Below are 56,710 nucleotides of genomic sequence, written 5' to 3'. Positions count from 1 at the left end.
CAATGTTTGGGGAAGGGGGGGGGGGGGGGGGCGGGGGGGGCGCCGCGGGCCCCCCCCCCCCCGGGGGGGGGGCCCCCCCCCCCCCCCGCCCCCCCCCCCCCCCCCCCCCCCCCCCCCCCCTTCCGCGGGCACCTTCACCCCGGTAAGGCCCCCTCACCCGGCGCTGCGCGCCGACCTCTCCCCCGAAGGGAGAGGTGAGAAAGGCCTCCGCCCCTGTCTTAGATCTGATCCAACCCGTACAACAAATCCGCGATCAAATCATCGCTGGCTTCCAGCCCGACCGAGAGCCGCAGCAGGCCGGGGGTGACGCCGGTTTCCAAGCGGACTTCTTCGGTGAGGCGCTGGTGCGTGGTGGTGCGCGGGTGGGTGATGATCGACTTGGCGTCGCCCAAATTGTTGGAAATCAGGATCACGGCCAACGAGTCCGAGAGCTTGAATGCCGCCTCTTGCCCGCCCTTGACGTCGATGGCGAGCAGCGTCGAGCCGGCCTTCATCTGCCGCTTGGCCAAGTCGTATTGCGGGTGCGACTTGTGGTGGGGGTAGATAACGCGGTTGACCTTGGGGTGATTGCCCAGAACCTCGGCGATTTTCGCGGCGCTTTCGGTCATCTGGCGGACGCGCAGAGGCAGGGTTTCGAGGCCTTTGAGCAGCACCCACGCGTTGAAGGCGCTCAGCGTGGCGCCGGTCTGGCGGAGCAGCGTGTGGACGTCGCCGGTGATCAGTTCCTTGCTGCCGAGCACGACGCCGCCGAGCACCCTGCCCTGCCCGTCGATATGCTTGGTGGCCGAATAGGTGACGAGATCGGCGCCCAATTGCAGGGGCTTCTGGTAGAGGGGCGTGGCGAAGACGTTGTCGACGATCAGCTTGGCGCCATGGGCGTGGGCGATATCGGCAACGGCGGCGATGTCGACCAGCTCGAGCGTCGGATTGGTCGGCGTTTCGATGAACACGACCTTGGTATTGGGCTGCATGGCGCGGGCGAAGTTTTCGGGATCGCGGCCATCGACCAGCGTCGAGCTGACGCCCCAACGCGGCATGAAATCTTCGACCACGAAGCGGCAACCACCGAACAGCGCTTGGGCCGCAACGATGTGATCGCCGGCCTTGACCTGGCTCATCACCGCATTGGTGACCGCCGCCATGCCGCTGGCAAAACCGCGCGCGGCCTCGGCGCCTTCGAGCAGCGCCATGCGTTCCTGGAAAATATCGACGGTCGGATTGGCGAAGCGCGAGTAATTGTGCGCGCCGGGAATTTCGTTGTTGAACAGGCGTTCGGCGTGGTTCGAGCTAGGGTAGCTGTAACCTGAGGTGAGGAACAGCGCCTCGGAGGTTTCGTTGAACGCAGTGCGCTTGTCGCCGCCATGCACGAGCAGGGTTTCGGGCGCGCGCTTGCTTGGGTCGTTGAGGGGATTGTCGGCCTTGGACATGGAATGCCTTCAAACAAAAAAACCGGCGCACAAACATGCGGCCGGTTAGAACGGTCTCTTAGCAATTTATTTAAAGTGGCTGCAACCAGACCGGCCAAATCACCACTGATCGGGATGTAATTCCATTTGCCGCTTGGCGTCAATTGCGCGGATTGCTAGGGAAAGCCATCGGCATGCGGGACAGATCGCTATGAGCACGCAACAGGCTTGGCCGCAGGGCATTTTTCCGGCGCGGCTGATCGAGCAATTGCACCGGCAGGGTGCCATCGCCACGGCGCGTGAGTTCGATGTGGACCAGGTGCAACCGGCGAGTCTGGATCTGCGGCTGGGGGATACGGCGTTTCGGGTGCGCTCCAGCTTTTTGCCGGGGCCGAGCCATTCGGTGGCCGGGCGGATCGATGCGCTGAAGCTGCATGAAATCGACCTCAAGGGCGGCGCCGTATTGGAGCGCGGCTGTGTGTATCTGGTGCCGCTGCAGGAAAGCCTGGCGCTGCCGGATGCGGTGAGCGCTTCGGCCAACCCCAAGAGTTCGACGGGGCGGCTGGATGTGTTCACTCGGGTTATCGGTGATCGGGCGCGCGGGTTCGACCAGATGCCGGCCGGCTATCATGGGCCGCTGTATCTCGAAGTCAGCCCGCGCACGTTTCCGATATTGGTGCGGACGGGCTCGCGGCTGAGCCAGATGCGGTTCCGTTCGGGCGATACCAAGCTGAGCGTGGCGGAGCATCAGGCGCTGCACCGGCAGCAGACGCTGGTGTTCGGCGATCACCGGCCGGTGGACGACGGGGTGGCGCTATCGATCGACCTCAAGGGCGCCGAGCGCAATGGGCTGATCGGGTTTCGGTCCAAGCGGCATTCGTCGGTGGTGGATGTCGACAAGAAGGCAGCGCTGGATGTGCTGGATTTTTGGGAGCCGCTGACCAATCGCGGCAGCGACGAGCTGATCCTCGACCCGGATGAATTTTATATTCTGGTCAGCGACGAGGCGGTGCATGTGCCGCCCACGCATGCGGCCGAAATGGTGCCGTTCGATCCGTTGGTGGGCGAGTTCCGGGTGCACTATGCCGGGTTTTTCGACCCCGGGTTTGGGCATTCGCCGGCCGGTGGCACGGGGAGCCGCGCGGTGCTGGAAGTGCGCAGCCGCGAAGTGCCGTTTTTGCTGGGACATGGGCAGACCATCGGGCGGCTGATTTACGAGAAGCTGGCCGAGCCCCCGGATCGGCTTTATGGCTCGGCGCTGGGCTCGAACTATCAGGCCCAGACGCTGAAGCTATCCAAGCATTTCAAGCCGTATTTGCCGTAGAGCCACGAGCCTGGAAGGCTCTGTGAAGCCAATAAATCCACCACGTCATTCCCGCGCAGGCGGGAACCTATTCTTGTTGCCGGCGGCAGGATCGCCGAATGGGTTCCCGCGTACGCGGGAATGACGCCGGGGCATTAGACGGCAGGCGCCCCTGCCCGATCACCGCGCCGTCCAGCCGCCATCGATCAGCATGGTCTGGCCGGTGATCAGCGACGCCGCCGGCGATGCCAGGAACACCACGGCGCCGGCGACTTCGTGCGGCTCGCCGATGCGATGGAGGGCGGCGATGCGGTCTTCGACATCGGCCTTGAAAACCGGGTCGGACAGCGCGGGAGCGGTGCCGGGGGTGGCGATGAAGGTGGGGGCGACGGCGTTGACGGTGATGCCGTATTGGCCCCATTCGACCGCCATGCACTTGGTCATGTGGGAGACGGCGGCCTTGGCGAGGCAATAGATCGCCTCGCCGGGCAGGGCCACGAAGGCGGCTTGCGAACTCATATTGATGATGCGCCCGCTGCCCCTGGCGATCATGTGCTTGCCGGCATGTTGGGCGATGAAGAACGACGATTTGAGATTGATGCCGATGGTGTCGTCGAAGGTGACTTCGGTGAAGTCCTCGACCGGGCCCTGGCTGCCACCGCCGCCGACATTGTTGACCAGGATATCGATGCGGCCGAGTTTGGCGATGGCCTCGTCCATGGCGGCGCGCGATTGATCCAAATTGGCCGCGTCCATCTGCAGCTTCAGCACGCGGCGGCCAAGGCCAGCGATTTCATCGGCCAGCCCGCCATCGGCCGCGATATCGCGCAGGCCAAGGGCCAGGTCGGCGCCGGCATTGGCCAAGGCCAGCGCGATCGCCCGTCCCAGCCCGCGACCGGCGCCGGTTACCAGGGCGACTTGTCCGCTCAAATCAAAACTCGGTTGCTGCATGGCAATTCATCCCTTCGCTCGACGGGGATTATGGCGCACAGCAGGCCCGCATTGCCAGCGGGATGCGGCGTTATTGCACGCGCTGCTGCACCTGCCCGTTCTGGTCGCGCAGCGTGTTGGGGCCGTTGAACTGGGCCTGGGTGATGGAGCAGTAGTTGGTCACCTGGGTATCGGAAAAGATCGAGAAGGTGACGAGCACGCCGTTCTGCATCTGCGAGGCCCAGAAGCCGTGTCCGGGATAATCGGAACACATCTGGCCATTGGCGCAGACGCGAGTCTGGGTGGTGAACAGGCCGCTGGGCTCAAACGTGGTATAGCGCTGGGCGACCTGGCCGGGACTGAACTGGTTGGGGACTTCGGTGTACCAGACGCCGGTCAATTGCCCCATGGCCTGTGGATCGGCGCCGGCCTGGAACTGCTGCCAGCCCTGGCTCAGGTTCTGGTCGACATTGCCGTTCTGGTCGCGGCAGACGTCGTTCTGCGCCAGAGCCGGCATGGCGATGGATGCGGCAATGGCCGCGACGATAAAAACCCTGCGGTTCATGATCGGTGCTCCCTCCGGACCGCCCCCGGTCCTGCTGTCTGGAGCGAATGGTTCCGCAAAGTTTACTCCCCGTCATCCCCCCACAATGGGGTATGGAGCAATTCAGACCGGCGAGGGCGAGCGCGGGACGAGGGCCCAGGGCCGACCAGCTCGCAGGGCCGATATCCGATCGGACAGCGCCGGATCGCGCTTATCAAGCGCGTTGATCGTGCAAGCCATCGCGTCGCGCTTGACGCCCTGCCCCATTTGACGCATCAAGAGGCGATTGCGGGTGTAGCTCAATGGCAGAGCAGAAGCTTCCCAAGCTTACGACGAGGGTTCGATTCCCTTCACCCGCTCCATTTCCCATTTCCAGATTAGCTATGTAGCTGAAAAGGCTGCCGTTTTTTCAATGCGCGCCAGTGCCGCGACTGAACTCGGCTAACCCTACGCTACAGAGTGTGCATCAAAGTACGCTAGCTGGGTCTAGCGAACGCCGGTTCATTGGGCATGCGCTTGGAACGCGTGACTTGGCAGTCGCGCGGCGAGTTCGAGATCGTCTGGCCGATACCGATGATGATCTTGGGCTTCGGCTAGCCCGCCGCACCTAGAACTCATTCCAATCCTGGGCTATCGCCGCATTGCCTTGGGTCAGATATGCGCGCGCCGGCCGTGATTTCGACGGCGCTACCACGACGGGTGCCGTGTGGGACCCAAGCGAGCGCGGGACATCCCCGGTCGTGAACACGTCAATGATATTGTCGAGCTCGTTGGCCTGCGCCTCGGTCTGTTCTATCGCCGCATTGGTCTCCTCCACCAGCGCCGCATTGTGCTGGGTCATTTCATCCATCTGCTGCATCGCGACATTGACCTCACGGATGGCCGAAGCCTGCTCGTGGCTCTCCTGTGAGATCGACTCCAGCGCCGCGGTGTTTTCGCGGATGTCGTCGAGCATGCCGTGCAGCTTGCTGGCGGCATCCGAGACCAGACGCGAACCGCCCTTGACCTCGTTGGCCGACTGCTCGATCAAAATCTTGACGTCCGCCGATGCAGACGCCGCCGATTGCGCAAGCCGCCGTACTTCCACCGCAACCACGGCAAACCCCTTGCCCGCGTCCCCTGCCCGAGCGGCTTCCACCGAGGCGTTCAGCGCCAGCAGGTTGGTCTGGAAGGCGATATCGTCGATCAGCCCGATGATGTTGGAAATCTTGCTGGACGAGGCCGTGATGCGATCCATGGCTTCGGTCGCCTGGCCCATCACCGCGCCGCTGTCTTCGGCCGTCCGCGATACCGACTTGGCTTGGACGCTGGCGGCCTGCGCCTTTGTGGCGCTGGCCAGCACCGTCGAGGCGAGCTGCTCCATGGCCGCCGACGTCTCCTCGATGGCAGCCGCTTGCCTCGTGGTGCGCTCGCTGAGGTCATTGGCCCCAGCCAAAATTTCACCCGTCGCGGTCTTGAGCGTTCCAGACGTGCCCTTGAGCCTGCCAATGATATCGGTCAGCGTATCGGCCACACCGTTGGCGTCGGTCTTCAGCTTGGCGAAAGCGCCGGCATAGTCGCCAGTCATGCGTCGCGTCAGGTCAGTATTGGCCAATGCCGTCAGCACCTGCCCAACATCGGCGATGCCGCGATCGACGGTAGTCACCAGATTGTTGACGCTGCCGGCGAGCCCATTGAGTTCTGGATCGGGGAATTCGGTATCAACCCGCTTGCTGAAATCGCCCGCGATAGCGGCATCCACCACTTGTCCAAAGGCACGTTGCAGTTCAGCCATCATGCGCTGACGTTCCGCCTGATCGGCGATGACGCGGGTCGCTTCCGCTTCGGTCATCTGGCTGATCTTGAGGCCATTCTCGCGGAAGACTTCCACGGCCCGCGCCATGTCGCCGATCTCGTCCCTGCGGTTTTGCCCCTTCAGCTCGATATCGAAGTCATTTTGGGCCAGCGCCGCCATGTTGGCATTGAGCCCGGCGATCGGCCGACTGATGCTGCGCGCGATCAGCACACCGATGAGCAGCAGCAACAGCGTCACCCCCAGCGCGATGGCGCCGCTCGTCAGGGCTGCGCTCATGAAGATGGCATCGACCTGGGTTAGCAGCACGCCCGAGGCAATATTCCAGCCCCAGGGACGAAACACTTCGGAATAGCTGACCTTGTCGAATTCGCCGCCCTTGGGATCCTTGAACAGATAGGTTTCATAGGCCGAGCCGTTGGCCACCGCATTGGTGATCATCTCTTTCATGTAGAGCTTGCCGCGGCCGTCCGCTTCGATCGAGCGGTCATTGCCTTCCTTCTCGGGCTTGGTGGGATGCATCAGCATCACCATGTCGACGGTGTCGATGAAGACATACTCCTTGCCCTGGTAACGGAACCCGCGCAGCGACGCCAAGGCCAGTTTCTTGGCCTCGTCTTCAGTGAACTCGCCAGCTTGCGCGCGATCGTAATAGTTCTGCGCAATGCTGACGGCCCCCTGCACCACGCTCTGCAACTCGGTGCGTTTGAAATCATCAAGATTGGAGCGCAACGTATAAAGCTGGAATGCCAGCACCCCGGCAAAGCCGACCGCGAAAACGGCGATGAGGCTGTAAAGGCGACGGGCGATGCTACCGGTGAGGAGGGCTGACACTGTTGGTCTTTCTGGTTGGAGAATGACCGTTCACAGCGAAGGATAGGCCTGGGATTCTGAGTACGGCCCCGGCACTTAAGGTTCGGTAAACTACGTTGCCGCGCTGGTCTCTGGGCACGAAAATGTAGTCGAGGTCTCGTCGCAGCGCCCTCCCCGCATGCGAGCCATATCCGCTTGCGACCGGCACCGGTCGTGTTCTCGTTCACCATCAATGACGACCCCGTCGCCATCCAGCGCCGCACGCAGGGATTCAGCGCAAGCGAAGGCCTTCAAGCAAGGTGCGGAAGCTGGCCACTGCCGTAATGGAGGTTTCCTCGGGATTGTCGGAGCTGGCAATCCACGTGGCTGCGTGGCTGCTGGCGCCGTTGATCAGGCGCGCCGCGCCCTCCGTGTCGACGTCTACCAGCACCCCATCGGCCTTGAGTTCGTCCAGGCTTTCTTTCAGGGCCATGACGCAACCATTGGTGTTCGGCCATTGCGAAATGTCCCCCAGAACCGCCGGGGCATCGTGGAACATGATCCGCTGGATCTCAGGCTCGAGCGCCATCTGGATATAGCCGATCCACTCATCGACAACGCCTTGCCAGCGCGTGGGCGCGCGTCCCGAAATCTCCTTCAGGCGCGCCGTCATCTCGGCATCGATTTCCTCGATCACCGCGCGCAGCAGGCCCTGCTTGTCACCAAAGTGATGGTAGAGGGCGCCACGGGTCAGTCCCACCTCCGCGGTGAACTCGTCCATGTTCGAATCGGCGTAGCCGACGGTGCCGAAGGTGTGACGGGCCGCGGCGATCAGCTTGGCGCGGGTCTCCGCGATCATCTCCTGGCGCGTCTTTCGCATCATGTACTCCACGCTAACATACGCTTCGTATCCATATTGACATACGAAGCGTATGTGATTATCTCGCTCGCATACGTTGAGTATATGCGTGACATGCGCTGATGTTCAAGGAGCTTCCAAATGTCAAATCCCTATGCGGAAATATTCAGGGCGTCGGGCGCCAAGGGTTTTTCGGCGGCCGCATTCATCGCACGACTGCCCGTCGCGATGGCGCCAATCGGTATTATCACCATGCTGTCTCAGACTTACGGCGAGTACTGGCTGGCTGGTGCCGTTTCGGCGACGTTCGCGTTAGCAAACGCGTTTGTTTCGCCGCAATTGTCCCGCCTGGTCGACCGCTTCGGGCAGACTGCGGTCGTCGCGCCAGCGGCACTCGTGTCGGTCGCCGCCTTTCTGGTGCTGATTGCGGCGGTAAACCAGAGTTGGCCGGTCTGGACACTATTCGTGTCCGCACTGGTCGCCGCGACGATGCCCAGCATATCGGCGATGGTTCGCGCCCGTTGGAGCGAAATGTTCCGCGATCGGCCGGAGATCAACACCGCCTTCGCTTTTGAGTCGAGTGCCGACGAGCTGATCTACATCGCGGGCGCCTCACTCTCGGTCGCCCTTTCCGTGTCGCTCTTCCCGGAGGCCGGCATGCTCGCCGCCGTCGCATTCCTTGCCGTTGGCACGGCGGCGTTTCTGCTGCAGCGGTCGAGCGAACCAAAGGTGCGGGCGCTTGACCATAATGCCCCGCGGGGCTCGGCTATCTGGCTGCGGCCGGTTCAGATCATCACGCTGGCACTGGTCTTCGTGGGGGCGATATTCGCCACGGCCGAAGTGACGTCGGTCGCCATCACGAAGGAACTCGGCCAGCCGGGTGCGGCCAGTCTTGTCATCGGCGTTTACGCGGTCGGATCGTTTGTGCTCGGCCTCGTCCTCGGCGCGATCAATCCAAAAATGCCTCTCCGGCGCCAGATGCTGATCGCTGTCAGCGTTCTCGCCCTGACTGCCCTGCCGTTGTTGATTGCCGATAGCTCCGTCACGCTTCTTGCGGTAGCCGTCTTCTTTAGCGGTGTCGCCATCTCGCCGACCTTCATCACGGCCTTCGGCCTGATCGAGCGGCGGGTTCCGGAATCCATGCTGACCGAAGGCGTTACCTGGGTCATGACCGGCATCGGTATCGGCATGGCGATAGGCTCACTCGTGTCGGGCTGGGTCGTCGACAACTACGGCGCACAGAACGGCTTCTGGGTCTCTGTCGCGGCGGGTGCGGCAACTGTCCTGACTGTGGCGCTCGGGCAGAGTAGCCTCTGCGAAAAGCAGACTGAGGCCGTCGCGGACAAACAACCTCAACCGGCCGAGTAATGGGATCTGCAAACGCGGTCATTCGATTTCAAAGCGACGCCGCGAGACGCTCGCGGACGGCCGCCTCGGCAGAAGGGGCGGCTTGATTGGGGGGCAATGATCGAAGGATTCTGGCCCGGCGAACTCGCCGGGCCAGAATCGCGTGAGTGGCTCTTGCGCGTGCGGTGGAGGCGCTAGCGCAGGTCGAACCGGTCGGCGTTCATCACCTTGACCCAGGCCGCGACGAAGTCCTTGGTGAACTTGGCCGATGCGTCCGACTGACCGTAGATTTCGGCCAAGGCGCGCAGTTGCGAGTGCGAGCCGAAGATCAGGTCGACACGGGTGCCGGTCCAGCGCAGCTCGCCGCTCTTGCGGTCGCGCCCCTCATAGACTCCTTGCTCGCCGGCCTTGGGCGACCACACCGTGGCCATGTCCAGCAGGTTGCGGAAGAAGTCGTTGGTCAGGGTTTCCGGCCGCGTGGTGAAGACGCCATGCTCGGAGACGCCTGCCTTGAGGACGCGGAGGCCACCCACCAGCACGGTCATTTCCGGCCCCGTCAGGCGCAGCAGTTGGGCTTTGTCGACGAGGGACTCCTCGGGCTCCATGAAGGCACGCGGGGTATAGTGGTTGCGGAAGCCATCGGCGCGCGGCTCGAGCGCGGCGAAGGAAACGATGTCGGTCTGGTCCTGCGAGGCATCCATGCGGCCTGGCGTGAACGGCACGACGAGATCCTGCCCGGCGGCCTTGGCGGCCTGTTCGATGCCCACGCCACCGGCGAGGACGATCAGGTCGGCGAGCGACACGGTCTTGCCGAACGCGGCCTTGATGGCTTCGAGCTTGGCCAGCACCTTGGCGAGTTGCGCGGGCTGGTTGACGGCCCAATCCTTTTGCGGGGCAAGGCGGATGCGGGCGCCATTGGCGCCACCGCGCTTGTCCGAGCCGCGATATGTGGCGGCAGAGGCCCAGGCGGTGGACACGAGTTCGGACACCGTCAGGCCCGACGCGGCGATCTGGCCCTTGAGCGCCGCGATATCGGCATCATTGACCAGTTCGTGATCGACGGCCGGGATCACGTCCTGCCAGATCAGGTCTTCGCTGGGCACTTCGGCGCCCAGATAGCGCACCTTGGGGCCCATATCGCGGTGGGTCAGCTTGAACCAGGCGCGGGCGAAGGCATCGGCAAACTGGTCGGGATTTTCGAGGAAGCGGCGCGAGATCGGGCCGTAGGCCGGATCGAACCGCAGCGCCAAGTCGGAAGTGAGCATGGTGGGGCGATGCTTTTTGCCGGGCACGAAGGCGTCGGGGATGACCGCATCGTCGGTTTTGGCCACCCATTGCTTGGCGCCGTTCGGGCTGGCCGAAAGCTCCCACTCGTAGTTGAACAGGTTCTCGAAAAAGAAGTTGCTCCACTGGACCGGCGTCTGCGTCCAGGTCACTTCGAGGCCCGAGGTGATGGCGTCGGGACCGATACCGGTGCCGTGCTTGCTTTTCCAGCCCAGGCCCTGGTCTTCGAGGTCGGCGCCTTCAGGCTCGGCGGCGATCAGGGACGGATCGCCAGCGCCATGGGTCTTGCCGAAAGTATGGCCGCCGGCGATCAGCGCCACGGTTTCCTCGTCGTCCATCGCCATGCGGCGGAAGGTTTCGCGAATGTCGCGGGCCGAGGCCAACGGGTCCGGATTGCCGTTCGGGCCCTCGGGGTTCACGTAGATCAAGCCCATCTGCACGGCGCCCAGCGGCTCGCTCAGCTCGCGCTCGCCCGAATAGCGCTCGTCGCCCAGCCAGGTGCCTTCGGGACCCCAGAACAGCTCCTCGGGTTCCCACACGTCAGCGCGGCCACCGGCGAAACCGAAGGTCTTGAAGCCCATGGATTCGAGCGCGACATTGCCGGTCAGGATCATCAGATCAGCCCAGGAAATGGCATTGCCGTATTTCTGCTTGATCGGCCAGATCAGCCGGCGCGCCTTGTCGAGGCTGGCATTATCGGGCCAGGAATTGAGCGGGGCGAAACGCTGCTGGCCCTGCCCGGCGCCGCCGCGGCCATCGGTGATGCGATAGGTGCCGGCGCTGTGCCAGGCCATGCGGATAAAGAGGCCACCGTAGTGCCCGAAGTCGGCCGGCCACCAGTCCTGCGAATCGGTCATCAGGGCGGTGAGGTCCGCCTTTACCGCCGCGAGATCGAGCGTCTTGAACGCCTCGGCATAGTCGAATTCCGCACCCAGCGGGTTGGACAGGGCCGAATTGCGGTGCAGCATCTGCAGGTCGAGCTGCTTGGGCCACCAATCGCCATTGCCGTGGCGGGCCTTGGGGTCTTTTCCGGCCTTGCCGCTATGGTCGACCGGGCATTCGCCAGCACCGGCGCTCGCGGTGTCGTGCGGATTGGGGGCGTGGGGATCGCTCATGTGAGGCTCCTATTGCTGCTGCTGGCGCGGTTATAGGAGCGTGACTTCCATTAGGCCAATCGATAAATCTTGGCGGGTCGATAGGATAAAATTATAATGCCGATTTCGCTGAAGCAGATGCGATATGCGGCGGCACTCGCCCGCCACGCCCATTTCGGCCGTGCCGCCGAGGCTTGCGCCGTGTCCCAGCCGGCGCTTTCCCAACAGATTTCGGCGTTGGAGGACCTGTGCGGCACCCCGCTTTTCGACCGGCTCAAGAGCGGGGTTCAACTGACGCCGTTCGGGCGCCGGTTCGTCGAAATGGCGCAGGCGACGATCGAAAGCGCCGAGGCTCTCGATGCCTTTGCGCTTGGCCATGGCGGCAGCCTGAACCGGGCACTGCGGTTCGGGCTTATTCCCACCGTCGCGCCCTATCTGTTGCCGGAAATTTTTCCCGCGCTAACGGCCAGCATGCCAACGGCCAGTTTCACCATCAGCGAGAATCGGACCGAGGCGCTGATCGCGAGCCTTGTCGATGGCAGTCTCGATATCGCCCTGATCGGCACCGAGCCGCCGGAGAACGGCCCCAAACTGATCAGCCGCGCGCTGTTCCGGGACGCGTTCGTTTTGGCCACCAGCCTAGGGGAAGCGGTCGATGGCCCGGTCCAATTGGACCAATTGGCGCCCGAGCGCATCCTGCTGCTCGACGAGGGCCATTGTTTCCGCGATCAGACGATCGCGGCCTGTCGATTGGACCGCCATCCTGGCGCCCGCGCGTTTGCGGCGACGTCGCTGTCGACCATCGTGGAATTCGTGGCCAATGGGCAGGGCGTGACGCTGCTGCCCCAGATTGCCCTGCGCAAGGAGGCCGACGCGCGCATCGCCATCCACGCTATCGCGCTACCGGAGCCCAGCCGCATGCTGTCGCTGGTGTGGCGCGCCGCCAATCCGCTGAGCCCGGTCTTCGAACGCATTGCCGAGGTGATCGAGCAAAGCCGTTCGAAGCCGGAGCGCCTAGTTTAGCCCAGCGCCGATTGCGCCGCGCAGATGCGATCGACCAGGGCGTCGAACTCGCCCTTTGGCGGGCGGTTGGCAGCCAGGCGGCGTTTGAGGTGCGCAATTGGTTCGGCGAGGATTTCGTCGAGGCTTTGGGCGCAGGTGAAGTCGCCAGCGACGCCTTTGACCTTGGAATTGTCGAAGATCGCCGTCCAGGCCTTGTCGCCGGTCAGCGGGCCGATCCATTCGGGATTGTAGCGCACCAGGGTGTCGGTGGGCACATGGACGATCTTGGCTTCGACGCCGAGCAGCCGGCCAATGGCCGTCTGGATGTCGTTCCAGATATGGGCATGGTCATTGGTGATGTGGAACGTATCGTTGAGGGCCGCCGGCTTGCCGAACAGGCCCACGAATGGAACGGCGAAATCGACCGACCGCGTAAGTGTCCAGGGGGTATTGCCGTCGCCGGCGACGATGGTGGGCTCGCCATCGAGCATGCGTCGCGCCATGACGTCGCTGTCGCCCATCATGATGGGCAGGCCGGTGCGCACCGTATGGCTGGGACGCACGATGGTCCAGGCCAGGTTGCTGGACGCGATGAGCAGGTTTTCGCAGGCGATCTTGGCCTGGCTATAGGGCCAGTATGGGTTGATGGCAGGCGTGTTCTCGGTGATCACGTAATGGCGCGCGGGCTTCTCGTAGACGGAGGCCGAGGAGATGAAGATGTATTGGCCGCAATGGCCGGCAAACACCTCGATGTCACGCGCCATTTGGTCGGGCGTGAAGACGATGAACTGGCACACCACGTCGTAATTGGCCTTGGCCAGATCGGCATAGTCCGGCGAGGTCAGGTCGCCCACGATGGAGGTGACGCCGCCCGGCAGCTCATCCGGGCGCTTGCCGCGATTATACACCGTTACCGCATGCCCCTGGGCCACGGCCCGCTCGACGCAGGGATAGGAAATCTGCCCCGTGCCGCCGATGAAAAGTACGTTCAATGCCAGTCTCCTCGTTTCCCGCCTAGCGCGCGTGTTAGCGCCAGTGTTCACAATGGAGGCCGGCTTGTACAGCCTTTACAGCAGACGCAATCTGGCACGGTAGTGGACGGTGGCGTTGATCACTGGCAGGGCAGATCGAACTGAGGCGCAGAGGCCTTGCGCGGTCGGTGGCTGCCTTTCAGACAGCCACGCGAAATGCAGGTCAGGCCGCTCCGTCACCGAGTTGCGCCAGCTTGATCTGGGTCAACAGGCTCAATTCGTCATAGACGTTCCATTCATCGACGATCTTGCCATCCTTCCAGTGATAATGGGACATGCCCATCACCTGCAGGCGTTTGCCCGTCGGATCACCCAGCTCGCCCAGAATGCCATAGCCGAGATGGTGACCCTCCATGATCCAGCGCACCGCAACCTTGGTGCCGCCCTCTTCGCTGGGGTTTGACGAGACATATTGGGGCTCGAACGAGGCATCGGGGATCGAACCGATCAGCCCCAGATGCTGGTGGATAATGGCGGCGACGCCGTAGAGCTCCTTCATCAGCGGGCCGTGGTACTGCGCGGTGGGCGCATAGACTTCGGCGATCTTGCCGAACATGCGCTTGGTGAACACCTCGTGCAGCATTTCGAGCGTCTGCACTTCGATGTCGTTATGCGCCAGCGCGGTATCGGCTTTTTCGGGCGGCGGGGTTTGGCCCAGGAAGCGGCGGTTTTCACCGATGTCGAGCGAGATCAGCCCGGCGTCGAACTTCGACTTGGCGGTGCGGGCGGCGAAATGGTTGGGATCGAGCCCCAACTGCTTGATGATTGCCATCTGATCGGCGACCACCCATTCGCGATAGATCTTGTTTTTAAAGATCATGCAGTCGGCGATGGTGCGTGAGACAAACGGCTTGCCGGTCGGTTGGCCCAGATGGCCATATTGGGTGTGGCGGCCCGAACCGGTGACCAGATGCGAGGTATAGAACCCGTCCACGTCATTGCCGTTCCAGATCACCTGAGTGGCCATGCCGCGGCGTTCGGGGAAGGATACCAGCCGCTGGATGGTATCGCGGACGACGTCTTCGCGATTGTAGATCGTGCCAGTGGTGCCATAGAGCACGCAATTGTGGGTGTAGTGGGTGTAGATCAGCCCGATGTCGCGTTCGTCCCAGATCTTGTGGGTGCAGCGCACGATGTAGTCGACGATATCGGTATAGATGTCGTCGAAGCCGTCCATCGATTGGACGCGGGTGCGATTGGTGGGGGCCAGTTCCGGATAATCGCGGCGTTCCACCTGCAATACGGCTTCGCTCGGGGCGATCGCCGAGCCGCCATTGGCGTGCTTGTGGGTTTCGGTCGGGCTCATGATGGCTCCTGTCTGCAAAGGCTGAATGGGTGAAAAACTATCGGTCTGCCGCAGCCATTCGCGCATATGACGCGCCATGGCGGCAGGATTTTCAAGCGGGGCGAAGTGCCCGGCATCCGGAATGGTAAAAAACTGCGCTCCGGCAATGCCCGTCGCCAGTTCTTCCTGCGCCGGGAGCGGGCAGATGCCGTCATGCTGGCCGGCCAGGATCAGGGTTGGAACATTGATCGCGCCAAGGCGGGGCCGGCTGTCGGCGCGCTCGATGGCCAGTTCGGACTGGGCGGCCAGGACCTCCGCCCCCGCATCGCGGGCCATCGCCAACACCGTCTGCCGCAGGGCAACATTGTCCCGATTGGACGGGGCCACCTGCGTTGGCCAGGCGTCCAGCACATAACTATCCAGGCCCTCGGCCCGACCTTTAGCCACCGCGGCGCGCCGGATTTCGGCATTGCCCGGCAGGTCCGGCCGTGGCGTGGCATCGATCAATGCCAGCCGCGCTATGCGCTCAGGCGCCTGCGCGATCATTTCCAGCGCGACAATGCCGCCCAGGGAAAATCCCGCCAGCGAAAACCGCTTCGGCGCCTCGGCGAGAATGCGATGCGCCATCTCGGCCGCCGTTGTCGCGCCCGTCATGGCGATGACCTGCATGTCGGGCCGGTCGAGCTGGTGCATCAATGGCGCAAACAGCCGTGCATCGCACAGCGTGCCGGCGAGTAGCAGCAAGGGCAGGTTTTGGTTCACGAAACGCCCGCAAACTGGGGAATTTTTGTGGAAAATCGGCGCGACATGATGGGCGCTGGGGTCCTGTGGGGTCAAAATGCAATGCTCGGCAAAAAACACTGGCAAATATTGAATACGTATGCAAGATCAATTTTCGACGTTTCGGACGTTTAGAACGTGTTCATCGATATGGCGTTGGCCACCACCGCCTCCATCGATGGACCGAGATTGCAGCAGAGCCGCCGGCTCGCATTCGGAGTTGCCATGACCCAAACCAATCCCGCCCCCTTTGCCGGCGTGCATTACCTCAAGGCGCCCGAGCGCTCTTCGATCGGCGACAATGCTCCGGTCGAAACGCTGGTCAGCGAGATCATCGCCAATGTGCGCAAGAATGGCGATGCGGCGGTCCGCGAATACTCGGTGAAGTTCGACAAGTCCGATATCTCGGTGTTCGAAGTCACCCAGGCCGAGCGCGAGGACGCGCTGGCAACGCTCGATCCGCAGACCCGCAAAGACACCGAATTTGCCATCGAAAATGTCCGCAAATTCGCCAAGGCGCAATTGGCCACTATCCTGCCGCTGGAGGTGGAGACCCTGCCCGGCGTCCATATGGGCCACCGTGTCATCCCGATCCAGCGCGTCGGCTGCTATGTGCCGGGCGGCCGCTATCCGCTGCTCTCGGCCCCGATCATGACCATCGTTCCGGCCAAGGTCGCGGGCGTCGATGAAGTCATCGCCTGCCTGCCGCCCAATGCCCACAAGGCGATGATCGCCGGCTGCCACTTGTCAGGTGCCGACCGCATCTTCAAGATCGGCGGGGCTCAGGCGATTGCCGCCATGGCGTACGGCACCGAGAGTGTGCCCGCGGTGAACAAGATTGTCGGGCCGGGCAATGCCTTCGTCAACGAGGCCAAGCGCCAGGTCTTTGGTCCGGTTGGTATCGATCAACTGGCTGGTCCGTCGGAGATTTTCGTCGTCGCGGACTCCACCGGCGATGCCGAGATGATCGCCACCGACTTGCTGGCGCAGGCGGAGCACGACATCCGCACCCGCGTCGGCCTGATCACCACCGATGCTGCGCTGGCCGCTGCCACCTTGGCTCAGGTTGAAGCGCAACTGGCCACGCTCTCCACCGCCAACGTCGCCGCGCAGGCCTGGCGTGACTACGGTGAAATCACCGTCTGCGACAGCGAAGAAGCCATGATCGGCTATTCGGACCTGATCGCCGCCGAACACCTGCAGGTCCATACTGCCGACCCAAAGGCCATGGCGCTGAAGCTGCGCAATTACGGGTCGTTGTTCATCGGCGAATTGGCCAGTGTGGTCTATTCCGACAAGTGCTCGGGGACTAACCATACCCTGCCGACCATGGGCGCCGGAGCCTATACGGGCGGACTGTGGGTCGGCGCCTATGTGAAGATTGCCACGCATCAGTGGCTGGATGAACGCGGGGTTGCGGCGGTTGCGCCACCGGCCGCGCGGCAGTCGGCAAGCGAGGGGCTTGAGGGGCACCGCAGGGCCGCGCAGTTGCGGCTGGATCGGATGCAGAAGGCCTAAACCCGCAGTCAGCATACCTCTCCCGCTTGCGGGAGAGGGGGACCACGCATAGCGTGGTGGAGAGGGGTGCAACACACGCGAGGGCAAGGTGCGGGCGCCGGACTTTATTCGCGATCGAGCCAAAAGCCTGCGTCGCTCGATGACCGCGCCTGAGAAAACGCTGTGGTTCTTGCTGCGGCGTAACAGTCTCGGGCTACATTTCCGCCGCCAGCACCCGGTGGGTCCGTATATTTTGGACTTCTACTGCGCCATGGCAAAACTGTGTGTTGAAGTCGATGGACCTGTTCACGATCATCAGGCGGATCACGACAACCGCCGCACAGCCTGGCTGAACAAGGAAGGCATAGCGGTCATCCGCTTTTCAGCTGCGCAGCTGGAAAGTCAACCGGCCATGGTCGTTGCTACCATTGCTCGTGTGGCTCCCCCCTCCACCGCCTGAAGGCGGTCCCCCTCCCCCGCAAGCGGTGGAGGAATGTCGACTGCGAGCTATGTAATTTTGTCGGCTTCCAGCCAAGCGGCCCTCAGCTTTTCCACCGTAAACCCGGGGGTGCGGGCGGCGGCCAGGATCGGCACTTCCTTGCGCATGACCACGTCGATAGCCCATTCCATGCGCTCGATATGCTGGGCCGGGATGACCACGCCGCCGTGCCGGTCTGCATGCACCAAATCGCCCGGCTGCACGGTCATGCCGAACACCGTCACCGGGCAATCGAGTTCCGTCACATGCACGAAGGCATGGCTGGGTCCGACCGCGCCAGCGATCACCTGGTAGCCCTCGTCGAGCATGCCGAGGTCGCGCAGCACGCCATTGGTCAGCGTGCCGGCAATACCCAGGCCCTTGTGCTGGGCCACCTGCATTTCGCCCCAGAAACCGCCGATGACATGGGGGTAATCGGTATCCTCAATCACCACCACATTGGGACCGTCGCCGCCGGCGACGTATTCGTAATACTGCATCCGCAGGGCGCGCACCTCGGCCGCGGGCTTCTGTGCGGGCGATGAGGCGCGGATCCTGGCGGTGCGGGCAAAGCCCACCACGGGTGGCAGGCTTGGATCGGCGCAGACTACCGGGGTCTTGGTGAAGCCCTCCGCCGTCCGCCCGCCCATGACGTGTTCGAGGGCATTGCACACGGTGGGGGTATCGGCCTTGCGCAGGGCGGCGAGGACTTCGGCGGAAATGGTGGGCATGGACTTTTACTCAGCTGCCTGAGCGGTCGCGAACTGCGGCGCCGCCGGGGCGGCCGCGCCACGGATGACGAAGGCGATCGCATCGGCCGAGGCCGGGTTGCGGAAGCCGTGCACCAGCCCGATCGGTACGGTCAGCGTATCGCCGGCACCCAGGATCAGCGCGCCATCGGCCCAGTTGAACTCCAGCGTGCCGGACTGCACGAAGATCACTTCCTGCTCGGCACGGCTGTGCTGGGCGACGCTGGCGCCGGTCTCCAACTTCAAACGGCGCAGCGCGAAATCATGCTGCCAGCGACCGATGATCGGGCCGGCCTTGAAGCCATCCGCCGCGTCGACATCGCCGATCAGCGCCGCTTCTTCGACGCCTTCGCCGGCCAGCGGCGAGTTGGGGTTGCCGACCATTTTCGTATGCGGCACATAGTATTGCGACAGCTCGGACATTGGCGGCGTGGCCAGTTCCTTGAGCTTTTCGGCAGTTGGGGGTTGTTCGAGCTCGGCGCCTTCGGGGACCTTTTCGCCCAGGGTGGTATCGATCAGCTTGCCGCCCTTGAGCAGCTTGAGGCCGAAATCCTCGGCCATCTTGAAGACCGATGGGGCCCAGACCACCTTGCCGGGATCGTCATGGCCGAGCACCACGGCGAGGAACCCGGTCCCCTCGTCGCGCTTTTCGAAGCCGCGGAACATGTGGGTGGGCACGGTGGCGACATCGCCCGGCTCGACATCGAGATAGCCTTCGTCCTTGTTGGCGCCGAAGACGAACCGCCACTTGCCGCTATGGACCAGGAAGGTCTCGGCAGTCAGGTGCGAATGCTGGGAATTGGTGCAGCCGAAGGGCTGGCGGGCGGCTCCGAAATTGAAGCCGTGGGCCTCGGGAATATGGACGACCTGCGCCTTGTTCTCGCTGACGCCGGGTCCGATGATGGTGAAGTTCTCCTTGCGATCGGAACCCGGAGTACGGGCGTCGATGAAGGCGTTGCGCAGGCCCTTGAGGTCTGCATAGCGCACCAGGCGCTTTTCCATTTCAGCTTGGGTCCAGGTTGTCATGGCAAATCCCTTTCGAGGCAATGTTGCCGGATTTGAATACGTATGCAAACGGAATTCAAGTAAAATCTGCAAGCATGCTGGATTTCTTGCGGCCGGATCAGGCTGTGTCTTTGGGGCGGTAAAGTTTGCGGCCGTCGATGTCGACGATGCCGGTCCTGGGCAGGCGCGCGGAGGTGCGCACCACCAGTTCACCCGAGAGGATGCGGTGCTCGGCCTCGATGTCGCCGCTGGTGATCTGGTCCATCAGGATATCCACCGTGGCTTCGACCATTTTCTTGAGCGGCTGCGACATCGTGGTAATGCCATAGGAGGTCCAGCGGGCCGGACCGACGTCGTCATAGCCGACGATCGAGAGCTGTTCGGGTACGGCAATGCCGAATTCGTGCCGCGCCACATCCATCACGGCCACTGCCATGTGGTCATTGGCGACGAAGATCGCCTCGGGGCGGTCGGGGCCGGACAGCATGTCGCGCGCTGCGGCTTCAGCGTCAGGGCGGGAGTAATTGCCTTTGCCCAGGGCAATGTCGGTGAAGCCATGGGCTTGCAGTCCCTCGGCAAAGCCGAGGAAGCGATCGCGGTTGGTGGACGAGTTTTCCAGCCCGGCAATGTAGCCGAAGCTCTTGTGCCCGCCCGCCACCAGGAATTCGGCAATCTTGCGGCCGCCATCGCGGTTGCGCGTGGTGACCGAGGACACCGCATCGCGCTGGGTGGTGCGGTTGAACAGCACAACGGGAATGCCGGCGGTGGCACATTCTTCCGAGAGGTCTGAGGAGAGCGAGGTCGAGGCCAGGATGATGCCGTCGACGCGATACTGCATGAGCTGGTCGAAGACCGGATCGCTGTCGCGGTCCATGAAGCCGGTGAACAGCAGCAGGTGATAATCCTCGGCCGCCAGCCGCCGGCCCAGTTCCTCCAGCACATCGGGGTAGAACAGGTTTTCGAGATAAGCCATCACCACGGCGATGATGCGCGAGCGGTTGGTGATCAGCGAACGGGCGATGGCATTGGGCCGATAGCCAAGCTCCTTGGCGGAGGCCAGGACCTTGGCGCGGGTCTTGGAGGAAATGGAGGCGCCGGGCGTAAAGGTGCGCGACACGGCCGATTGGGAAACCCCGGCATGTTCGGCAACCTGGGAGGACGTCACTCCCGGTTTCTTGGCCCCTACTCCGCCGTCCATCCGCCATCTACCAGTAGTGACGCGCCCGTCACCAATTGCGCGGCGTCCGATGCCAGAAAAACAACCGGACCCATGATGTCTTCCACCCGCCCCAACCGTCCCAGCTTGATCTTGGACAGCACCCATTGCCGAAAAGCCGGATCGCTCAAGTTCTTAGCGGTCAATTCGGTTTCGATAAAGGTCGGGCATATCGTATTGACGCGAATATTGTTGGCGCCAAGCTCGATGGCCATGGCTTTGCTGAGGCCTTCGACAGCGAACTTGCTGGCGGCGTAGACGGCGCGGTTCGGGCCGCCTACATGGCCCATCTGCGAGGAGACGTGGATGATCGAGCCGGGCAGGCCCGCCTGGATCAAGCGGCCGACCACCGCCTGCGACACGAACAGCGTGGCGCTCAGATTAAGCGCCATCACTGCCTGATAATCGACTTCGGTGATATCGGCGAAGCTGGAATGGCGGGCACCCCCGGCACTGTTGACGAGGACCTGGAACGGTTCGGCCTCGGCGATGAAGGCGCGAACGGCGGACACATCGGTAATATCGAGCGCCACGCCCTCCGCCGCCATTCCGGCGTCGGCCATCTGGTTGACCACGGTTTCGACATCGGCCGCGGTGCGCGCGGCGACGGTGACATGGGCACCGGCTTCCGCCAAGGCCACGGCGGCGCCCAGGCCAATGCCGCGGGTTCCCCCGGTGACCAAAGCGCGTTTGCCATCGAGGCGAAAACTGGGGGTGCTGGGCAGGCTCATGCTACTCGGCAGCCTCGACGCGCGGGGTGGCGCCGGTACCATAGGGGATGTTGCGGCCACCGTAACGGCGCACGCGCACATTGGCCTGTTCGGCATGGCCGACAAAGCCTTCGAGCATCGAAAGGCGCGAGCCGTATTCGCCGATCATGGCCGAGGCCGCGTCGGTCGTGACGGTCTGCCACGTACAGGTTTTCATGAATTTGCCCACCCACAGGCCACCGGTATAGCGCGCCGCCTTCATCGTGGGGAGGGTGTGATTGGTGCCGATGACCTTATCGCCGAAGGCCACATTGGTGCGGGGTCCGAGGAACAGGGCACCATAATTGGTGAGGTTATCGCGGAACCACATATCGCGGTCGGTCATCACCTGCACATGCTCGGAGGCGATGCGATCGGCCTGTTCGAGCATTTCGTCATAGCTGTCGCAGACGATGACTTCACCGAAATCGGTCCAGGATTTGCGGGCCACATCGCCGGTGGGCAGGATGGTCAGCAGGCGCTCGACTTCGGCCATGGTGTCGCGGGCGAGCTTTTCCGAATTGGTCAGCAGGATTGCGGGCGTGGTGGGGCCATGTTCGGCCTGCCCGAGCAGGTCGGTGGCGCAGATTTCGCCATCGACGGTGTCGTCGGCGATGATCAGCGTTTCGGTCGGGCCGGCGAACAGGTCGATGCCGACGCGACCGTAGAGCTGGCGCTTGGCTTCGGCCACGAAGGCGTTGCCGGGGCCGACCAGCATATCGACCGGCTTGATGGACTGGGTGCCGATGGCCATGGCGCCAATCGCCTGGATGCCGCCCAGCACGTAGATTTCATCGGCGCCGGCCATGGCCTGGGCGGCGACGATCGCCGGGGCGGCCTTGCCATGGAACGGCGGCGCGCAGGTGATGACGCGGCCGCAACCGGCCACCTTGGCGGTGAGCACCGACATGTGCGCCGAGGCCAGCAGCGGGTATTTGCCGCCGGGCACGTAGCAGCCGACCGAGGCGACGGGGACGTGTTTGTGGCCGAGGATGACGCCCGGCAGGGTTTCCACTTCCAGGTCGGTCATGGTCGCCTTTTGCTTTTCGGCAAAATTGCGCACCTGGGTCTGGGCGAAGGCGATATCGGTAAGGTCCTGCTCGGAAAGCTGGTCCATGCAGGCCTGGATTTCGGACTGGCTGAGGCGGAAATCGGGACGGTCCCAACTGTCGAACTTGCGCGACAGATCGCGGACGGCGTCGTCGCCGCGCTTTTCGATATCGCCCAGGATGGTCTCGACGGTGGCGCGCACCTGCCGGTCGGCTTCCGCTTTCGCCTCGGCATCCTTGCCGCGTTTGAGCCAAATGGCCATGTCGTGCTCCTGTGGTGGCGGCGTGGCCGCCGCAGATGTTTGGTGGTGGGGTCAGCCGGGGATGCGCGGCGGCTTGATGTCGGCGTGGCCGGCATGACGCTCGAACGCGTCCCCGATCTGGCAGATCGTGGCTTCGTCGCGATGGCGGCCGACAATCTGCATGCCCATCGGCAGGCCGTCGCTGAGCCCGATGGGCAGCGCCAGCGCCGGATGACCGGTGAGGTTGAAACCAATGGTGCGCATCGGCGTCCAGACGGCAGCCTTGCCGAAGGCGGCGACGGGCAATGCGGTGGTCAGGGTGCACACAGTGACCAGCGCGTCGCAATCGGCGAAGACGTCGTCGTCGAGTTGCTGGCGCAGCACGGAGCCGGCGCGGCGCGCTTCGGCGATGTCGGCAGCGGTCAGTGACACGCCGGCGGCGAGCGTCTGGAAGGTCATGCGGCCGTAGCTTTGCGGCTGCTCGGCGAGCGCCTTGGCGTGCAGCGCGAAGGCTTCGGCATGCAGAATCGCGGCCGCGGCGGCCTCGAAATGCTCATAGGGCGGCAGTTCGACCTCGGTGATGATAGCGCCCAGCAGGGAGAGCTGGGAGACCGCCGCGTCCATGGCCGCGACGACGGCGGGAGCGGCCTGCGCGTCCCTGGCGAAGCAGTTGCGGGCATAGGCGATGCGCAGGCCGGCTATGGACTGGCCCAGATGGGCGGATGCAGCGTCGGGCTGGTTGACGCGGTTGGAAATGACGTCGAGCGTCACGGCTGCGTCGGCGACGGTGGCGCTGATGGGGCCGACATGGTCGAGGCTGGGTGCGAGGCCGAAGACGCCAGTCTTGGGCACGAGGCCAAAGGTTGGCTTGAGGCCCACGGTGCCGCAATAGCTGGAGGGACCACGCAGAGAGCCGCCGGTGTCGGTGCCGAGGGATGTGCGCAGCAGGCCGCCCGCCACAGCGCTGACGCAGCCGGATGACGAGCCGCCAGTGATGTGATCCAGGTTCCAGGGATTGCGCGCCGGTGGATAGAGCGTGTCGAAGGCCGGGCCGACGGTACCGAATTCGTAGGTGGCGAGCTTGCCGATCAGCACGGCGCCGCCTTCCGCAAGGGTGCGAACCACAGCCGCGTCTTCGGCCGGGATGTGGCCTTCATGCTGGCGCGAGCCGGCGGTGGTGGGGATGCCGGCGGTCTGGATCAGGTCCTTGAGGCCGATGGGGATGCCGTGCAGGGGCCCGCGATCCTGCCCGGCCGCCAGTTCGGCGTCGGCACGCGCGGCATCGGCCAGTGCGCGCTCGGCGGTGACGGCATAGAACGCCAGGTATGTGGGATTGCGCAGGGCAACGCGGTGCAGATGGGCCTTGGTGAGGCCCAGCGAAGTCAGGCTGCCATCGCGCAGGCGTCGGCCAGCTTCGATGATCGGAATGTCGGCCCATTCGTCCTGAACCGGCGCTTCGGGCCGGTACTCGGTCGTGCCGACAACGCCCCGAAGCCCGTCGATGCCGGCATGCAGCCAGTTGGCCAGCGCATAAATGCCTTCGACATCCGCGGCCGGCAGGCTGAGCCCGTGCGCCGCGACATCGGCTTGGAAAGCTGGCTTGCCCAGTTCGCTGGGGTTCGACATCGGCTGATCCTGGCGCTTGTTCACGTAAGGCGCCTATGCTCGCACGAAATCGAGCCGGACACCTGTGGTCCGGTCGAACAGATGGCAGATCGAGGGGCTGACATTGATCCTCGCCACATCGCCGATATCGGCGCGATAGTCCTTATTGGTCTTGATCGACACTAGCGCCCCGGCGACACGCACAGCGATCATGGTGGCATCGCCCAACAGCTCGACGGTGTAGATTGGCGCCTCGATCTGGCCGGTCTCATTGGCGAGCGTGGCGTCTTCGGCGCGGAAGCCCAGCGTCACGGGGCCGGATACCAATGTGCTGAGGCCCGCGATCTTCATGTTTTCGGCGGTGAAGACGCCGTTCACGATGTCGCCGTTGACCAGGTTCATCGCCGGCGAACCGATAAAGGCCGCGACGAACGTGTTGGCCGGCCGGTCATAGATTTCCATCGGCGTGCCGACCTGCTGGACCAGCCCCTTGCTCATCACCACCACGCGATCGGCCAGGGTCATGGCCTCGATCTGGTCGTGGGTGACGTAGATGGTGGTGCGCTTGAGCGTATGATGCAGGTTCTTGATCTGGGCGCGGGTCGAAACGCGCAGCTTGGCATCGAGATTGGACAGCGGCTCGTCCATCAGGAAGGCATTGGGTTCGCGCACGATGGCACGGGCGAGCGCGACACGCTGGCGCTGACCACCGGACAGCGCGGCCGGGCGACGCTGCAGGAAATCATCCAGCTCCACCATCCGGGACGCGGCCATGACGCGTTCATGGTGCTGCTCCTGCGGGATCTTGCGAACCTTGAGCGGGAAGCGGATGTTTTCGTAGACGGTCATGTTCGGATAGAGCCCGTAGCTCTGGAACACCATGGAGATGTCGCGATCCTTGGGCTCGAGCTTGTTGACCAGCCGGTCGCCAATCCAGATTTCGCCTTCGGTGATGTCTTCGAGGCCGGCAATCATCCGCATGGTGGTGGTCTTGCCGCAGCCCGAGGGGCCGAGCAGCACGAGGAATTCCTGGTCGGCGATATCGAGGTTGAAATTGTCGACGCCGACGAAATTGTTCCAACGCTTGGAAACGTTCTTGAGGCGGATCTGAGCCATGGGAGAATCCTTTAGTTTGTCGCGCTTGCGAACCGCAAAACCGGAAGGCCACTTTTGCTGCGCACGCGACTAGCCTTTCACTGCGCCGGCGGTCAGCCCGCTGACGATCTGGCGTTGGAAGAAGAGCACGAGGATGAACAGCGGCACGGTGGCCGAGACCACGGCGGCGACGGCGAACATGACCTTGCCCTGCTCCTGCACCGAGCCGAGGAAGCTGGCGATTTTCGGCACCATGGTCTGGTTGTCGGCGCTCAGCAGCATCGAGGTGGTGGCAAAGTCATTGTAGGCGAGCAGGAAGGAGAACAGGCCCGTGGTCACGACGCCCGGCCACATCACCGGAATGATGACCATACGGAAGGCTTGAAAGCGCGTGCAACCATCGACCATGGCGCTTTCGTCCAGATCCTTGGGGATGCTGAGGAAGAACGAGTGCAGCATCCACAGCGTGAACGGCTGGTTGATGGCCACCAGAACGATAATCGAAGTGGGGAGCACGCCCCAGATATTGAGCTGAAAGAAGGGCAGCAGATAGCCCGAAACCAGGGTGATGTGGGGCATGGCGCGGAACACCAGGGCGGCGATCAGGATCCAGAAGGCGTAGCGCTGGCCGGAGCGCGCCAGCGCATAGCCGCCCAGCGTGCCCAAGGTCAGCGAAATCACCGTGACGGACACCGTGACGATGGCCGTATTGCCCACGGCGCGCCAGAATTCTCGGGTGACCCAGGCGCCGTAATAGCCGGCGCCGGTAAAGGCCGAGCCGGTCTGTTTGATCGTATTAGTGCCGAAGATGGCGTTCCACCAGCTCTCGCGCGAGAAGAAGTCGACTTCGACCTTGAACGAGCCCCACACCGTCCAGAGGAACGGAAAGGCGGCAACGATGACCCAGAGCACGATCAGCACGGTGATCAGTGTCTGCAGCCCCAGGGGGCGTTTTTGAGCGAGCGATTCCGACATCTCAGACCACCTTGTGGTTGAATTCGCGCCAGGTGCGCACCAGCACCGGCATCAGCAGCACGATGACGCCCGCGATGGTCAGAACCGAGGTGGCGCCGGCCGAGCCGAACAATTGGGTATCACCCGACAGATCATTGTAGATCAGCCAGCTCAGCGAGGTGGCGTTGGCTTCCGCCGAAAAGCCCACAATGGGCTCGAAGACCCGGAAATTGTCCATCAACTGCACCAGGGCCACGAAGGTCGCCAGGGGTGCCAGATGCGGGATGATGACGTAGCGGATGCGCTCCCAGCGCGAGGCGCCGTCGATCATCGCCGATTCCAGCGTATCGCCCGGCACGGTCTGCAGGCCGGCATAAAACACCACGAAGGAGAACGGCGCATTGGTCCACACGCCATAAAACAGCAGCGACCCCCAGGTCAGCGCCGGGGAGGCGCGCAATGACAGGGTCGGGTCGTTGAAGATGTGCTGGATGGTCGCGCCGATAATGCCCTGCGGATTGATCATCCAGAACAGGATCAGCGAGCCGACCAGCGGCGTGATGATCATCGGCAGCAGCGAGAAAAAGATCGTCGGGCCTTTGACGATCTTGGGCAGCGCATTGACGCCCAGCGCGATGGCAAAGCCCAGGGCCATGGCCAGCGGGGTGACGACGAAACAGAACACCAAGGTAAAGGCCAGGGCCTTGTAGAAGGGCAGGTTGTAGATGCGCGCGACGGCGTCGCCAAAACCCTTGCTGGTGCTGATGATCTGGCCGACTTCGGCGACGGCGAGGTGGCCGCGATTGAGATAGGTGCCAAAGCCGTTGAACTGGCCCAAGGGCTGGGCTTTTTCGAGTGCGGCGGTTGCCGCGGAGTCGACGCGGACTTCCTTGGTGCAGCCGCCGAAGGGTTGGCAGTTTTCCACCTCGACCAGCACGCGGCCATGTTCGACATAGAATGATTGCACCAAAACCGAGACGATCGGCAGGGCGATGAACAGCACCATGGCGATCAGCGAGGGGAGAATGAAGGCAAAGAATGTCTTGTGCGGCATGCATGCCTCCCGTTTTTTGATGCGTATATGGAGCGCGATATCGCCGCGTCGCCCCTCTCCCTTTTGGGGAGAGGGGTTAGGTTGAAAGGCTAGAGGAAGCCGCCTTCCTTGGCGGCGCTGTCGTATGCGGCTTTGACATCCGCCAGGGCCTGGGTGGCGTCTTCCTTGCCGGCGATGAATTCAGCCAGCTCGGTGGAGAGCGCGGTGTGCAGCAGGCCCATATAGGGCTGCATCGGGTAGGCACGGGCGCCGCCATTGGCGGTTGCGATCACGCCAACGGCGGCGGGGCCGGGCGTGTAGCCCTTGACCAGCCAGGTCGCGGCATCGGGGTGGGCGGCGATGACCGCAGGGCTCATGCCATGCATCATGGCCTGGAACGAGGCTTCGGCGTCTTCATCGGAGATATTCTTGGCGATGGTAAAACCATCCCACCACAGGGCCGCGGCCGGAGTGGTGCCGCCCGAAATGGTGGGCGCGGCGGCAAACACGGTGTTGCTGACGATATCGGCCGGAACGGTAGCCGGATCGACGGCAGCGCCGGCCAGCGAGCCCCACTGGTTCATCATGGCCACCTGGCCGGCGTCCCAGACCTTGTTCAGTTCATTGGCGTCATAGGTCAGGTAGTCCGGGTTCATGTAGGCGGTCATCGCCTTCATGACTTCCAGCGTCTTCTGGCCATTGGCATTGTCGATGGCCAGTTCGGCCGAGCCAGGCGCGAAGAAGTCGCCGCCGGTGCCCAGATAGGTGTTGACGAATTCAGCGGCTAGGTCCCAGCCGGGCTTGTCGGAGGCGGCCAGCGGATAGTCCATGATGCCGGCATCCTTGATCGCCTTGGCGGCGACGAGCACGTCTTCGTAGGAGGTCGGGGGGGTGGTAATGCCGGCCTTTTCGAGGATGTCCTTACGGTAGAACAGGTGCTGGGAATTGCCCATGAAGGCAATCGCCATGATCTTGCCGTCGATCTTGATGAGCTGGTTTGGCTGCAAATCTTGGCCATACTTGGCCACCAGATCGTCCAGTGGGCGGATCAGGTCGTCATTGAGCAGGGGCACGATCGAGTTGTTGGCGACCATGGCCACGGTGTATTCGGCCGGGTTGATGGTCAAGGCCGGAACCTGCAGGTTCTTGTGTTCGGCAGTGGCATTGGCGGTGACGGTGACACCAGCGGCGACGCAATCCTGGGTCGCGGTCTCGATGACGCGCAGCGCCTCGAAGTCATTGGACAGAATGCGGACCGAACCCTTGGCAATGCCGCAATCGGCAAAGGCCGCACCGGCCGTCAGCAGCAGAACGCTGAGCGAAACCGTCGTCTTCAACATCATTTTCATCGTTCTCTCCTGATGACGGTCGCGCCGTCCCCTGCCCGGGTTCGACGCGTCGAAACCCGGTTCCTATTCACTCGCGACAGCCCGCCAGCCGGTGGACCGCCCTACGCCCCTCGCAGCAAACCGAAGCCTGGCTGCGCACAGATGCCTTTTTTGCATTCGTATGCAAAATAGCTAACCACACTATCAAGCCGGGTGCAACTCCCACTGCCAAAATTTTGTCACACTTTCTAATATATTGAAATGTATCATGTTTTAGCGGATTTGTCTGACCGCCAAAGCGTGCGGCAATGGCGCCGGCGCTTGGCGGCGCAGAGCTTGCGGCTTGAGCTAAGCCGCTGAGCGATGCCCAGGCGGCTACTATGTCCCCGCCAGGTCTACACGCGCCTTTTCCAATTCCTCGGCGTAGCGACGCATAAGGTGGGCCTCGGTCAGGGTGCCCAGCAATTTCGGATCGGCCAGATTGGTCACGACGACGAGGGCCTCGGCGTTGGATTGCTCGAAAACGCGGGCGGCGTCATTTGCACCCATGGCCGGATGCAGCATGACCTTGGGCAACTTGAACAGGCTGTCGATGGGGGTGCCGTCATCGGAAATGGCCTCCGCATAGGCGTCCGCGACCTCGATCATCCCGGCATAGCGGTCACCGGCGTGTGTGCCGATGACGCGCGTGGCCGAACCCAGCGGATAAAGCCGCCTGAACTCCTTGATCGTCGTTCCCGATGTCACCGATTTCACGTCACGCCGCATCATCTTGCCCACGGTGAGGTTGCGCAGCCAGCCAACGTCATGGGCGCTGCGGATGGTTTCGCCGCGCAGATGGAAGCGCCAGGTGGTGAATGAGTAGCCGAAGGTTTCCCGCACCAGCATCGAGGATGCAACCGCGGCGGCCAGCACCGCGATGGTCAATGGCAGGCTGCCCGAAATTTCCAGTGCCAGGAATGCCATGGTCAACGGTCCGCCGACCACCGCAGCGGCCAGGCCTGCCATGCCGACAAGCATGGGTAGGCTCGGATCGGGGAAGATGTCGGGGCTCACCCATTGCATCAGCGAAAAGAAGACCTGCCCCATCAGCGCGCCGAGAAACAGCGATGCGAAGAACAACCCGCCGCGAAAGCCCGAACCCAGCGATATGGCCGAAGCCATGATCTTGAGCAGAATGATGAACAGCGCCAGCCAGATCGGCATTGGGCTGGAGGCAAAGATGAGTTCCAGCGCTCCATGGCCCGCCGATAGCACCATGGGCGAAATGAGCGCCAACCCGCCCAGTAGCACTCCGCCAATCGCCGGCCGCAGCCAGACCGGCACACGGAGCGCCACGAAAGCCGCCTCGACCCGCCCCACGAGCCTCATGAGCGCAATGCCGAGGCCCCCGGTCACGAGACCGCAGAGCAGGATCAGCAGAACCTGCGGCAAGTTGATAGCCACCGCGTGGCTGACTGTGACAATGGGCTCGCCGTGGCCGAACAGAGCCGTCACCAGCACCGCAGCGATGGAGGCGGCGACGACCGGGGCCAGGGTCGCAATCGAATAGGTGCCGATGATCAGCTCGAAGGCATAGAAAGCCCCCGTCAATGGTGCGCCAAAGGCCGCGGCGATGGCGCCGGCTGCCCCGCACCCCACCAGCCGTCGCAGATCGGCGCGGCGGACGTGAAAAAGATCGCCGAGCTTGGACGCGACGCCGCCCCCCATTTGCGTATAGGCGGCCTCCAGCCCGACCGACGCGCCAAAGCCGTTGGAGATAACCGTCTGCAAAGTGATGATCAGGCTGTCCACCATGGAGAGCTTGCCCCCATGCAGCGCGTTGCCCTCCACAAGATCGACATAGCGCGAGCGCCGATTGCGCAATGCCAGCATGAGAATGCCCAGCACGATCCCACCGATGGCCGGGATCAGCGCCTGATCGGATGGCAATGTCCCCAGCCCGCTCAACCTCTGCTCGGGCGGCAGTTGATAGAGCAGCGTTTGGATCAGATAGGCTGTTTCGTGCAGCGCCGTAACCATCAGCCCAGCCAGCGCGCCGACCAGCCCGCCGAGCAGTGCCAGCCAAGCCTCGCGCCTGCGCACCATGCTGCGCAGGCGCGCGGGAATGCCCACGTCCTGCACATGCACGCGCCACCAGCCCGCGATCCGAGCGATGGCCGATCCGAGCTGCACCAAGGCGGCGTGCATGCTCGCCTTCAGGGGCGGCAAGGAAACGCGACGCTCGCGGTCTTTATCTTCAGTCATGGTCTGGTCCGACCGATCTGGGGCGGCCGGACACCTTCACGCGTCATAGGCCATGCGAAAACCGGTATTGCTGGCCGAGGACTCGGCGGTCAATGCAGAACGGGCGGCGATGCGATAGCAATAGCTGATGTGGCGGCGGAAGGAGCCCCCCTTGAGCACATTTTCCTGTGTGCTGGCCGCAATGTCATTGCGCGCCTAAGCCTGACGCGAAAGCGAGCGGATGCTGGCGGGGGTGGTCGTTTTTGGCATAAGCGATAACGACAGGCGGCGCCTGACATGTTACGAACGGGCCAAGTTGATGCCGTATCGTTTGGACCCTACCAATTGAGCCTCACAGCCAGCGCGCCGGCTAGCCATGCTGCCGGCAAGACCACACTCTCGATCATCGTTGCGGTGAGCGTCTGCCATCTCATCAATGATGTGATGCAATCGATGCTGTCGGCGATCTATCCGTTGCTCAAGACCAATTATCAGCTGGACTATGTGCAGATCGGGCTGTTGACGCTGACCTTCCAGTGCGTGGCGTCGCTGCTGCAACCGGCGATTGGCATGTATACCGACAAGCGTCCGCTGCCCTATTCGCTGCCGGTGGGCATGGCAGCGAGCCTGGTGGGGCTGATCGTTCTTGGCATGGCGCAGACCTATTGGCTGTTGCTGATCGGCGCTGCGTTCGTGGGGCTCGGCTCGGCGATCTTCCATCCTGAATCAAGCCGCGTGGCGCGGCTGGCGTCGGGCGGCCGGCATGGGCTGGCGCAATCGATGTTTCAGGTTGGTGGCAATGCGGGCTCGGCCATCGGGCCGCTACTGGCGGCGTTCATCGTGCTGCCGCGCGGGCAATGGAGCGTCAGCCTGTTTGCGGTGGGCTCACTGGTGGGCATTTTCATTTTGTGGCGCGTTGGCAACTGGTACGCGGAGCACCAGCGGAACAATGCCGGCAAAGCGCCTGCCAGCAAGGCGCTGATCTTCAACCGGCGCACGACCATGATCGCGTTGATCGTGCTCACCATCCTGACGCTGACCAAGAATGCCTATATGGCCAGCCTTTCCAGCTATTACACATTCTTTCTGATCGACAAATTCAATGTCGGCGTGCAGGACGCGCAATTGCTGCTGTTCGTCTATCTCGGCGCCTCGGTGCTTGGCGTGTTCATGGGCGGGCCGATCGGGGACCGCTTCGGGGCGAAGTTCGTGATCTGGTTCTCAATCCTGGGCGTGCTGCCATTCACGCTCGCCCTGCCCTATGCCGACCTGACCTGGACGGTGATCCTCACCATCATCATCGGCCTGATCTTCTCGTCGGCTTTTTCGGCGATCGTCGTGTTCGCGCAGGAATTGATGCCGGGACGGGTCGGGCTGATTGCCGGCATCTTCTTCGGCTTTGCCTTCGGGGCCGGCGGCATTGCGGCGGCCGCCCTGGGGGCAGTCGCCGATTTCACCAGCATCGAGCATGTGTTCTGGCTGTGCTCGTTCCTGCCGCTGGCCGGATTGCTGACCGTGTTCCTGCCGGACATGGGCAAGGTGCGATAGCTTCCTGATCGCGGCCGCCGGCCTTGGTGTCCCGAAGGCGGAGCGCTGGTTAGCTGTGCAGCTTGGGGAAGCCGTGCCGCTCGGACAATAGCTCGAGAATGCGCCGGGTTTCGGAAACGAAGCGGACCTCGCCATGGGCCTTGGCGTCGTCAGGCGCCGTGCCGGCAAGCACCAACAGCGGCAGGCCCTGGTTATCCTCGCCTACCAGATCGATCACCGGCTGGCGCGGCCGCGGGAATGGCAGGCGATGCACGTCGATGCCTTTTGCCAGTTCGGGGAAACTGGCCAGGAATCCCTCGACCTGATTGCAATGCGGACAGATGAAGGCGCCATCGGGGCGCTTGGGATCGGCAAAACCGGGCTGCAGCAGAAAGAGGGTATCGCGGGCCATAAGGAGGACTTTCAGAGTTTGGGGGCGAAATCGTCGGATGCGATGGGCGGTGCTCGGACGCCGGAGCGCGGCCACCTTGCGGCGACCGCGCCATCAGCAGGCCTCGAACGATCAGGTCCGGGGCAGGCCGGGTGGATTGGTGGCCGCGGTATCGATGGACTCGGCCGACAGGTTCCAGCGCTTCAGCGCCTCCCCATAGGTGCCGTCCTTGATCAGGCCGTTGATCGCGGCGGTAATCGCGGCAGCAATGCCGGCGTCCTTGCGGGTGGTCACCGCGATGTCTGCATTGACGGGCCAGCCGCCGCTGAGCGTGCCGACCAGCTTGGTGCCGCCATTGACGGCAGACGCATAGGCCAGGCTGGAATTCGGATTGAATTGGGCATCGGCGCGGCCCGACTGGATGGCCAGTTGCGCGGCGGCGGAGTCGTCATAGTACTGCACTTCGATCGGCGCGAGGCCGGCCGCGACGTTCTGGCGATCCCACTCGAGCAGGATCTTTTCCTGGTTGGTGCCGGCGCCGGTGATGACCTTGAGGCCCGCGATATCCTTGGGCTCCTTGATCTGCGTAATCGGGCTATCGGACTTCACATACCAGCCGAGGACGTCCTTGCGGTAGGTCGAGAAATCCAGCCGCTCCTTGCGTTCTTCGGTCACGGTGACGTTGGAGATGACGGCATCATACTTGCCGGACACCACGCCGAGCGGCCAATCGGCCCAGGCGACGGAGACCAGCTCGACCTTTTTGCCAAGCGCTTCGCCGATCAGCAGTGCGATATCGGGATCGGCGCCGATGATGGTGGTGGAGTCGTCGGCAAAAGCGGCCAGCGGCGGCTCGCCGACAGAGACGGCGACAGTGAGCGTGTCGGGTTTGGCCCACTGGAAATCGGGCGACAGCAGCGCGATCGCCTCGGGATTGGGCTGGGCGTGGACGCGGCCGGCCTGCGCGGGGCTGAGGTCGAATTCCTGGGCATGCAGGGTGGTTCCGGCGAGCATGGCAAGCAGCAGGCCAGCGGCGAAGTATGGCAGTTTGGCTCTATGGGTCATGGTTAGCTCATCTGTTCAAGAGGGCGAGGAGACGCCGGCGCTGCCCTCGTTGGCGCTGGCGGGTAGCTTTTGGGCAAACCGGTGGCGTGCACCGCCCACGAGGGCGGCGGCGGGCCGGAAAGTGGATCGGGTCAGAGGACCTTGGCGAGGAACTCGGCAGTGCGCGGGTGGTTGGGGGCGTTGAACACCTGGGCGGGGGCGCCCACCTCGAGCACCCTGCCCGCTTCCATGAACACCACCTTGTCGGCGACTTCGCGGGCGAAGCCGACCTCGTGGGTGACGATGATCATGGTGGTGCCGGAGGTGGCGAGCTCCTTGATCACGTCGAGCACTTCGCCGACCAGTTCGGGGTCCAGCGCCGAGGTTGGCTCATCGAACAGCAGGACTTTGGGCTTGAGCGCCAAGGCCCGGGCGATGGCAACGCGCTGCTGCTGACCGCCGGAGAGATGGCGCGGATAGGCATCGGCCTTTTCGGCCAGGCCGACGCGCGCCAGCAGGTCGCGGGCCTGGGCGATCGCTTCGTCGCGCGGCACGCCCTGCACGGCGACGGGGGCTTCGATGATATTTTCCAGCGCGGTCAGATGGGGGAACAGGTTGAAGTTCTGGAACACCATGCCGACAGAGGCACGGCGGAGGCGGATCGCCGGCTCCTTCAGCTCCTGCAAGGCATTGCCCTGCCGCTCATAGCCGATCAGTTCGCCATCGATGGTGACCACGCCGGCATCGGCGCGCTCTAGATGGTTGATGGTGCGCAGCAGCGTCGATTTGCCGGCACCCGAGGGCCCGAGGATGGCGGTAACTTCGCCGGGGCGGATATCGAGAGTGACGGTGTCGAGTACTTTGTTGCTGCCGAAGCTCTTGGACACAGCATGGATTTCGACATGGCCGACGCGGCCGCGGACGATATCGGTGCGCGGAGCGACGGACGGCCTGGCTGGCGCTTTGGCGGCCCTGATCGGCGCGGCGCTGACCACGCTAGGCCTTGGGGCAGCCGGGCGCAGATAGGCCAAAGCCAGGTCGATGATGTTGGAAGGCGTTTCGCGCCGAGTGCCACGGGCATAGTGGCGCTCGACCACGGCCTGTACCAGCGACAGGATGATCATGATGATCAGATACCAGACCGTCGCGACCATCAGCAGCGGGATGACTTCGAGGTTGCGCTTGTAGATGACCTGGACGGTGTAGAACAATTCCGGCAATGCCAGCACGTAGACGATCGATGTTGCCTTGGCCAAGCCGATGATCTCGTTGAAACCGCTGGGCAGGATGGCGCGCATGGCCTGCGGCAGCACGATATTGAGCGCCTGGCGACGGCGCGACAGCCCGAGCGCGGCAGCGGCTTCGTGCTGGCCCTGATCCACGGATAGAATGCCGCCACGGATGATCTCGGCCGAGAACGCCGCCTGATTGAGGCTGAGGCCGATCACCGCCACCGAGAACGGGCTGAGGATATCGACGGTCTTGAACTGGGCGAACAGGATATTGGTGAAGGGAACGCCCAGATTCACGCTCTCATAGAGATACCCGAGATTATTGAGCACAAGCAGCAATACGATCAACGGGATGGAGCGCAGCAGCCAGATATAGGCCCATGAGAGGCTGGACAGCAGCGGCGACTTGGAGACCCGCGCGAAGGCGAGCAGCCCGCCGATCAGGAAGCCCAGTACCGAAGCCAGAAGCGTCAGCAGCAGGGTGCGGCCGAGCCCGACCAGGACGGGCTGGGAAAAGAAGAATTTTGCAAACACGTCCCAACCCCAGCGCGGGTTGGTGAAGGTGGAATGTAGCGACACCAGGATGACAAAGGCGGCGACGACGGTGCCGACGATACGCCACGGATGGCGCGCCGGGATGATGCGATAACGCGCATAATCACGCGAGGAGGCCGGTTGCGCGCTGTCCTGCTCAAGTCCGATATCGGTGGTCGAAGCCATGGCGGAAATCCTGATGTGGCGGCGCAAACGCGCTTTAGTATATAAGTTCTGTAGACATTAAAGTTACAGAACGGATGGGGCAATGCGGCCGCGTTGCGTCCTTGCGGCCGTCGGAGAATAATTTGCGCGTTCAGCGCGCCGCGGCGACCCGTTCGTGCTGCGGCTGGATTTGGACCGCCAGCGCCGAAATATCCTTCTCGAATGGCAGCGAGCCGTAGACTTCAGGATCGACGTTGACATCGAACAGCGCGGTGTAGCCGGTGCTGAGATAAAGGCCCGAGGCTTCGGGCTGGCGGAAGCCGGTGGTCAGATAGATGCGGCTATAACCCTGGCGGGCGGCCTGAGCTTCCAGCTCGACGAGGATGCGCTTGGCGAGCCCCTGGCGGCGGAAATCGGAATGAGTCCAGACCCGCTTGAACTCGGCTGTGACCTCGTCATAGCGCTTGAATGCACCGCCGGCGATCGCCACGCCGTCGCGCAGCAGCAGCAGGAAGGCGCCATCGGGCTGGGCGAACAGTTCGGCGGGATAGCGGCTCATTTCGGTGCCGGCTGACTCGCCAAAATAGTCGCCGTAGCGGCTCTGGTATTCGTGGGTCAGTTGCTCGATGAGCGGCTGCGACAGCGGGTCATGCGGGGTGGTGTAATGGAACTGGTCGCTCATGCTAAAGGGTCTCCCCGGCAGGGTGGTCGATTGAATTGGCCGACAGATAATCCTGTGCCAACCGCACCCAATAGCGGGCGGCATCGGGCAGAATGGCGTCGTTGAAATCGTAGTTCGGGCTGTGCAGGTCGGCACTATCGCCATTACCGACGAAGAGATAGGCGCCCGGCAGCTTTTCCAGCATGAAGGCAAAGTCCTCGCTGGCAGTGATCGGGCGCAGCTCGGCGTGGATGCGCTGCTCGCCGAAGTAGCGGATGGCGACCTGGCGGGCAAATTCGGTTTGCGCCAAATCGTTGACCAGCACCGGATAGCCATGCGGATAGTTGACCTCGGCTCGGGCGCCGAAGCTTTGCGCCTGGGACTCGGCCAGCGCGATGATGCGCGCCTTGATCTGTTCGCGCACGGCGCTGTTGAAGGTACGCACCGTGATCTGTAGTTCGACGCTGTCGGGGATGACATTGGGGGCGATGCCGCCATGGATCGAGCCGACGGTGACTACGGCCATCTCCAGCGGGTCGACCGAGCGCGACACTACCGTCTGCAGCGCCATGACCAGCGAGGCGCTGGCGACGACGGGATCGACGGTCTGCTGTGGCTTGGCGCCGTGCCCGCCCTTGCCGATGATCTTGATGATCACCAGATCGACCGAGGCCATGGCCGGGCCGGGCAGAAAGCCGAACTGCCCTGCCGGTACGCCCGGCCAGTTGTGCAAACCGAAGACGGCGTCGACGGGAAAGCGCTCGAACAGGCCATCGGCGATCATGGTGCGCGCGCCGCCGCCGTTCTCCTCGGCCGGTTGGAAGATGACCCGCAACGTGCCGGAGAAATTGCGGGTTTCGGCTAATTGCCGGGCGGCAGCGAGCAGGATCGAGGTGTGCCCGTCATGGCCGCAGGCATGCATGACCCCGGGGGTTTTGCTGGCGTAGTCGAGACCGGTGGCTTCAAGGATCGGCAGCGCGTCCATATCGGCGCGAATGCCAACGGAGCGCTCGCCCGGCCCAACCTTGAGCGTGCCGACGACGCCGGTTCGGCCGACATTGCGCGCCACTTCGTAGCCCCAGGATTCGAGATAGTCGGCGACGAGGGCGCTGGTCTTGTGCTCGTTATAGGCCAGCTCCGGCGCGCCATGCAGCTTGTGCCGCAGGGCGATGAATTCATCGGCAAAGCCGGCGATCGCCGTGGCGACAGGGTCGATCGCCAGGGGGCCTTGAACCGTCATCAGCCGACCGCCTTCTCGTCGCCCAGCGTATAGCGGCTCTGGCGAAACGGCAGTTCGAGGTGATCGCGCAGGGTGGTGCCGATCTGCTCGCCTGTATGGCGACCGCGCACCTCGAGGATGGGAAGGACATGCTGCTCGAAGTCGTTGAGCCCCTCGGTGATGACCGGGAAGCCCAGCACGAAGCCATCGGCTGCGCCGCCATCGACCCAGGAAATGATCTCGTCGGCGATCTGTTCGGGCGTGCCGACAAAATTGCTGCGGGGCGTGGTGGATTCCAGCGCCACTTCGCGCAGGGATTGGTTTTTCTCCTTGGCGATGCGCTTGATGCGGTCGGTGCCGGAGCGGAAATTGTTCTTGCCGATATCACCCAGTTCGGGGAATGGCGCATCCAGGTCGTATTGGGTGAAATCGTGGTGGTCGAAGAAGCGCCCGAGATAGAGCAGCGCTTCGCCCACGGTCACGAGGTCGCGGATGGCGCCGTATTTGCGCTGCGCTTCCTCCTCGGTCGAGCCAATGATCGGCCCGATGCCGGGGAAAATCTTGATCGCATCGGCACCGCGGCCATGAGCGACCGCGCTCTGCTTGAGCTTGGATGCCAGTTCGCGGTTTTCCTCCAACGAGGCTGCACCGGCAAAGATTGCATCGGCGTGGCGGCCGCCTAGCGTGATGCCGTCGTCGGAGCCGCCAGCCTGGAAGAGCACGGTCTGGCCTTGCTGGCTGCGCTGAATATTGAGCGGGCCTTCCGCCGAGTGGAACCTGCCCTTGAAGTTGACGCGATGCAGCTTGGAGAAATCGGCATATTGGCCGGTCTCGCGATCGCGAATGAAGGCGTCATCGTCCCAGCTATCCCAGAGGCCCTTGACGATTTCGATGTGTTCGCCGGCGATCTCGTAGCGCAGGGCGTGGTCGGGGTGTTTGTCGCGGCCGTAGTTCTTGGCCGAGCCTTCGAGCGGCGAGGTCACGGCATTCCAGCCGGCACGGCCTTTGCTGATCAGGTCGATCGAGGCGAATTGGCGGGCAACGGTGAAGGGGTCGCTATAGGAGGTCGACAGCGTGCCAACGAGGCCGATCTTGTCCGTCGCAGCCGCCAGCGCGGCCAGAATGGCGATAGGCTCGAAGCGGTTGAGGAAATGGGGGATGGATTGTTCGTTGATGTAGAGCCCGTCGGCAATGAAGGCGAAGGCGATGCCGGCGGCCTCGGCCTGCTTGGCGGTGCGCACGTAATAGTCAAAATTGACGCTGGCATCGGCCGGGACGCTCTCATGCTTCCAGGCATTCATATGGCCGCCCGGGCCCTGCAGCATGATGCCGAACGGAATGCGCTTGCTCATGATTGTCTCCTGAAAAGGGTTACGCCACGACCCGAAGGTCGCGCTTGCGCGCTTCGGCCAGCAAATCCAATGCGGTGAGGCGCGTGGCGCCGGCATTGGCGAAATCGATGATGAACTCGGTGATGGCATGGCGGCCGGCGAGGTCATCGAGCGCGTCCAGCACGTCGTGGGCCGAGCCGGCCAGCACGCTCGAAGGCTTGCGCTCTATCGTGTAGTTGGTGACGCCGGCCTGGCGGGCATATTCGGCGGCTTGCGCCGCGCTGCCGACCGTGACGCTTTGCGCGCCGGGAATGTGCACCTTGAACGGCGTGAAGACTTCGGCCTGGGTGCGGGCGTCGTCGCCATTTTCGGCAATGATGGCGGCGACGGCGATGATGGGCGCCCTGCCCGTGGCGCTGCGAAATGCGTCGACCGCTGCGGTCAGCGTCGCGTCGTCGCCATTGAGGTGACGGGCGAAGACGAAGTTCCAGCCGAGTTCGGCTGCGAGGCTGGCACTCTCGACGCTGGCACCCAGCAGGTGGCGCTCGGCGCCCGCAGCCGGGCGCGGCGTGGCGTCCAGGCCTTCGGTGCGGCCGGCAGCATCCCCCGCCAGATAGGCGTTTAGCTCCGATAGTTGCTGCGCAAAGGCCGGCTTTTTCGCCGGGTCCTGAGCGCCCTGCAATGCCCGCGTCGAAAGCGGCAGCCCGCCGGGCGCCTTGCCGATGCCGATATCGATCCGACCGGGCGCCAGCGAGGCCAGCAGGTTGAAATTCTCAGCGACCTTGTAGGGGCTGTAGTGCTGCAGCATGACGCCGCCCGACCCGATGCGGATGTGTTTGGTGTGCGCCGCAAGAAACGCGATCAGCACCTCGGGCGAGGAACTGGCCAGATCTGGCGTGTTGTGGTGCTCGGCCACCCAGAAGCGCTGAAAGCCCAGCGCTTCGGCGCGTTGCGCCAGCGCGACGGTGCGCTGCAACGCAGCATTGGCCGCCTCGCCGCGGACGATTGGGCTCTTGTCCAAAAAACTCAGGGCATAGCTCATGGGGGCTTCCGATCCATGCCAAAAGGCAACTCGACACGGCAAAATCTATATACTACTAAAACTATAGACAATGGCCACCGCTCGGCTGCATCATTATTAGGCAGAGTTTTTCCCTCTCGGTGACGGGGAAGGAATGCACGGCTAAGGATGTGTCGCTGCGGGCGGTTTCGTTCTCGTTTGAGAGCATTTGGACGGGAAACGAATATGAAAGTTGCGATTGTCGGGGCGGGGATCGCCGGGCTGTCATTGGCTTGGGCACTGTACAAGCGGGGCGTTGCGGTGTCGCTGTTCGATCAAGGCCCCATACCCAATCCGGTTTCGTCTTCGGTCGATGACCACCGCATCACCCGACACACCTATGGTAGCCTGACCGGTTATGGCGAGCTGATGCCTCACGCCTTTGCGGCCTATGACCGGCTGTGGGCCGATCTCGGCGTCACGCACTACCTGCCCACGGGCATGGCCTATATCGCCCGCACGGATGTCGACTGGCACGGCGCGGCCGCCGAGGAGCTTGACCGGCTCAAGATCAGCCATCGGGCGCTATCGCTGGGCGAGATTGCGGAGCGCCTGCCGATGATCCGGCAGGACGGCATCGTCAGCGCCTTCGAGGCGGGTGGTGCGGGCATGCTGTTTGCCGGTCGCATCGTTGCCGACCTGGCCCGCTGGCTGGAAGAGCATCTGGTTGAACTGCATCCGCATAGCCGGGTTGAAGCGGTCGATCCGGATGCTGGATATCTGATCGCCAATGGCATGCGCCACGACGCCGATGTGGTGGTGATCGCCGCCGGTGCCTGGCTGCAGGAACTTCACCCAGCGGCGGCTGGCCGCATGGTGCCTTCGCGGCAAACGCTGCTTTATCTCAAGCCACCGGCGGCGTTTGCCAACGCCTGGGCGAACGCGCCGGTCATCGTCGACCAGGGAAGCGGCCACGGCGCCTATATCCTGCCGCCGCGCAACGGCACCCGGCTGAAGATTGGCGACCACACCTTCACCCGCGTCGGCACGGGCGGTGACGATCGCATTGCGACCGCCGCCGATATTGCCCCGGTGCGAACGGCCGCAGAGGGCATCCTGGCGCAATTCGGCGACTACGAGACGCTCGAAACCAAGGTCTGCTATTACACGGTCACCGACGATGAACGCTTCGTGGTCGAACCCATTGGCGGCGCCGGTTGGGTGCTCAGCGCCTGTTCGGGCCATGGCTTCAAGCTTGGTCCGGTCATCGCATCGGGACTGGCCGACGCCATTGTGGGCGCGCGTCCGGTCGCAGAAATTCCGGCTTGGGCGGCAGCGAGAGGCTGACGCCGGTCGCGCGCTGCGCCGGGCGATGGCGCGAGCCCGGTCAGACCGGGTCGAGCCCATCGCGGAAGTCGTTGAGCTCGGCATCGACCGATGAGGGCGCATCGATCCACTGCTGCATGGGCTCGCCGGTCACTGGATCGCGCGACGGAATGGGCAGCATCATGATGCGCTTGGCGGCGGCGCGGCGGCCCTCCTCGGTCAGGTGGTCCTCCTGCATGTTGTCCCAATCGCGCCCGTCCGGATAGCCGCCCACCATCATGATGTCCTCGGATTGCCCCACCATCATATGCGAGACACCGGCCGGCATGACGACGATGTCGCCAGCGTCAACGCGCACGCGGACCCCGCCGCGACCGAACAGTTCCAGTTCCATCCATCCCGTGGCCACCGCGAGGCATTCATGCGTCGTGGAGTGGAAATGGGGGTAGGTGTAGACGCCTGGATATTGCCAGTTGTTCAGCCAGGAATTGGACCGCAGGCGCGCACGCACGGCCTCGACGCCGCCGCCCGCGACGGCGCCGCGGTACACCAGCAGCGGGAACCGGCTGTTCGGCAGCATTCCCTTGGGCTTAGACCAATGCAGTTCAGGGTCCGTTTTGGACATGTTGTCTCCTCTCTTGTTTTGAGTGAACCATAAGGCGCTCATCGGCTTTGGAAAGCCGGTAAGTCGTTTATCCAGTCCAGTATTTGAGCCATTGCGGTCGAAGCGCTACGCCTGAGCGGCTGCAAGCATCTGCTCGAAGCGGTTCACCGCTTCGGCGGCCAAGGTTCGGCAGGCCAACCGGCGACGGCATTATCGATTGGAGAGCGCTCTATCCGCTATTGAGGAACACGAAAGCCGGTACCCTGGTCGTCGAGCACGATAACCCGTCTGACTGGAAAGTGCTGGCCAAGCGCTCGATAGATCATATCCGCGCCGTTATCGCCTGAGGGGTCGGGAAGCGAACTGCGCCCGCTTCCGCGCGCTCACTTGCTCTGTTGCGGCAGGTTGGCCAGCAGCGATTGCCAGGCGGCAACGATATGCTCGCTCAACAGGCGGGCGGCCAATTCGCCATTGCCGGCCTTGCAGGCCGCCAGAATGGCGCGATGTTCGCTATCGGCGGTTTTCTCGCCATGCGAGAGGGTGAGCTGCAGCCGGATATAGCGCTCGATCCGGTCATTGACCGAGCGGATCAGGTTCATCAGGTAGGCGCGATTGGCGTCCTGATAGAGCGTGGAGTGAAAACTCCAGTTCAGCTCGGCCCAGCGGCCGACATTGGATTCAGCCTGGAATTCGTCGCAGATCGCCTCGGCCCGCGCAAACGTCGCCTCGGTCATGTGGGGCACGGCCAGGCGAATGGCGTTGGACTCCAGCATGGCGCGAATTTCGAAAATCTGCGCCAGTTCGGTGTCGCTCATGCTGGTGACCACGGCGCCCTTGTTGCGCTGGAATAGCACGAGGCCCTCCGCCTCAAGACGCTTAAGCGCCTCGCGGACCGGGATTTTGGAGACGTTGAACAGCTTGGCGACATCGTCCTGCCGGATCGGATCATTCTCCTCCAGCACGCCCGAAACGATCGCATCGCGCAGGTGATTGGCGATAACGTCGGACGTGGTCGGCGCGGCTCCCAGATCGGGGGTTTCCAAGCCCTGTAGAGGCACGGTCAATACTCCAAAACAATTTCAGGCTGCGATGCAGCAATACTGGGTTAGCCCGAGAGTCGGCAGCTCTAAAACACGAACACGGCGCGGGTTTTTGTCGCCCCCGTGGTCACGCACCGGCCGACCAGCTCCATGGGGCTCACACATCCCACATTCACTCCTGTCGACAAATTGCGCACAATGTGCGGCAGAGGGGTTGACGGCGTTAGGAGATGGTATACGTTTCTCTTCGGTTTAGGATATCGTATACGAAAAGTCGAGTGTCGTGCTCGGCTCAACGATAAGGGGACACTATGAAACTCTTGCTGACCGCCGCCGTGGCGCTTGCCTCGCTAACGACCGCTCTGCCTGCATTTGCGGACAAGCTGGACGACATTATCGCATCCGGCACCCTGCGTTGCGCGGTGGTGCTGGACTTCCCGCCGATGGGTTCGCGCGACGCCAATAACAACCCGATCGGCTTTGACGTCGATACCTGCAACGACCTCGCCAAGGTGCTCGGCGTAACCGCCGAAATCGTGGAAACGCCGTTCCCCGACCGTATTCCGGCGCTGGTTTCCGGTCGCGTGGATGTGGGTGTCGCCTCGACATCGGACACGCTGGAACGCGCCAAGACGGTCGGCTTTTCGATCCCCTATTTTGCCTTCGAAATGGTTGTGCTGACCAAGGACGGCCTGGGCATCGCCGATTACGACAGCCTCAAGGGCAAGAAGGTCGGCTCGACCTCAGGCACCTATGAGGCCATCGCGCTCGAAAAGAGCGTCAACGAATGGGCCGATCCGGCCGGCTCGTTCCGCTCCTACCAGACCCAGGCCGACGTGATGCTCGCGCTGTCGCAAGGCCAGATCGACGCCACCGTGGTGACCTCCACCGTCGCCGGCTCGACCATCGCCACCGGCAACTTCCCCGGCTTCGTCATGGGCGGCAAGGCTCCCTACGAGATCGACTATGTGGGCCTGATCGCGCTGCGCGAAGAACAGGGCCTGCTCAACTATCTCAACCTGTTCGTCAACCAGCAGATCCGCACCGGCCGCTATGCCGAGCTCTACAAGAAGTGGGTTGGCGATGGCGATGCGCCGAACCTGACCGTGCCGGGCGTATACTACTGACCTGAACTTGGGGGGCGTCCTTCCGGGACGCTCCCCTTTCCGTCAGGCAAACCTTTAAGCCGCTGCATCCTGATATCGCCTCGATCAACGGAACGCGCCCTTAATGTTCAACTATACCTTCCATTGGCGCCCTGCCTTCCAGGCGCTGCCGCATATGCTGAGCGGCGCGGTGGTGACGCTGCAGATCGCCATCCTGTCGATGATCATCGGGATTGCCGTCGGCGTGCTGCTGGCCCTGATGAGCGGCTCGGGCAACAAGATCCTCCGCGGCATCGCCAGCACCTGGATCGAGATTGCCCGCAATACGCCGGCGCTGTTCCAGATTTACATGGCCTATTTCGGCCTCGGCCAGTTCGGCATTCACCTCGATAGTTTCGTGGCGCTGCTGGCCGGCATCGCCTTCAACAATGCCGGCTACCTGGCCGAGACTTTCCGCGGGGGCCTCCGTGCCGTGCCGGCGACCCAGGTGCGCGCCGCGCGCTCGCTGGGCTTTGGTCCCATAAGTGCGTTCCGGTTGATCGTCCTGCCGCAGATGTTCCGTGCCGTGTTCTACCCGATGACCAACCAGATGGTCTGGGCCATCCTGATGACCTCGCTGGGTGTGGTCGTGGGGCTCAATACCGACCTGACCGGCGTGACGCAGGAGCTCAACGTCAAGACCTTCCGGACCTTTGAATATTTCGCGCTCGCGGCGGTGCTGTACTACCTCATCGCCAAAGCCGTCACCCTGGGCGCGCGGGCCTTTGCCTACCGCCTGTTCCGGTATTGAGGGGGGGGCCATGTTTCACACCAGTCTCAGCCTCAACGATCTCGGTTTCCTGGCGCAGGGCGCGGGCGTCACGCTGCTCATCACCTTCTGGGCCATGCTGGGTGGCACCATACTGGGCATCGTCTTCGGCGTGTTCCGCGCCACCACGCCCTGGTGGGCTACGGCGCCGCTGGCCTTCGTGCTCGACATTTTCCGGTCGGTGCCGCTGCTGATCCAGCTGGTGCTGGTCAACGCTTTCCAGGCCATTGCGGGGCTCAACGTCAGCGCCTTCATGGTCTCCTGCGTGGTGCTGGCGCTCTATACTTCGGCCTATTGCTCGGAACTGGTGCGCGGCGGTATCGCCGCGGTGCCGCTGACCACAAGGCGCGCGGCGCGCTCGCTCGGCCTGACCTGGTGGCAGGACATGACCCAGATCGTTTACCCGATCGCGCTGCGCATCATGCTGCCCAGCTGGATCGGCCTGACGCTGGGGGTGATGAAGGATACGGCGCTGGTGTCCTGGCTCGGTATCATCGAGTTGCTGCGCACCTCGCAGATCATCGTCACCCGCATTCAGGAGCCGCTGTTCGTCCTCACCGTCGCCGGGCTCATCTACTTCATCATCAGCTTCCCGATCTCGCGCCTCGGCGCGCGGCTGGAAAGAAAATGGCGCGAAAATGATTGAGATCCAGAACGTTCAAAAATCCTACAACGAGCTCAAGGTGCTCGACGACGTGAGCCTGACCGTCCAGACGGGCGAGGTCGTCTCCATCATCGGCGGCTCGGGGTCGGGCAAGTCGACGCTGCTGATGTGCATCAATGGCCTCGAGGCAATCCAGGGCGGCAAGATCACGGTCGACGGCGTCGAAGTGCACGCCAAGGGCACCAATATCAACAAGCTGCGCACCAATATCGGCATCGTGTTCCAGCAATGGAATGCGTTTCCGCACCTGACCGTGCTGGAAAACGTGACGCTGGCGCCCCGCAAGGTGTTGGGCAAATCCAAGGCCGAAGCCGAAGCGATTGGCCGCAAACAGCTTGAACATGTGGGGCTGGGCGATAAGCTCGACGCCTATCCGGGCAAGCTGTCGGGTGGACAGCAGCAGCGCATGGCCATTGCACGGGCGCTCGCCATGAGCCCCAAATACATGTTGTTCGACGAGGTGACCTCGGCACTCGATCCGCAGTTGGTGGGTGAAGTGCTCGATACCATGCGGCTGCTCGCCAAGGAGGGCATGACGATGATCCTCGTCACCCACGAAATGGCCTTCGCTCGCGAAGTTTCCGACCGGGTGGCCTTCTTCAAGGCCGGCAAGATGCACGAGATCGGCACGCCCGATCAGATTTTCGGCAATCCGCAGCGCCCCGAAACCGCGCAGTTCCTCGCCTCCGTCCTTTAGGCGATCCTTTCTCCTCTCAGAGAGACTCCAGATGAAAATCACCGCGATCACCGCCTGGCAGGTCGACCTGCCGCTCAAGGAGGGCCGCTATAGCTGGTCGGGCGGCAATTTCATGGAGGTGTTCGACACCACCGTGGTGTCCGTGGAAACCGATGCGGGCATTACCGGCTATGCCGAGTGCTGCCCGCTGGGATCGGCCTATCTGCCGAGCTATGCGCTGGGCGTGCGCGCCGGCCTGGGCGAAATCGGCCCCAAGCTCATCGGCATGGACCCCACCGATCTTGGCCCGCTGAACCGGCATATGGACGCGGTGCTGCGCGGGCATCCTTATGTGAAAGCGCCCATCGACATTGCCTGCTGGGATATTCTGGGCAAGGTCGCGGGGCTGCCGGTGTACAAGTTGCTGGGTGGGTTGGAGCAGCGGGACATCGCGCTCTATCGCGCCATCTCGCAGGAAGACCCCGAGATCATGGCGGCCAAGATCGATGGCTACCGGGCGCAGGGCTACACCAAATTTCAGCTCAAGGTCGGCGGCAATGCCAATGACGATATCGAGCGCATCCGCGCCTGCCGGAACATTCTCAAGCCCACCGATATCCTGGTTTGCGATGCCAATACCGGCTGGACCATGGCCGACGCGGCGCGCGTGGTGAACGCTGTGCGCGATCTCGATGTCTATATCGAGCAGCCCTGCATGAGCTACGAGGAAAGCCTGTCGATCCGTCGCCGTACCACCCTGCCCTTCGTGCTGGACGAAGTGATCGGCGGCGCCGATAGCCTGCTCAAGGCCATTGCCGAAGACGCGATGGACGCCATCAACCTCAAGATATCCAAGGTGGGCGGGCTGACCAAGGCCAAGCTGATGCGCGACCTGTGCGTGGCCTCTGGCATTCCCATGACCATCGAGGACACCTGGGGCGGCGACATCGTCACCGCCGCCATTGCTCACCTTGCCGCGTCGACGCCGGAGAAATTCTATCTCTCGGCCACCGATTTCAATTCCTACGGTACCGTCTCGATCGCCGAGGGCGCGCCGCAGCGGGTCAATGGCAACATGTCCGCATCGGACGAGCCCGGCCTCGGCATCACCCCAAGATTCGACGTCCTGGGCGAACCCGTTTTGATTATCGGAAACCCCGCCTGATGCGCAGCAGCAAGATCATCCAGACCATTTCCTGCCATGCCGAGGGCGAGGTGGGCGACGTCATCACCGGCGGCGTGGCGCCACCACCCGGCGATACCATCTGGGAGCAGCGCACCTTCATCGCCAATGATGAGACGCTGCGCAATTTCATGCTGCAGGAGCCGCGCGGCGGCGTGTTTCGCCACGTTAACCTGCTGGTGCCGCCGAAGAACCCGAAGGCCCAGATGGGCTGGATCATCATGGAGCCGCAGGATACCCCGCCCATGTCGGGCTCCAACTCGATGTGCGTGGCCACCGTACTGCTCGATGCGGGCATTATTCCGATAACAGAGCCCGAAACTCGCCTGGTGCTGGAAGCGCCCGGCGGGCTGATCGAGGTCGTCGCCCAATGCCGCAATGGCAAGGCCGAGCGCGTCGCCATCAAGAACCACCCAAGCTTTGCCGACAAGCTGGACGCCATCCTCGAAGTCGAAGGCGTCGGCACGCTGACTGTGGACACGGCCTATGGCGGGGACAGTTTCGTCATCGTCGACAGCCATGCGCTCGGCTTTGCCATCACGCCTGATGAGGCGCGTGACATCGCGCAGTTGGGGATGAAAATCACCAAGGCCGCCAATGAGCAGCTTGGCTTCAACCATCCGACCAACGCCGACTGGAACCACTTCTCGTTCACCCAAGTGGCCGCGCCGGTGACACGCGACGAAAATGGCGTGCTGACTGCCGCTAACGCAGTGGCGATCCGCCCCGGCAAGATCGACCGCTCGCCCTGCGGCACCGGCTGTTCGGCGCGCATGGCGGTTTTGCATGCCAAGGGCCAGCTCAAGGTCGGCGAGGCCTTTATCGGCCGCTCGATCATCGGCTCGCGCTTCGATTGCCGCATCGATAGCGAAATCATGCTCGGTGACCGCAAGGCGATCGTGCCGATCATCGCCGGCAGCGCCTGGATTACCGGCACGCATCAGCACATGCTGGACCCCATGGACCCCTATCCGACAGGCTACCGCCTGTCCGACACCTGGCCCATGGAGGGGCGTTTCTGAGCGGCGTCAGCCGCTCAGTTCATCAGGTCGAACGCGTCACCCCAGGTGTCCGACACGGAATAGCCAAGCTGATAGGGATCGGTTGGGTCGACACCGATCTGGTGGATGCCGTGGATCCAGCCACGGCCTGAAATGATCGGCTGCACCGCCGGCCGGCCAGCAACCGTGGTGTCGCTGGCGTAAGTGACTTCGAACGTGGAATCGATGATCGAGCGCGCCGTGAAGCGGTCACCGGGCTTGGCGAGACCGCGCGCCGCGGCGACGGCAAGGCGCGCCGAATTGCCGGTGCCGCAGGGCGAGCGATCGATGCGACCGGGCGGCATGATGGTGGCGCCCTTGAGCTCACCGGCCGCGTTGTGGCTGACGAACATGGTGTAGGAAATGCCCTTGATGGCCTCGATCTCGGGATGGGCGATGCTCATCTGGGCATTGACGGCGCGGTGGATGGCGCTGCCGGCCTCGACGAGCTTCTTGGCCTGATCGGGGCGGATTTCGAGGCCGAGCTGCGCCGGATCGATCAGCGCGTAGAAAATGCCCCCGTAGGCGATATCGACCTTGACCTTGCCATAGCCTTCCACCTCGACCACCGCATCGAGCTGGTCGGCATAGGATGGATTCATGGTCAGCGTCACGCGCTCGCACTTGCCGTTGCGGCAGGTGGCGCGGGCGGTCACGAGGCCGGAAGCGGTCTCGATGCGCACGATGGTTTCGGGCTCCACCATCGGCAACATGCCGGTCTCCAGCAGCACCGTGGTCAGGCAGATGCTGTTGGACCCCGACATGGCATGGGCCTTGTCGCCCTGCAGGATGATGAAGGCGATATCGGCGTCGGGGCGAGTGGGCGGGAAGATCAGGCACGTGCTCATCTGCGCCGAGGCGCGCGGCTCGAACACCAAGAAGCGGCGCAGGCTGTCATCGACCTCGTTGAGATGACGCAGCTTGTCGGCAATCGTCGCGCCCGGGACGTCGATGACGCCGCCGGTGACGATGCGCCCCACTTCGCCCTCGGCATGCGCTTCCACAAGAGTAACCGTTTTTGACCAGCGCATGCGCGTGTCCTTTCCGAGCAGATGATTGTCTAGGCCGCGAGTTGTTGATGCAGCGGTGCGGTGGCAGCTTCGAGATAGGTAGCCGCGCACGGCGAGAGGCGCCCCGCCAGCGCGGCGCGGACGCGAGCATGATAGGCGTCGAGGAAGGCGATGTCGCTGCGGTTCAGTTGTTCTGCATCCACCATCGACAGCTCGATCGGCACCAGGGTCAGGGTATCGAACCGCAGGAACCCCGGGGCACCTGCAACGACCTCGACCTGGTTCTCGACGCGCAGGCCGAAGCCGCCTTCAGAATAATATCCCGGCTCGATGGTCATGATGACCCCCGGCTCGAAGGTGAACGGGTTCACCACCTTGCCGAAACGATGGGGGTGTTCATGCACCGAGAGGAAGTGGCCGACGCCGTGGCCGGTGCCATGATCGAAGTCGAGCCCGAGATCCCAGAGCGGCCGGCGCGCCAGGGCATCGAGATAATGGCCGGTGGCCGTGGTCGGAAACTGGGCCGTCATCAGCGCGATGAAGCCTTGCAGCACCGCCGTATAGGTGCGCCGGACTTCGGCGGTGGGCGTACCGAGCATGAAGGTTCGCGTGGCATCGGTGGTGCCGCCGAAATATTGGCCACCGGTATCGAGGAGAAACGGCAGCTCTGCCGTGATCGGCGCGTTGGTGTCGGGCTTGGACGAATAGTGGCACATGGCCGCGTTGCTGCCGGCGGCCGCAATGGGGGAAAAGCTCTCTTCGACGAAATCTTGGCGCTGCTCGCGGAACTTGAGCAATTCGGCCTGCGCCTCCATCTCGGTGACCGGATCGCCGGCCGCCAGTCGTCGGGGGCCTTCCGCCATCAGCCAGGCGATGAACTCGACCCAGGCTACGCCGTCTTCCACATGGGCCCGCCGGAAGCCATTGATTTCGACGGGGTTCTTGACCGCCTTGGCAAGCGTCACCGGGCTGAACTGGGAGACCACGGAGCCTCCCGCCCGCTCGACGGCCTGCCGCACGGCGACCGGTGCAAAGGCAGGGTCGACAGCGATGACGTTGCCCTGTCCGCGTTGCGCAATCGCGTCGAGCAGCCCCTCGGCGGGCGAGATTTGCAGCCCGTCGCTGACAATGGCGGTTCGGTCATTGGGCAATTTGCGGGCGTCGACGAACCACTCGGCAGTGCCTGTCCGGTCCAGCAGCAGCGTCGAATGGGCGACCGGGGTGCGGGCAATGTCGCCACCACGAATATTGAGCAGCCAGGCAATATTGTCCGGCTGGGTCTCGACCAGCAGGTCGGCCCCGATCCGCCCGAGCGCCGCCGCGATCCGGTTGCGTTTGGTAGCGCTATCCTCGCCCGCAAAGGCGAGCGGGAATGGCTTGATGGCGCCCAGGGGCGGCTCGGGTTGATCGGGCCAGATGGTGTCGACCAGATCGGCCTCAAGACCCACCAGTTCGGCACCGGCGCGGCCCAATCCCGCTTCGAGCAGGTCAAAAAGCCTACCTGGAACTAGCATGGTATTGACGCCGAACCGCTGCCCCGCCACCGCATGGCGTTCGAGCCATTGTTCGATCGGTGCGTCGTAGAAATGTTCGATTTCAAACGCCGAGAGATCAACCTCGCGGCGCACCTGCACCTGATAGCGTCCATCCACAAACACCACCGCGCGGTCGGCGGTGACCAGCGCTATCCCGGCCGATCCGGTGAAGCCCGTCATATAGGCCAGCCGCTCATCGTGAGGCGCAACCACCTCGCCCTGATAGGCGTCGAACCGGGGAATGACCACGCCATCAAGGCTCGCAGCGCTGAGGGCGCTGCGCAAGGCGGCAAGACGCTGACCGGGCTCGATTGCGGCGGGACTGGACGACATTTTGGACACTTCCGAAATTGAAGATTCGCCGTTCGAACTGTATTGTCGACAAATTGAATACCATCTACCTTGCATAGCGACATCGAAAATTGCAATGTGCTGGCCTGCACCGGCTCGAACGGGTAATTGAGGTGGGCCGAAGCCCGCGGCGCCGAGCAAATTCGGTCGCAATTGCGGACGTGCCGATGGGGAACCACAACGTGAAAACGCGAGACGCAGTGGACAAAGCGACGAAGGCCGAGCAGCTGGGCAAGCCCGATCGGACCCGTGGCTCGGGTGCGCAGACGGTCTACCAGCAGCTGCGCCAGTCCATTCTGGAACTGGCCATCGAGCCAGGCAGTCCGCTCGACGAAGTGACGCTGTCCGAGCAGTTCAAGATGTCGCGCACGCCCATTCGCGAAGCGCTGGTGCGGCTGGTGGCCGAAGGCCTTGCCAAGACGCTGCCGAACCGGAACACCGTCGTCGCGACCATCGATTTCGCCCAGCTGCCGGTCTATTTCGAAGCCCTGACGCTGATGTATCGCGTGACCACCCGTGCCGCCGCCGTCAACCGCCGCGCCGAGCACCTGGTGGCCATTCGCGGCTTCGAGGCCGCCTATGCGGACGCCGTGATGCGACGGGATGCCCTCGACATGATCCAGGCCAATCGCGATTTCCATGTCGCCATCGCCGAGGCCGGCGGCAACAGCTATTTCACCCACCTGTTCTCCCGCCTGCTGGACGAGGGCCGCCGCATCCTGCGCATCTATTATCAATCGTTCGATGATCGCCTGCCCCACCAGTATGTCGACGAACACGGCAGCATGGTGCAGGCCATCGATGCCGGGGATGCCGACCTGGCCGATGCGCTGGCGACAACCCATGCGGCCCAGATCGTGCGGCAGATCCAGAGCTACATCGCGCGCGACACCGTCGCGGGCATCAAGCTCTAGCAGGACACAAGCATGGCTCGCATTGGCGTTGTAGGTGCCGGAATTGTTGGCGCGGCGATCGGCACCTGGCTGATCGGGGATGGCCATGAGGTCACCGTATTCGACGCCGACCCGGCGGGCCTACCCACATCAGCTGGCAATGCGGCGCTGATCGCCCTGCCCGAAATTGCTCCCATTGCAAGCCCCGGCATGCTGACGGCGGTGCCGAAATGGCTGCTCGATCCGCTGGGGCCGCTCACCTTGCGGTGGCAGGATGTGCCGGCACTGACCCCATGGCTGCTGGCCTTCCTCGCCGCATCGACGCCGGCCCGAGGGGCACGCGCCCGGTTGGCCCTGACGAGCCTGATGCAGACCGCGCTGGCCGATCATGAAGCGCTGGCGCGGATTGCCGGCATAGCGGGCCATCTGCGCCAGACCGGGTTTATCTCCCTCCACGATAGCCAGGCCAGCCTCGACGGCGCGCTGCGTGAAGCCCAATCCGTCAAGCAGGTCCTGGGCTATGACTATGAGGCCATCTCCACCGAAACGGCGCGCCGCATGGTGCCGCAATTGGAAGGACAGTTCTTTGGCGCGATGCATCAGCCGGGCTACTGGATGGTCTCCAATCCATTGACGGTGTTGCGCCAATATCAGGATTTCGTCCGGGGCCGTGGCAGGCTGGTGCATGGCAAGGTCATCGGCGTCGAGCGGCGCAGCGATGGGATTGCGTTGCGCATTGCGGGGCAGCCTGAGCAGGTATTCGACAAGATCGTAGTCGCGGCCGGCGTGTGGTCGCGCGAACTGGTGCGTGCAATGGGATTGCGGGTGCTGCTCGAGGCCGAGCGCGGCTACAACACCACCTATACGGGGCTGGGATGGAATCTCGCCGTGCCGGTGGGTTTTGCCGATCACGGTTTCATTGCTTCGCCGCTGGTCGATGGCCTGCGTATTGGCGGCGCCGTGGAACTGGCAAAGCCGGCCACTACTGCCAATTTCGGCCGCGCCAAGGCGATGCGCGAGAAGATGCGGCGCTATGTGCCCTCGCTGCCCGAAAGCGGCGTCGAGTGGATGGGTCGCCGTCCGTCCACGCCCGACTCGTTGCCCGTTATAGACCGGCACCCAGAGGACAACCGGATTGTCTTCGCCTTTGGGCATGGGCATCTGGGGCTGACGCTGAGCGCCGTTACCGCACGTTTGGTTGCAGACGCCATTGGCGGAACCAGCCCGACCCCGGCGGCGCTCTCCATCGCGCGTTTCCAATAGAGCTGCGGAAACGAAAAAAGGGACGGCCGAAGCCGTCCCCTTGAATGCAGAAGCCGCAATTTAGAAGCCGTATTTGGCCAGGTTAGGGCGGTTCTTAAGCCCTTCTTCGACCACCGCACGGATATGGGCGGCTTCGGCGCCAACCAACTCAAGCCGGGGTGCGCGCATGACCGGCGAAGTGCCGCGCACGATGTGCTCGGCCAGCTTGATATTGTGGACGAACTTCGCCCCGATATCGAGGTGCAGCAGCGGCAGGAACCAGCGGTAGATTTCCAGCGCTTCGGGAATTCGACCCTCCTGCACCAGCTTGTAGATGGCGACGGTTTCCTTGGGGAAAGCCACGACAAGACCGGCGATCCAGCCATGGCAACCCAGGATCAGGCTTTCCAGCGCCAGGTCGTCGACGCCGGTCAGCAACTGATAGCGGTCGCCCAGCGCCTTGATGGTTTCGTTGATGCGGCGGGTATCGCCGGTGGATTCCTTGATGGCGACGAATTTGGGCTCGTCGGCCATTTCCTTGAGCATGGCTTCGCTGATGTCGATGCCATAGGCCAGGGGATTGTTGTAGACGATGATCGGCAGGCTCGACGCCGCCGCGATGGCGCGGTAGTGGGCGACCACTTCGCGGTCGTCAGCCAGATAGCGCATCGCCGGCAAAACCATCAGGCCCTTGATGCCGATCTTTTCGGCCTCCGTAGCCAGCGCCGCGCCAGCGCGGGTGGAGTCTTCCGCAATGGTCAGCAGCACCGGCACGCGACCGGCGGCTTCCTCGATCGCCGCTTTGGCGATGGCCAGTTTCTCGGTGGCGATCAGGCTCGACGCCTCGCCGAGCGACCCGCACACGATGATACCATCGACGCCCGCTTCAATCTGGAAGGCAACGTCGGCCCGAACGCCAGCGAAGTCCACTTCCTGATTGGCGGTCATTTTGGTGGTGATCGCGGGGAGGACTCCCTTGAAGTCGCTCTTGTTCATAAAATTCTCCATGCCGCAGGGCGAGTTGTCGGTTTCCGGCCATGTTTAACGTCTTGTATTTAGTTTGTCGACAACAAAATCAGATCTCTGCACAGAGAGTTTTTGGTGAGCCCCACAGCCCTATTTCATTGTCGCCAAACTGTCGACAAATGGGTTGACAGCATGGATTTGTTTTGTGTCAATGCGACTACAGCCGCTCTCGGGCGGATCGAACGACGAGACTGCAATTGCTCGGAGGGAGCGTTCATGATCAGGAAATTCCAAAAACTCGCCTTTGTGGGGGCGCTGGTTGCCACCACGGCGCTGGCCGGTATTCCCACCATTCAGGCACAGGAAGGCCAGCCCGGCGGCACGCTGCGCATTCTGGGCACAGAGGATCTCGACCACTTCGATCCCACGTCCGCTGCGCTGGTTACGACCAACAATTTCCTGCGCGCGACAACGCGGCAGCTCATTTCATATGCGGCCTCGACGGACGAGCTGGTGCGCGTAACGCCCGCCGGCGATCTGGCCACCGAAGTGCCGCAGCCAACCGATGACGGGCTGACCTATACGTTCAAGCTGCGTCAAGGCGCCAATTGGAACACGCCGGCGGGTCCGCGCCAGATTACGTCCGCCGACTTCGAGCGCGGCGTCAAGCGCATGTGCAACCCGGCTTTGGGTTCGGCAGCGCTCACCTACTATACCGACCTCATCACTGGCCTTGCGGCCTTCTGCGAGGGTTTTGCCAAGGTTGAGCCGACGGTCGAGGCCATGAAGGCCTATATCGAAGGCAATGACATTGCCGGCATCGAAACGCCCGATGACGAAACCATCGTTATCAAGCTGACCCAGCGCGCCGGCGACTTCATCTTCATGCTGTCGCTGCCCACCTCGTCGCCGGAGCCGATCGAGGCGCTCGACTATTTGCCCGATAGCCCCGATTACCGCACCAACTTCATCGCCAGCGGCCCCTATACGCCGGCCGCCTATACGCCGGACAGCGCCCTGCAGCTTGTGCGCAATCCTGCATGGGTCGCCGAGACCGATCCGCTGCGCAAGGCCTATGTGGACGAAATCCAGCTCACATTCGGCCTGCCGGTCGACGCCATCATGCAGCAATTGCAGTCCGGCGATGGCGACATGACCTATGACGTCACCATCCCGCCCGCCGTGCTGCAATTGCTCAGCGCGCAGGGCGACGAGAAGCTGATGACGGTGTCTTCGGGCAATACCAACTTCATCTTCATCAACACCGTCTCGGACAACAACAAGGGCGCGCTCCGCGATCTGCGGGTTCGCCAGGCGCTGAACTATGCCGTCGACAAGGCAGCGGTGGTGCAGCAACAGGGTGGCCCGGAAATTTCCAAGCCGGTCAACGGCATCTTCGGCGTTGGCGTGCTCGGCTATCACGAGTTCAACCTCTACCCCACCGAGGGCGACAAGGGCGATATCGAGAAGGCCAAGGCCCTCCTGGCCGAAGCCGGCTATCCGAACGGCATTACCTTGAAAATGCCCTACCGCAACAAGGGCATCGAGCCTACCATCGCCCAGACCATCCAGGCCTCGATGGCGCTCGCCGGCATCACGCTGGAACTCACCCCGGTTGCACCAGCCGACTACTATTCGAAGTTCATGACCAATCAGGTCAACACCAAGGACGGCACGTGGGACATCGCGCCCGTCGGCTGGACTCCGGATTGGGCAGGCGGCGCTGCGCGCTCGGTGTTCCAGCCGCAGTTCACCTTCAACGGCACGCACCAGACCTACAACTACACCGACTACAACAACGACAAGGCCAATGAACTGGCCGACCAGGCCATCAATGCCCCGACCGCCGAAGAAGTCGGCAAGCTCTGGGGCCAGGTCGACGAACTGGTGATGGCCGATGCGCCGGTGGTGCCACTCATCGCCAACCTGATCGTGCTCTATCATGGCGAGGCAGTGCAGAACTTCCAGCCATATTCCCTGGGCGTGCAGGGTGACTGGACCAATGTCTGGCTGCAGCGCTAACCGATAAACCTCCCGCGGCCCGGACCAATCCATGGTTCGGGCCGTTTTCATTTGCCTCCAGCAGAAAGCGGTGCGGTTTTGCCAGTGCTCGAAGCGCGCCATCTCAGCGTTTCCATCCCCACCGAGGATGGAACAATTCACGCCGTGCAAGACGTGTCGTTCAGCGTCGAGGCCGGTGGCCTCTTCGGCATTGCGGGCGAGTCGGGTTCCGGCAAGAGCGTGATGATGCAGGCCATCCTGGGCCTCCTGCCCTTTGCCGATGTCACCGGCGAAGTCATCTTCGAGGGCCGCAACCTGCTGGCCCTGCCGCCGCGGCAGTTGCAGAAATTGCGTGGCGCGCGGATCGGCATGATCTTCCAGGACCCGCTCTCGAGCCTGCATCCCTATTACAGCATCGGCGCCCAGATCACCGAGGCGATCCACGCCCACGAAAAGGTCAGCCCGCAGGCCGCGCGTGCGCGGGCC

General features: G+C 63.3%; 49 protein-coding genes, 1 tRNA gene and 1 riboswitch (1 of these 51 running past the window's edge). Of the genes, 18 read left to right on the top strand and 32 right to left on the bottom strand.

Annotated features, from left to right (window positions below):
• Nucleotides 1–218: 218 nt before the first annotated feature.
• Entirely contained in the window at nt 219–1,427 is a 1,209-nt protein-coding gene (gene metZ / locus ABIB57_RS23515) for an O-succinylhomoserine sulfhydrylase (protein ID WP_354043676.1), read from the bottom strand.
• Nucleotides 1,428–1,465: 38 nt separating this feature from the next.
• Nucleotides 1,466–1,543, bottom strand: a riboswitch (SAM riboswitch).
• Between the two features lie 74 nt (nt 1,544–1,617).
• On the opposite strand from metZ, the gene ABIB57_RS23510 reads away from it, so the two are divergent.
• Complete coding sequence (locus tag ABIB57_RS23510) at nt 1,618–2,730, top strand: 2'-deoxycytidine 5'-triphosphate deaminase (RefSeq protein WP_354043675.1); 1,113 nt, start codon at nt 1,618–1,620, stop codon at nt 2,728–2,730.
• A 159-nt stretch (nt 2,731–2,889) separates the two neighbouring features.
• Here ABIB57_RS23510 and ABIB57_RS23505 read toward each other — a convergent pair whose 3' ends face one another.
• Nucleotides 2,890–3,660 carry an SDR family NAD(P)-dependent oxidoreductase gene (locus ABIB57_RS23505; RefSeq protein WP_354043674.1) on the bottom strand — a complete coding sequence of 257 codons (771 nt, stop codon included), beginning with the start codon at nt 3,658–3,660 and terminating at the stop codon, nt 2,890–2,892.
• Nucleotides 3,661–3,730: 70 nt separating this feature from the next.
• The gene (locus ABIB57_RS23500; protein WP_354043673.1) at nt 3,731–4,204 is read right to left on the bottom strand and encodes a hypothetical protein; all 474 of its coding nucleotides are present in this window, start codon (nt 4,202–4,204) and stop codon (nt 3,731–3,733) included.
• Between the two features lie 267 nt (nt 4,205–4,471).
• Here ABIB57_RS23500 and ABIB57_RS23495 point away from each other — a divergent pair.
• Nucleotides 4,472–4,545 (top strand) — tRNA-Gly (locus ABIB57_RS23495).
• A 245-nt stretch (nt 4,546–4,790) separates the two neighbouring features.
• On the opposite strand, the gene ABIB57_RS23490 is transcribed toward ABIB57_RS23495, so the two are convergent.
• Nucleotides 4,791–6,809, bottom strand: a complete 2,019-nt coding sequence (locus ABIB57_RS23490) for a methyl-accepting chemotaxis protein (RefSeq protein ID WP_354043672.1) — start codon at nt 6,807–6,809, stop codon at nt 4,791–4,793.
• 250 nt (nt 6,810–7,059) lie between these two features.
• Complete coding sequence (locus ABIB57_RS23485; RefSeq protein WP_354043687.1) at nt 7,060–7,647, bottom strand: TetR/AcrR family transcriptional regulator; 588 nt, start codon at nt 7,645–7,647, stop codon at nt 7,060–7,062.
• A gap of 120 nt (nt 7,648–7,767) precedes the next feature.
• Between ABIB57_RS23485 and ABIB57_RS23480 the strand changes: the two genes are divergently transcribed.
• Nucleotides 7,768–8,994: an MFS transporter gene (locus ABIB57_RS23480; RefSeq protein WP_354043671.1), complete on the top strand. Its 1,227-nt coding sequence runs from the start codon at nt 7,768–7,770 to the stop codon at nt 8,992–8,994.
• A 173-nt stretch (nt 8,995–9,167) separates the two neighbouring features.
• Here the strand turns inward: ABIB57_RS23480 and katG are convergent, their stop codons facing one another.
• On the bottom strand, nt 9,168–11,372 hold the full coding sequence (katG, locus tag ABIB57_RS23475; RefSeq protein ID WP_354043670.1) for a catalase/peroxidase HPI: 2,205 nt from the start codon (nt 11,370–11,372) through the stop codon (nt 9,168–9,170).
• A gap of 96 nt (nt 11,373–11,468) precedes the next feature.
• Here katG and ABIB57_RS23470 point away from each other — a divergent pair, with 96 nt between their 5' ends.
• Nucleotides 11,469–12,374, top strand: a complete 906-nt coding sequence (locus ABIB57_RS23470) for a hydrogen peroxide-inducible genes activator (RefSeq protein WP_354043669.1) — start codon at nt 11,469–11,471, stop codon at nt 12,372–12,374.
• Here the strand turns inward: ABIB57_RS23470 and ABIB57_RS23465 are convergent.
• Together ABIB57_RS23465 and ABIB57_RS23460 are read right to left on the bottom strand one after the other, a co-directional pair.
• On the bottom strand, nt 12,371–13,351 hold the full coding sequence (locus tag ABIB57_RS23465) for an SDR family oxidoreductase (RefSeq protein WP_354043686.1): 981 nt from the start codon (nt 13,349–13,351) through the stop codon (nt 12,371–12,373). The two genes, ABIB57_RS23470 and ABIB57_RS23465, sit on opposite strands and share 4 nt — an antisense overlap.
• A gap of 196 nt (nt 13,352–13,547) precedes the next feature.
• Nucleotides 13,548–15,431, bottom strand: a complete 1,884-nt coding sequence (locus tag ABIB57_RS23460; protein ID WP_354043668.1) for an alpha/beta fold hydrolase — start codon at nt 15,429–15,431, stop codon at nt 13,548–13,550.
• Between the two features lie 243 nt (nt 15,432–15,674).
• Between ABIB57_RS23460 and hisD (ABIB57_RS23455) the strand changes: the two genes are divergently transcribed.
• A complete protein-coding gene (hisD, locus tag ABIB57_RS23455) occupies nt 15,675–16,967 on the top strand; it encodes a histidinol dehydrogenase (protein WP_354043667.1) in 1,293 nt (430 codons plus the stop codon).
• An 88-nt stretch (nt 16,968–17,055) separates the two neighbouring features.
• The gene (locus ABIB57_RS23450) at nt 17,056–17,406 is read left to right on the top strand and encodes an endonuclease domain-containing protein (protein WP_354043666.1); all 351 of its coding nucleotides are present in this window, start codon (nt 17,056–17,058) and stop codon (nt 17,404–17,406) included.
• 47 nt (nt 17,407–17,453) lie between these two features.
• Here the strand turns inward: ABIB57_RS23450 and ABIB57_RS23445 are convergent, their stop codons facing one another.
• From ABIB57_RS23445 to ABIB57_RS23390, 12 genes are all read right to left on the bottom strand, one after another.
• Nucleotides 17,454–18,155: an RraA family protein gene (locus ABIB57_RS23445; RefSeq protein ID WP_354043665.1), complete on the bottom strand. Its 702-nt coding sequence runs from the start codon at nt 18,153–18,155 to the stop codon at nt 17,454–17,456.
• A 6-nt stretch (nt 18,156–18,161) separates the two neighbouring features.
• Entirely contained in the window at nt 18,162–19,199 is a 1,038-nt protein-coding gene (locus ABIB57_RS23440) for a cupin domain-containing protein (RefSeq protein ID WP_354043664.1), read from the bottom strand.
• 97 nt (nt 19,200–19,296) lie between these two features.
• Entirely contained in the window at nt 19,297–20,343 is a 1,047-nt protein-coding gene (locus tag ABIB57_RS23435) for a LacI family DNA-binding transcriptional regulator (protein ID WP_354043663.1), read from the bottom strand.
• Between the two features lie 17 nt (nt 20,344–20,360).
• Nucleotides 20,361–21,125 (bottom strand): SDR family NAD(P)-dependent oxidoreductase, encoded by a 765-nt coding sequence (locus ABIB57_RS23430; RefSeq protein ID WP_354043662.1) that lies wholly within the window; start codon nt 21,123–21,125, stop codon nt 20,361–20,363.
• Between the two features lies 1 nt (nt 21,126).
• The gene (gene hisD, locus ABIB57_RS23425; protein WP_354043661.1) at nt 21,127–22,455 is read right to left on the bottom strand and encodes a histidinol dehydrogenase; all 1,329 of its coding nucleotides are present in this window, start codon (nt 22,453–22,455) and stop codon (nt 21,127–21,129) included.
• A 51-nt stretch (nt 22,456–22,506) separates the two neighbouring features.
• A complete protein-coding gene (locus ABIB57_RS23420) occupies nt 22,507–24,084 on the bottom strand; it encodes an amidase (protein WP_354043660.1) in 1,578 nt (525 codons plus the stop codon).
• A 9-nt stretch (nt 24,085–24,093) separates the two neighbouring features.
• Nucleotides 24,094–25,155, bottom strand: a complete 1,062-nt coding sequence (locus ABIB57_RS23415) for an ABC transporter ATP-binding protein (protein ID WP_354043659.1) — start codon at nt 25,153–25,155, stop codon at nt 24,094–24,096.
• Between the two features lie 69 nt (nt 25,156–25,224).
• Entirely contained in the window at nt 25,225–26,109 is an 885-nt protein-coding gene (locus ABIB57_RS23410) for a carbohydrate ABC transporter permease (protein ID WP_354043658.1), read from the bottom strand.
• Nucleotide 26,110: 1 nt separating this feature from the next.
• Nucleotides 26,111–27,142 carry a carbohydrate ABC transporter permease gene (locus ABIB57_RS23405; protein WP_354043657.1) on the bottom strand — a complete coding sequence of 344 codons (1,032 nt, stop codon included), beginning with the start codon at nt 27,140–27,142 and terminating at the stop codon, nt 26,111–26,113.
• A gap of 89 nt (nt 27,143–27,231) precedes the next feature.
• Entirely contained in the window at nt 27,232–28,470 is a 1,239-nt protein-coding gene (locus ABIB57_RS23400) for an ABC transporter substrate-binding protein (protein ID WP_354043656.1), read from the bottom strand.
• A gap of 357 nt (nt 28,471–28,827) precedes the next feature.
• A complete protein-coding gene (locus ABIB57_RS23395) occupies nt 28,828–30,696 on the bottom strand; it encodes a chloride channel protein (protein ID WP_354043655.1) in 1,869 nt (622 codons plus the stop codon).
• A gap of 36 nt (nt 30,697–30,732) precedes the next feature.
• A complete protein-coding gene (locus ABIB57_RS23390) occupies nt 30,733–30,855 on the bottom strand; it encodes a hypothetical protein (RefSeq protein WP_502914464.1) in 123 nt (40 codons plus the stop codon).
• A 165-nt stretch (nt 30,856–31,020) separates the two neighbouring features.
• Here ABIB57_RS23390 and ABIB57_RS23385 point away from each other — a divergent pair, with 165 nt between their 5' ends.
• Nucleotides 31,021–32,223, top strand: coding sequence for an MFS transporter (locus tag ABIB57_RS23385; protein ID WP_354043654.1), 1,203 nt, complete (start codon nt 31,021–31,023; stop codon nt 32,221–32,223).
• A gap of 49 nt (nt 32,224–32,272) precedes the next feature.
• Here ABIB57_RS23385 and ABIB57_RS23380 read toward each other — a convergent pair whose 3' ends face one another.
• The 7 genes from ABIB57_RS23380 to ABIB57_RS23350 form a co-directional block, all read right to left on the bottom strand.
• Nucleotides 32,273–32,614, bottom strand: a complete 342-nt coding sequence (locus ABIB57_RS23380; RefSeq protein ID WP_354043653.1) for a DUF3088 domain-containing protein — start codon at nt 32,612–32,614, stop codon at nt 32,273–32,275.
• A 111-nt stretch (nt 32,615–32,725) separates the two neighbouring features.
• Complete coding sequence (locus ABIB57_RS23375) at nt 32,726–33,658, bottom strand: ABC transporter substrate-binding protein (RefSeq protein ID WP_502914463.1); 933 nt, start codon at nt 33,656–33,658, stop codon at nt 32,726–32,728.
• Nucleotides 33,659–33,789: 131 nt separating this feature from the next.
• The gene (locus ABIB57_RS23370; RefSeq protein WP_354043652.1) at nt 33,790–35,589 is read right to left on the bottom strand and encodes an amino acid ABC transporter permease/ATP-binding protein; all 1,800 of its coding nucleotides are present in this window, start codon (nt 35,587–35,589) and stop codon (nt 33,790–33,792) included.
• Nucleotides 35,590–35,719: 130 nt separating this feature from the next.
• Nucleotides 35,720–36,250, bottom strand: a complete 531-nt coding sequence (locus ABIB57_RS23365; protein ID WP_354043651.1) for a GNAT family N-acetyltransferase — start codon at nt 36,248–36,250, stop codon at nt 35,720–35,722.
• 1 nt (nt 36,251) lies between these two features.
• Nucleotides 36,252–37,469 (bottom strand): M20 aminoacylase family protein, encoded by a 1,218-nt coding sequence (locus tag ABIB57_RS23360; protein ID WP_354043650.1) that lies wholly within the window; start codon nt 37,467–37,469, stop codon nt 36,252–36,254.
• Complete coding sequence (locus tag ABIB57_RS23355; protein WP_502914465.1) at nt 37,469–38,803, bottom strand: LLM class flavin-dependent oxidoreductase; 1,335 nt, start codon at nt 38,801–38,803, stop codon at nt 37,469–37,471. The genes ABIB57_RS23360 and ABIB57_RS23355 overlap by 1 nt, the downstream gene beginning before the upstream one ends.
• Nucleotides 38,804–38,819: 16 nt before the next feature.
• Complete coding sequence (locus tag ABIB57_RS23350; protein ID WP_354043648.1) at nt 38,820–39,821, bottom strand: MsnO8 family LLM class oxidoreductase; 1,002 nt, start codon at nt 39,819–39,821, stop codon at nt 38,820–38,822.
• Between the two features lie 204 nt (nt 39,822–40,025).
• Between ABIB57_RS23350 and ABIB57_RS23345 the strand changes: the two genes are divergently transcribed.
• The gene (locus ABIB57_RS23345; RefSeq protein WP_354043647.1) at nt 40,026–41,126 is read left to right on the top strand and encodes an NAD(P)/FAD-dependent oxidoreductase; all 1,101 of its coding nucleotides are present in this window, start codon (nt 40,026–40,028) and stop codon (nt 41,124–41,126) included.
• Between the two features lie 40 nt (nt 41,127–41,166).
• Here the strand turns inward: ABIB57_RS23345 and ABIB57_RS23340 are convergent, their stop codons facing one another.
• Both ABIB57_RS23340 and ABIB57_RS23335 read right to left on the bottom strand, forming a co-directional pair.
• Nucleotides 41,167–41,730: a cupin domain-containing protein gene (locus ABIB57_RS23340; protein ID WP_354043646.1), complete on the bottom strand. Its 564-nt coding sequence runs from the start codon at nt 41,728–41,730 to the stop codon at nt 41,167–41,169.
• A 362-nt stretch (nt 41,731–42,092) separates the two neighbouring features.
• Nucleotides 42,093–42,767, bottom strand: coding sequence for a GntR family transcriptional regulator (locus tag ABIB57_RS23335; protein WP_354043645.1), 675 nt, complete (start codon nt 42,765–42,767; stop codon nt 42,093–42,095).
• Nucleotides 42,768–43,060: 293 nt separating this feature from the next.
• Between ABIB57_RS23335 and ABIB57_RS23330 the strand changes: the two genes are divergently transcribed.
• The 6 genes from ABIB57_RS23330 (at nt 43,061) to ABIB57_RS23305 (ending at nt 48,208) form a co-directional block, all read left to right on the top strand.
• The gene (locus ABIB57_RS23330; protein WP_354043644.1) at nt 43,061–43,876 is read left to right on the top strand and encodes an ABC transporter substrate-binding protein; all 816 of its coding nucleotides are present in this window, start codon (nt 43,061–43,063) and stop codon (nt 43,874–43,876) included.
• A gap of 103 nt (nt 43,877–43,979) precedes the next feature.
• Nucleotides 43,980–44,645: an amino acid ABC transporter permease gene (locus ABIB57_RS23325; protein ID WP_354043643.1), complete on the top strand. Its 666-nt coding sequence runs from the start codon at nt 43,980–43,982 to the stop codon at nt 44,643–44,645.
• A 10-nt stretch (nt 44,646–44,655) separates the two neighbouring features.
• Nucleotides 44,656–45,309: an amino acid ABC transporter permease gene (locus tag ABIB57_RS23320; protein WP_299724439.1), complete on the top strand. Its 654-nt coding sequence runs from the start codon at nt 44,656–44,658 to the stop codon at nt 45,307–45,309.
• A complete protein-coding gene (locus tag ABIB57_RS23315) occupies nt 45,302–46,024 on the top strand; it encodes an amino acid ABC transporter ATP-binding protein (protein ID WP_354043642.1) in 723 nt (240 codons plus the stop codon). Before ABIB57_RS23320 ends, ABIB57_RS23315 begins: the two co-directional genes overlap by 8 nt.
• A 31-nt stretch (nt 46,025–46,055) precedes the next feature.
• Nucleotides 46,056–47,168 carry a cis-3-hydroxy-L-proline dehydratase gene (locus ABIB57_RS23310; RefSeq protein ID WP_354043641.1) on the top strand — a complete coding sequence of 371 codons (1,113 nt, stop codon included), beginning with the start codon at nt 46,056–46,058 and terminating at the stop codon, nt 47,166–47,168.
• Nucleotides 47,168–48,208 (top strand): trans-3-hydroxy-L-proline dehydratase, encoded by a 1,041-nt coding sequence (locus ABIB57_RS23305; RefSeq protein WP_354043640.1) that lies wholly within the window; start codon nt 47,168–47,170, stop codon nt 48,206–48,208. Before ABIB57_RS23310 ends, ABIB57_RS23305 begins: the two co-directional genes overlap by 1 nt.
• 14 nt (nt 48,209–48,222) lie before the next feature.
• On the opposite strand, the gene ABIB57_RS23300 is transcribed toward ABIB57_RS23305, so the two are convergent.
• Both ABIB57_RS23300 and ABIB57_RS23295 read right to left on the bottom strand, forming a co-directional pair.
• Nucleotides 48,223–49,257 carry a proline racemase family protein gene (locus ABIB57_RS23300; protein WP_354043639.1) on the bottom strand — a complete coding sequence of 345 codons (1,035 nt, stop codon included), beginning with the start codon at nt 49,255–49,257 and terminating at the stop codon, nt 48,223–48,225.
• Between the two features lie 29 nt (nt 49,258–49,286).
• Nucleotides 49,287–51,104, bottom strand: coding sequence for an aminopeptidase P family protein (locus tag ABIB57_RS23295; RefSeq protein ID WP_354043638.1), 1,818 nt, complete (start codon nt 51,102–51,104; stop codon nt 49,287–49,289).
• Between the two features lie 218 nt (nt 51,105–51,322).
• Between ABIB57_RS23295 and ABIB57_RS23290 the strand changes: the two genes are divergently transcribed.
• Both ABIB57_RS23290 and ABIB57_RS23285 read left to right on the top strand, forming a co-directional pair.
• Entirely contained in the window at nt 51,323–52,036 is a 714-nt protein-coding gene (locus ABIB57_RS23290) for a GntR family transcriptional regulator (protein WP_354043637.1), read from the top strand.
• 12 nt (nt 52,037–52,048) lie between these two features.
• Nucleotides 52,049–53,278 carry an NAD(P)/FAD-dependent oxidoreductase gene (locus ABIB57_RS23285; RefSeq protein ID WP_354043636.1) on the top strand — a complete coding sequence of 410 codons (1,230 nt, stop codon included), beginning with the start codon at nt 52,049–52,051 and terminating at the stop codon, nt 53,276–53,278.
• A gap of 60 nt (nt 53,279–53,338) precedes the next feature.
• Here the strand turns inward: ABIB57_RS23285 and ABIB57_RS23280 are convergent, their stop codons facing one another.
• Nucleotides 53,339–54,253, bottom strand: coding sequence for a dihydrodipicolinate synthase family protein (locus tag ABIB57_RS23280; RefSeq protein WP_354043635.1), 915 nt, complete (start codon nt 54,251–54,253; stop codon nt 53,339–53,341).
• Between the two features lie 246 nt (nt 54,254–54,499).
• Between ABIB57_RS23280 and ABIB57_RS23275 the strand changes: the two genes are divergently transcribed.
• Together ABIB57_RS23275 and ABIB57_RS23270 are read left to right on the top strand one after the other, a co-directional pair.
• Nucleotides 54,500–56,245: an ABC transporter substrate-binding protein gene (locus ABIB57_RS23275; RefSeq protein ID WP_354043634.1), complete on the top strand. Its 1,746-nt coding sequence runs from the start codon at nt 54,500–54,502 to the stop codon at nt 56,243–56,245.
• 84 nt (nt 56,246–56,329) lie between these two features.
• A protein-coding gene (locus ABIB57_RS23270; protein WP_354043633.1) for an ABC transporter ATP-binding protein crosses the window boundary here: on the top strand, nt 56,330–56,710 show its start. Its footprint extends 1,464 nt past the window's final position; the window shows 381 of its 1,845 coding nt (coding positions 1–381); it begins with the start codon at nt 56,330–56,332; the stop codon falls past the right edge of the window.

Origin of the sequence: Devosia sp. UYZn731 (assembly GCF_040546795.1) — a bacterium.
GTDB lineage: Bacteria > Pseudomonadota > Alphaproteobacteria > Rhizobiales > Devosiaceae > Devosia.
This window is presented reverse-complemented; position numbering and strand designations above follow the sequence as displayed.

Excerpts from the sequence above, each read along its gene's own strand:
- ABIB57_RS23400 (WP_354043656.1), bottom strand. The coding sequence starts at position 28,470 with ATGAAAATGATGTTGAAGACGACGGTTTCGCTCAGCGTTCTGCTGCTG.
- ABIB57_RS23300 (WP_354043639.1), bottom strand. The coding sequence starts at position 49,257 with ATGCGCTGGTCAAAAACGGTTACTCTTGTGGAAGCGCATGCCGAGGGC.
- ABIB57_RS23305 (WP_354043640.1), top strand. The coding sequence starts at position 47,168 with ATGCGCAGCAGCAAGATCATCCAGACCATTTCCTGCCATGCCGAGGGC.
- ABIB57_RS23510 (WP_354043675.1), top strand. The coding sequence starts at position 1,618 with ATGAGCACGCAACAGGCTTGGCCGCAGGGCATTTTTCCGGCGCGGCTG.
- ABIB57_RS23315 (WP_354043642.1), top strand. The coding sequence starts at position 45,302 with ATGATTGAGATCCAGAACGTTCAAAAATCCTACAACGAGCTCAAGGTG.
- ABIB57_RS23480 (WP_354043671.1), top strand. The coding sequence starts at position 7,768 with ATGTCAAATCCCTATGCGGAAATATTCAGGGCGTCGGGCGCCAAGGGT.
- ABIB57_RS23320 (WP_299724439.1), top strand. The coding sequence starts at position 44,656 with ATGTTTCACACCAGTCTCAGCCTCAACGATCTCGGTTTCCTGGCGCAG.
- metZ (WP_354043676.1), bottom strand. The coding sequence starts at position 1,427 with ATGTCCAAGGCCGACAATCCCCTCAACGACCCAAGCAAGCGCGCGCCC.
- ABIB57_RS23445 (WP_354043665.1), bottom strand. The coding sequence starts at position 18,155 with ATGCCCACCATTTCCGCCGAAGTCCTCGCCGCCCTGCGCAAGGCCGAT.
- hisD (WP_354043667.1), top strand. The coding sequence starts at position 15,675 with ATGACCCAAACCAATCCCGCCCCCTTTGCCGGCGTGCATTACCTCAAG.
- ABIB57_RS23410 (WP_354043658.1), bottom strand. The coding sequence starts at position 26,109 with ATGTCGGAATCGCTCGCTCAAAAACGCCCCCTGGGGCTGCAGACACTG.
- ABIB57_RS23370 (WP_354043652.1), bottom strand. The coding sequence starts at position 35,589 with ATGGCTTCGACCACCGATATCGGACTTGAGCAGGACAGCGCGCAACCG.
- ABIB57_RS23415 (WP_354043659.1), bottom strand. The coding sequence starts at position 25,155 with ATGGCTCAGATCCGCCTCAAGAACGTTTCCAAGCGTTGGAACAATTTC.
- ABIB57_RS23430 (WP_354043662.1), bottom strand. The coding sequence starts at position 21,125 with ATGAGCCTGCCCAGCACCCCCAGTTTTCGCCTCGATGGCAAACGCGCT.
- ABIB57_RS23345 (WP_354043647.1), top strand. The coding sequence starts at position 40,026 with ATGAAAGTTGCGATTGTCGGGGCGGGGATCGCCGGGCTGTCATTGGCT.
- ABIB57_RS23470 (WP_354043669.1), top strand. The coding sequence starts at position 11,469 with ATGCCGATTTCGCTGAAGCAGATGCGATATGCGGCGGCACTCGCCCGC.
- ABIB57_RS23340 (WP_354043646.1), bottom strand. The coding sequence starts at position 41,730 with ATGTCCAAAACGGACCCTGAACTGCATTGGTCTAAGCCCAAGGGAATG.
- ABIB57_RS23330 (WP_354043644.1), top strand. The coding sequence starts at position 43,061 with ATGAAACTCTTGCTGACCGCCGCCGTGGCGCTTGCCTCGCTAACGACC.
- ABIB57_RS23365 (WP_354043651.1), bottom strand. The coding sequence starts at position 36,250 with ATGAGCGACCAGTTCCATTACACCACCCCGCATGACCCGCTGTCGCAG.
- ABIB57_RS23350 (WP_354043648.1), bottom strand. The coding sequence starts at position 39,821 with ATGAGCTATGCCCTGAGTTTTTTGGACAAGAGCCCAATCGTCCGCGGC.
- ABIB57_RS23280 (WP_354043635.1), bottom strand. The coding sequence starts at position 54,253 with ATGAACAAGAGCGACTTCAAGGGAGTCCTCCCCGCGATCACCACCAAA.
- ABIB57_RS23375 (WP_502914463.1), bottom strand. The coding sequence starts at position 33,658 with ATGACCCATAGAGCCAAACTGCCATACTTCGCCGCTGGCCTGCTGCTT.
- ABIB57_RS23360 (WP_354043650.1), bottom strand. The coding sequence starts at position 37,469 with ATGACGGTTCAAGGCCCCCTGGCGATCGACCCTGTCGCCACGGCGATC.
- ABIB57_RS23295 (WP_354043638.1), bottom strand. The coding sequence starts at position 51,104 with ATGTCGTCCAGTCCCGCCGCAATCGAGCCCGGTCAGCGTCTTGCCGCC.
- ABIB57_RS23440 (WP_354043664.1), bottom strand. The coding sequence starts at position 19,199 with ATGACAACCTGGACCCAAGCTGAAATGGAAAAGCGCCTGGTGCGCTAT.
- ABIB57_RS23500 (WP_354043673.1), bottom strand. The coding sequence starts at position 4,204 with ATGAACCGCAGGGTTTTTATCGTCGCGGCCATTGCCGCATCCATCGCC.
- ABIB57_RS23380 (WP_354043653.1), bottom strand. The coding sequence starts at position 32,614 with ATGGCCCGCGATACCCTCTTTCTGCTGCAGCCCGGTTTTGCCGATCCC.
- ABIB57_RS23325 (WP_354043643.1), top strand. The coding sequence starts at position 43,980 with ATGTTCAACTATACCTTCCATTGGCGCCCTGCCTTCCAGGCGCTGCCG.
- ABIB57_RS23395 (WP_354043655.1), bottom strand. The coding sequence starts at position 30,696 with ATGACTGAAGATAAAGACCGCGAGCGTCGCGTTTCCTTGCCGCCCCTG.
- ABIB57_RS23405 (WP_354043657.1), bottom strand. The coding sequence starts at position 27,142 with ATGCCGCACAAGACATTCTTTGCCTTCATTCTCCCCTCGCTGATCGCC.
- ABIB57_RS23275 (WP_354043634.1), top strand. The coding sequence starts at position 54,500 with ATGATCAGGAAATTCCAAAAACTCGCCTTTGTGGGGGCGCTGGTTGCC.
- ABIB57_RS23505 (WP_354043674.1), bottom strand. The coding sequence starts at position 3,660 with ATGCAGCAACCGAGTTTTGATTTGAGCGGACAAGTCGCCCTGGTAACC.
- katG (WP_354043670.1), bottom strand. The coding sequence starts at position 11,372 with ATGAGCGATCCCCACGCCCCCAATCCGCACGACACCGCGAGCGCCGGT.
- ABIB57_RS23285 (WP_354043636.1), top strand. The coding sequence starts at position 52,049 with ATGGCTCGCATTGGCGTTGTAGGTGCCGGAATTGTTGGCGCGGCGATC.
- hisD (WP_354043661.1), bottom strand. The coding sequence starts at position 22,455 with ATGGCCATTTGGCTCAAACGCGGCAAGGATGCCGAGGCGAAAGCGGAA.
- ABIB57_RS23485 (WP_354043687.1), bottom strand. The coding sequence starts at position 7,647 with ATGCGAAAGACGCGCCAGGAGATGATCGCGGAGACCCGCGCCAAGCTG.
- ABIB57_RS23310 (WP_354043641.1), top strand. The coding sequence starts at position 46,056 with ATGAAAATCACCGCGATCACCGCCTGGCAGGTCGACCTGCCGCTCAAG.